Source organism: Lactobacillus gasseri ATCC 33323 = JCM 1131 (genome assembly GCF_000014425.1).
Lineage (GTDB): Bacteria > Bacillota > Bacilli > Lactobacillales > Lactobacillaceae > Lactobacillus > Lactobacillus gasseri.
In genome coordinates, this window is record NC_008530.1 from 1,550,038 (window position 1) to 1,607,708 (window position 57,671).

The 57,671-nt window shown below is 39.1% G+C and carries 32 protein-coding genes, 44 tRNA genes, 9 rRNA genes and 2 pseudogenes (2 of these 87 only partly in view); 10 read left to right on the plus strand and 77 right to left on the minus strand.

What is annotated here, in order from left to right; all coding sequences use genetic code 11:
- Positions 1 to 454, minus strand: partial view of a carboxymuconolactone decarboxylase family protein gene (locus LGAS_RS07665; protein WP_031266075.1) — the 5' portion only. The gene continues 230 nt to the left of window position 1, outside the view; the window shows 454 of its 684 coding nt (coding positions 1-454); it begins with the start codon at positions 452 to 454; its stop codon lies beyond the left edge, outside the window.
- Positions 455 to 769: 315 nt separating this feature from the next.
- Between LGAS_RS07665 and LGAS_RS07670 the strand changes: the two genes are divergently transcribed.
- Complete coding sequence (locus LGAS_RS07670; RefSeq protein WP_003651033.1) at positions 770 to 1,195, plus strand: hypothetical protein; 426 nt, start codon at positions 770 to 772, stop codon at positions 1,193 to 1,195.
- Between the two features lie 123 nt (positions 1,196 to 1,318).
- On the opposite strand, the gene adhE is transcribed toward LGAS_RS07670, so the two are convergent.
- A complete protein-coding gene (adhE, locus tag LGAS_RS07675) occupies positions 1,319 to 3,928 on the minus strand; it encodes a bifunctional acetaldehyde-CoA/alcohol dehydrogenase (RefSeq protein WP_003646814.1) in 2,610 nt (869 codons plus the stop codon).
- A 305-nt stretch (positions 3,929 to 4,233) separates the two neighbouring features.
- On the opposite strand from adhE, the gene LGAS_RS07680 reads away from it, so the two are divergent.
- Positions 4,234 to 5,607, plus strand: coding sequence for an amino acid permease (locus LGAS_RS07680; RefSeq protein ID WP_003657440.1), 1,374 nt, complete (start codon positions 4,234 to 4,236; stop codon positions 5,605 to 5,607).
- Between the two features lie 121 nt (positions 5,608 to 5,728).
- On the opposite strand, the gene LGAS_RS07685 is transcribed toward LGAS_RS07680, so the two are convergent.
- The 38 genes from LGAS_RS07685 to LGAS_RS07870 all read right to left on the minus strand — a co-directional run bounded on the left by LGAS_RS07685 (position 5,729) and on the right by LGAS_RS07870 (position 24,325).
- Positions 5,729 to 5,801: transfer RNA gene (locus tag LGAS_RS07685), tRNA-Asn, on the minus strand.
- Positions 5,802 to 5,814: 13 nt separating this feature from the next.
- Positions 5,815 to 5,931 (minus strand): 5S ribosomal RNA (gene rrf / locus LGAS_RS07690).
- Positions 5,932 to 5,991: 60 nt separating this feature from the next.
- Positions 5,992 to 8,897: ribosomal RNA gene (locus LGAS_RS07695) — 23S ribosomal RNA — on the minus strand.
- 220 nt (positions 8,898 to 9,117) lie between these two features.
- Positions 9,118 to 10,690: ribosomal RNA gene (locus LGAS_RS07700) — 16S ribosomal RNA — on the minus strand.
- Between the two features lie 399 nt (positions 10,691 to 11,089).
- Positions 11,090 to 11,179: transfer RNA gene (locus LGAS_RS07705), tRNA-Ser, on the minus strand.
- A gap of 2 nt (positions 11,180 to 11,181) precedes the next feature.
- Positions 11,182 to 11,255: transfer RNA gene (locus LGAS_RS07710), tRNA-Ile, on the minus strand.
- A gap of 12 nt (positions 11,256 to 11,267) precedes the next feature.
- A tRNA-Gly gene (locus LGAS_RS07715) sits at positions 11,268 to 11,338 on the minus strand.
- 17 nt (positions 11,339 to 11,355) lie between these two features.
- Positions 11,356 to 11,428: transfer RNA gene (locus LGAS_RS07720), tRNA-Phe, on the minus strand.
- Positions 11,429 to 11,432: 4 nt separating this feature from the next.
- Positions 11,433 to 11,505: transfer RNA gene (locus LGAS_RS07725), tRNA-Asp, on the minus strand.
- Positions 11,506 to 11,508: 3 nt separating this feature from the next.
- Positions 11,509 to 11,582: transfer RNA gene (locus LGAS_RS07730), tRNA-Met, on the minus strand.
- A 31-nt stretch (positions 11,583 to 11,613) separates the two neighbouring features.
- Positions 11,614 to 11,687, minus strand: a tRNA-Ile gene (locus tag LGAS_RS07735).
- Positions 11,688 to 11,700: 13 nt separating this feature from the next.
- A tRNA-Met gene (locus LGAS_RS07740) sits at positions 11,701 to 11,774 on the minus strand.
- A gap of 28 nt (positions 11,775 to 11,802) precedes the next feature.
- Positions 11,803 to 11,876 (minus strand) — tRNA-Pro (locus LGAS_RS07745).
- Positions 11,877 to 11,881: 5 nt separating this feature from the next.
- Positions 11,882 to 11,955, minus strand: a tRNA-Arg gene (locus tag LGAS_RS07750).
- 9 nt (positions 11,956 to 11,964) lie between these two features.
- A tRNA-Leu gene (locus LGAS_RS07755) sits at positions 11,965 to 12,050 on the minus strand.
- Positions 12,051 to 12,062: 12 nt separating this feature from the next.
- A tRNA-Gly gene (locus LGAS_RS07760) sits at positions 12,063 to 12,134 on the minus strand.
- Positions 12,135 to 12,153: 19 nt separating this feature from the next.
- Positions 12,154 to 12,226 (minus strand) — tRNA-Thr (locus LGAS_RS07765).
- A 1-nt stretch (position 12,227) separates the two neighbouring features.
- Positions 12,228 to 12,312 (minus strand) — tRNA-Leu (locus tag LGAS_RS07770).
- A 19-nt stretch (positions 12,313 to 12,331) separates the two neighbouring features.
- A tRNA-Lys gene (locus LGAS_RS07775) sits at positions 12,332 to 12,404 on the minus strand.
- A 2-nt stretch (positions 12,405 to 12,406) separates the two neighbouring features.
- A tRNA-Val gene (locus LGAS_RS07780) sits at positions 12,407 to 12,479 on the minus strand.
- 5 nt (positions 12,480 to 12,484) lie between these two features.
- Positions 12,485 to 12,601 (minus strand): 5S ribosomal RNA (gene rrf, locus LGAS_RS07785).
- A gap of 60 nt (positions 12,602 to 12,661) precedes the next feature.
- Positions 12,662 to 15,567, minus strand: a 23S ribosomal RNA gene (locus LGAS_RS07790).
- A gap of 220 nt (positions 15,568 to 15,787) precedes the next feature.
- Positions 15,788 to 17,360: ribosomal RNA gene (locus LGAS_RS07795) — 16S ribosomal RNA — on the minus strand.
- The 16S, 23S and 5S rRNA genes sit together here with 17 tRNA genes alongside, the layout of an rRNA operon.
- Before the next feature lie 520 nt (positions 17,361 to 17,880).
- Positions 17,881 to 19,950: an LTA synthase family protein gene (locus LGAS_RS07800; RefSeq protein ID WP_003646812.1), complete on the minus strand. Its 2,070-nt coding sequence runs from the start codon at positions 19,948 to 19,950 to the stop codon at positions 17,881 to 17,883.
- Positions 19,951 to 20,034: 84 nt separating this feature from the next.
- Positions 20,035 to 21,051, minus strand: a complete 1,017-nt coding sequence (locus LGAS_RS07805; protein ID WP_003646811.1) for a lysylphosphatidylglycerol synthase transmembrane domain-containing protein — start codon at positions 21,049 to 21,051, stop codon at positions 20,035 to 20,037.
- Positions 21,051 to 22,094 carry a glycosyltransferase family 4 protein gene (locus LGAS_RS07810; protein ID WP_003646810.1) on the minus strand — a complete coding sequence of 348 codons (1,044 nt, stop codon included), beginning with the start codon at positions 22,092 to 22,094 and terminating at the stop codon, positions 21,051 to 21,053. The genes LGAS_RS07805 and LGAS_RS07810 overlap by 1 nt, the downstream gene beginning before the upstream one ends.
- Positions 22,087 to 23,253 (minus strand): glycosyltransferase family 4 protein, encoded by a 1,167-nt coding sequence (locus LGAS_RS07815; protein WP_003646809.1) that lies wholly within the window; start codon positions 23,251 to 23,253, stop codon positions 22,087 to 22,089. The genes LGAS_RS07810 and LGAS_RS07815 overlap by 8 nt, the downstream gene beginning before the upstream one ends.
- A 114-nt stretch (positions 23,254 to 23,367) precedes the next feature.
- Positions 23,368 to 23,451 (minus strand) — tRNA-Leu (locus LGAS_RS07820).
- A 31-nt stretch (positions 23,452 to 23,482) separates the two neighbouring features.
- Positions 23,483 to 23,553, minus strand: a tRNA-Cys gene (locus LGAS_RS07825).
- A gap of 20 nt (positions 23,554 to 23,573) precedes the next feature.
- Positions 23,574 to 23,645, minus strand: a tRNA-Gln gene (locus LGAS_RS07830).
- Positions 23,646 to 23,652: 7 nt separating this feature from the next.
- Positions 23,653 to 23,725, minus strand: a tRNA-His gene (locus tag LGAS_RS07835).
- Positions 23,726 to 23,739: 14 nt separating this feature from the next.
- Positions 23,740 to 23,810, minus strand: a tRNA-Trp gene (locus tag LGAS_RS07840).
- A 7-nt stretch (positions 23,811 to 23,817) separates the two neighbouring features.
- A tRNA-Tyr gene (locus tag LGAS_RS07845) sits at positions 23,818 to 23,899 on the minus strand.
- 4 nt (positions 23,900 to 23,903) lie between these two features.
- A tRNA-Phe gene (locus LGAS_RS07850) sits at positions 23,904 to 23,976 on the minus strand.
- A 4-nt stretch (positions 23,977 to 23,980) separates the two neighbouring features.
- Positions 23,981 to 24,053, minus strand: a tRNA-Asp gene (locus tag LGAS_RS07855).
- 3 nt (positions 24,054 to 24,056) lie between these two features.
- A tRNA-Met gene (locus LGAS_RS07860) sits at positions 24,057 to 24,130 on the minus strand.
- A gap of 7 nt (positions 24,131 to 24,137) precedes the next feature.
- Positions 24,138 to 24,228 (minus strand) — tRNA-Ser (locus LGAS_RS07865).
- Between the two features lie 25 nt (positions 24,229 to 24,253).
- Positions 24,254 to 24,325 (minus strand) — tRNA-Glu (locus tag LGAS_RS07870).
- A gap of 224 nt (positions 24,326 to 24,549) precedes the next feature.
- On the opposite strand from LGAS_RS07870, the gene LGAS_RS07875 reads away from it, so the two are divergent.
- Complete coding sequence (locus LGAS_RS07875) at positions 24,550 to 24,912, plus strand: hypothetical protein (protein WP_003646808.1); 363 nt, start codon at positions 24,550 to 24,552, stop codon at positions 24,910 to 24,912.
- A gap of 351 nt (positions 24,913 to 25,263) precedes the next feature.
- Here LGAS_RS07875 and LGAS_RS07880 read toward each other — a convergent pair.
- The 22 genes from LGAS_RS07880 to LGAS_RS07985 all read right to left on the minus strand — a co-directional run bounded on the left by LGAS_RS07880 (position 25,264) and on the right by LGAS_RS07985 (position 34,703).
- Positions 25,264 to 25,353, minus strand: a tRNA-Ser gene (locus tag LGAS_RS07880).
- Between the two features lie 2 nt (positions 25,354 to 25,355).
- A tRNA-Ile gene (locus LGAS_RS07885) sits at positions 25,356 to 25,429 on the minus strand.
- Between the two features lie 12 nt (positions 25,430 to 25,441).
- Positions 25,442 to 25,512, minus strand: a tRNA-Gly gene (locus LGAS_RS07890).
- 17 nt (positions 25,513 to 25,529) lie between these two features.
- Positions 25,530 to 25,602, minus strand: a tRNA-Phe gene (locus LGAS_RS07895).
- 4 nt (positions 25,603 to 25,606) lie between these two features.
- Positions 25,607 to 25,679 (minus strand) — tRNA-Asp (locus LGAS_RS07900).
- Positions 25,680 to 25,682: 3 nt separating this feature from the next.
- Positions 25,683 to 25,756, minus strand: a tRNA-Met gene (locus LGAS_RS07905).
- Between the two features lie 31 nt (positions 25,757 to 25,787).
- Positions 25,788 to 25,861 (minus strand) — tRNA-Ile (locus tag LGAS_RS07910).
- 13 nt (positions 25,862 to 25,874) lie between these two features.
- Positions 25,875 to 25,948 (minus strand) — tRNA-Met (locus LGAS_RS07915).
- A 28-nt stretch (positions 25,949 to 25,976) separates the two neighbouring features.
- A tRNA-Pro gene (locus LGAS_RS07920) sits at positions 25,977 to 26,050 on the minus strand.
- Positions 26,051 to 26,055: 5 nt separating this feature from the next.
- Positions 26,056 to 26,129 (minus strand) — tRNA-Arg (locus LGAS_RS07925).
- A gap of 9 nt (positions 26,130 to 26,138) precedes the next feature.
- Positions 26,139 to 26,224, minus strand: a tRNA-Leu gene (locus LGAS_RS07930).
- A gap of 12 nt (positions 26,225 to 26,236) precedes the next feature.
- Positions 26,237 to 26,308, minus strand: a tRNA-Gly gene (locus LGAS_RS07935).
- A gap of 19 nt (positions 26,309 to 26,327) precedes the next feature.
- Positions 26,328 to 26,400, minus strand: a tRNA-Thr gene (locus tag LGAS_RS07940).
- Between the two features lies 1 nt (position 26,401).
- Positions 26,402 to 26,486 (minus strand) — tRNA-Leu (locus LGAS_RS07945).
- A 19-nt stretch (positions 26,487 to 26,505) separates the two neighbouring features.
- A tRNA-Lys gene (locus LGAS_RS07950) sits at positions 26,506 to 26,578 on the minus strand.
- A 2-nt stretch (positions 26,579 to 26,580) separates the two neighbouring features.
- Positions 26,581 to 26,653: transfer RNA gene (locus tag LGAS_RS07955), tRNA-Val, on the minus strand.
- 5 nt (positions 26,654 to 26,658) lie between these two features.
- Positions 26,659 to 26,775: ribosomal RNA gene (gene rrf, locus LGAS_RS07960) — 5S ribosomal RNA — on the minus strand.
- Between the two features lie 60 nt (positions 26,776 to 26,835).
- Positions 26,836 to 29,741 (minus strand): 23S ribosomal RNA (locus LGAS_RS07965).
- Positions 29,742 to 29,961: 220 nt separating this feature from the next.
- A 16S ribosomal RNA gene (locus LGAS_RS07970) occupies positions 29,962 to 31,534 on the minus strand.
- Between the two features lie 492 nt (positions 31,535 to 32,026).
- Positions 32,027 to 33,337 (minus strand): serine--tRNA ligase, encoded by a 1,311-nt coding sequence (gene serS, locus LGAS_RS07975; protein WP_003646807.1) that lies wholly within the window; start codon positions 33,335 to 33,337, stop codon positions 32,027 to 32,029.
- Between the two features lie 212 nt (positions 33,338 to 33,549).
- The gene (locus LGAS_RS07980; protein ID WP_003656030.1) at positions 33,550 to 34,104 is read right to left on the minus strand and encodes a GNAT family N-acetyltransferase; all 555 of its coding nucleotides are present in this window, start codon (positions 34,102 to 34,104) and stop codon (positions 33,550 to 33,552) included.
- Positions 34,104 to 34,703 (minus strand): TVP38/TMEM64 family protein, encoded by a 600-nt coding sequence (locus LGAS_RS07985; RefSeq protein WP_003646806.1) that lies wholly within the window; start codon positions 34,701 to 34,703, stop codon positions 34,104 to 34,106. The genes LGAS_RS07980 and LGAS_RS07985 overlap by 1 nt, the downstream gene beginning before the upstream one ends.
- Positions 34,704 to 34,868: 165 nt before the next feature.
- Between LGAS_RS07985 and LGAS_RS07990 the strand changes: the two genes are divergently transcribed.
- From LGAS_RS07990 to LGAS_RS08000, 3 genes and pseudogenes are all read left to right on the plus strand, one after another.
- Complete coding sequence (locus LGAS_RS07990; protein WP_003646805.1) at positions 34,869 to 35,657, plus strand: alpha/beta hydrolase fold domain-containing protein; 789 nt, start codon at positions 34,869 to 34,871, stop codon at positions 35,655 to 35,657.
- A 4-nt stretch (positions 35,658 to 35,661) separates the two neighbouring features.
- A pseudogene (locus tag LGAS_RS07995) lies at positions 35,662 to 36,505 on the plus strand (helix-turn-helix domain-containing protein).
- Between the two features lie 101 nt (positions 36,506 to 36,606).
- Positions 36,607 to 37,980, plus strand: coding sequence for an NAD-dependent succinate-semialdehyde dehydrogenase (locus LGAS_RS08000; RefSeq protein WP_003650883.1), 1,374 nt, complete (start codon positions 36,607 to 36,609; stop codon positions 37,978 to 37,980).
- 51 nt (positions 37,981 to 38,031) lie between these two features.
- Here the strand turns inward: LGAS_RS08000 and LGAS_RS08005 are convergent, their stop codons facing one another.
- Entirely contained in the window at positions 38,032 to 39,042 is a 1,011-nt protein-coding gene (locus LGAS_RS08005; protein ID WP_003646802.1) for a zinc-ribbon domain-containing protein, read from the minus strand.
- A 72-nt stretch (positions 39,043 to 39,114) separates the two neighbouring features.
- Positions 39,115 to 39,798 (minus strand): TVP38/TMEM64 family protein, encoded by a 684-nt coding sequence (locus tag LGAS_RS08010; protein WP_003656034.1) that lies wholly within the window; start codon positions 39,796 to 39,798, stop codon positions 39,115 to 39,117.
- Positions 39,799 to 39,947: 149 nt separating this feature from the next.
- On the opposite strand from LGAS_RS08010, the gene LGAS_RS08015 reads away from it, so the two are divergent.
- Positions 39,948 to 40,691, plus strand: coding sequence for a Cof-type HAD-IIB family hydrolase (locus LGAS_RS08015; protein ID WP_003646800.1), 744 nt, complete (start codon positions 39,948 to 39,950; stop codon positions 40,689 to 40,691).
- An 83-nt stretch (positions 40,692 to 40,774) separates the two neighbouring features.
- Here the strand turns inward: LGAS_RS08015 and LGAS_RS08020 are convergent, their stop codons facing one another.
- The 3 genes from LGAS_RS08020 to LGAS_RS08030 all read right to left on the minus strand — a co-directional run bounded on the left by LGAS_RS08020 (position 40,775) and on the right by LGAS_RS08030 (position 46,172).
- Positions 40,775 to 44,515, minus strand: coding sequence for an MMPL family transporter (locus tag LGAS_RS08020; RefSeq protein WP_003656035.1), 3,741 nt, complete (start codon positions 44,513 to 44,515; stop codon positions 40,775 to 40,777).
- A gap of 17 nt (positions 44,516 to 44,532) precedes the next feature.
- Entirely contained in the window at positions 44,533 to 45,096 is a 564-nt protein-coding gene (locus tag LGAS_RS08025; RefSeq protein ID WP_003651915.1) for a TetR/AcrR family transcriptional regulator, read from the minus strand.
- A 131-nt stretch (positions 45,097 to 45,227) separates the two neighbouring features.
- Positions 45,228 to 46,172: a serine hydrolase gene (locus LGAS_RS08030; protein WP_003646796.1), complete on the minus strand. Its 945-nt coding sequence runs from the start codon at positions 46,170 to 46,172 to the stop codon at positions 45,228 to 45,230.
- A gap of 188 nt (positions 46,173 to 46,360) precedes the next feature.
- On the opposite strand from LGAS_RS08030, the gene LGAS_RS08035 reads away from it, so the two are divergent.
- The gene (locus LGAS_RS08035) at positions 46,361 to 47,284 is read left to right on the plus strand and encodes a BadF/BadG/BcrA/BcrD ATPase family protein (protein WP_003646795.1); all 924 of its coding nucleotides are present in this window, start codon (positions 46,361 to 46,363) and stop codon (positions 47,282 to 47,284) included.
- A gap of 50 nt (positions 47,285 to 47,334) precedes the next feature.
- Here the strand turns inward: LGAS_RS08035 and LGAS_RS08040 are convergent, their stop codons facing one another.
- The 3 genes from LGAS_RS08040 to LGAS_RS08050 are packed head-to-tail and all read right to left on the minus strand — an operon-like array spanning position 47,335 to position 48,759.
- A complete protein-coding gene (locus tag LGAS_RS08040) occupies positions 47,335 to 47,775 on the minus strand; it encodes a GNAT family N-acetyltransferase (protein ID WP_003646794.1) in 441 nt (146 codons plus the stop codon).
- Complete coding sequence (locus LGAS_RS08045) at positions 47,772 to 48,323, minus strand: GNAT family N-acetyltransferase (RefSeq protein WP_003651913.1); 552 nt, start codon at positions 48,321 to 48,323, stop codon at positions 47,772 to 47,774. Before LGAS_RS08045 ends, LGAS_RS08040 begins: the two co-directional genes overlap by 4 nt.
- The gene (locus LGAS_RS08050) at positions 48,301 to 48,759 is read right to left on the minus strand and encodes a MarR family winged helix-turn-helix transcriptional regulator (protein WP_003646793.1); all 459 of its coding nucleotides are present in this window, start codon (positions 48,757 to 48,759) and stop codon (positions 48,301 to 48,303) included. The genes LGAS_RS08045 and LGAS_RS08050 overlap by 23 nt, the downstream gene beginning before the upstream one ends.
- A 136-nt stretch (positions 48,760 to 48,895) precedes the next feature.
- On the opposite strand from LGAS_RS08050, the gene LGAS_RS08055 reads away from it, so the two are divergent.
- Positions 48,896 to 49,264, plus strand: a complete 369-nt coding sequence (locus tag LGAS_RS08055; RefSeq protein ID WP_003646792.1) for a DUF1304 domain-containing protein — start codon at positions 48,896 to 48,898, stop codon at positions 49,262 to 49,264.
- 68 nt (positions 49,265 to 49,332) lie between these two features.
- Here the strand turns inward: LGAS_RS08055 and LGAS_RS08060 are convergent, their stop codons facing one another.
- The 7 genes from LGAS_RS08060 to LGAS_RS08090 all read right to left on the minus strand — a co-directional run bounded on the left by LGAS_RS08060 (position 49,333) and on the right by LGAS_RS08090 (position 57,358).
- Entirely contained in the window at positions 49,333 to 50,637 is a 1,305-nt protein-coding gene (locus LGAS_RS08060) for an extracellular solute-binding protein (RefSeq protein WP_003646791.1), read from the minus strand.
- 43 nt (positions 50,638 to 50,680) lie between these two features.
- A complete protein-coding gene (locus LGAS_RS08065; protein ID WP_011678967.1) occupies positions 50,681 to 51,982 on the minus strand; it encodes an MBL fold metallo-hydrolase in 1,302 nt (433 codons plus the stop codon).
- Entirely contained in the window at positions 51,966 to 52,796 is an 831-nt protein-coding gene (locus LGAS_RS08070; protein WP_003651909.1) for a carbohydrate ABC transporter permease, read from the minus strand. The genes LGAS_RS08065 and LGAS_RS08070 overlap by 17 nt, the downstream gene beginning before the upstream one ends.
- Before the next feature lies 1 nt (position 52,797).
- Positions 52,798 to 53,661, minus strand: a complete 864-nt coding sequence (locus tag LGAS_RS08075) for a carbohydrate ABC transporter permease (RefSeq protein ID WP_003646789.1) — start codon at positions 53,659 to 53,661, stop codon at positions 52,798 to 52,800.
- A complete protein-coding gene (locus LGAS_RS08080) occupies positions 53,661 to 54,746 on the minus strand; it encodes an ABC transporter ATP-binding protein (protein WP_003646788.1) in 1,086 nt (361 codons plus the stop codon). The genes LGAS_RS08075 and LGAS_RS08080 overlap by 1 nt, the downstream gene beginning before the upstream one ends.
- A 308-nt stretch (positions 54,747 to 55,054) precedes the next feature.
- On the minus strand, positions 55,055 to 56,488 hold the full coding sequence (locus LGAS_RS08085) for a C69 family dipeptidase (RefSeq protein ID WP_003646787.1): 1,434 nt from the start codon (positions 56,486 to 56,488) through the stop codon (positions 55,055 to 55,057).
- A gap of 21 nt (positions 56,489 to 56,509) precedes the next feature.
- Positions 56,510 to 57,358 (minus strand): DNA/RNA non-specific endonuclease, encoded by an 849-nt coding sequence (locus LGAS_RS08090; RefSeq protein WP_003646786.1) that lies wholly within the window; start codon positions 57,356 to 57,358, stop codon positions 56,510 to 56,512.
- Between the two features lie 142 nt (positions 57,359 to 57,500).
- On the opposite strand from LGAS_RS08090, the pseudogene LGAS_RS08095 reads away from it, so the two are divergent.
- A pseudogene (locus LGAS_RS08095) lies at positions 57,501 to 57,671 on the plus strand (aldo/keto reductase) (it continues 653 nt past the right edge of the window).

The window sequence follows — 57,671 nt, forward strand, 5'->3', positions numbered from 1 at the left end:
CGAAACAATTATCCACTAACCACTTATTAATAGTCCCCTTTTTAGCAAAGTCTTTCATTTGAGGACCAAACAATCTCATCTGAGTTTCCTCGCCTTTTTCAAGCCTATCCTCCATCATTGTTGTAGCTTGTTTTGGCAAAGGTAACTTTTCTCCGCGAGCAAGCAAAATAGTATTAGTTACTTTAAAAAATGGCATTACACGCCCTAAGCCTAAATAATCAACTGCTTGATAAACAACCTCTTTTACTTCAACTGGACTTACACCATTATCTAAAGCTACAGGTAACATCAAACGATATTCTTCTAAGCCCTGCATCCCTAATAAATAAGCTAAATTAGAAATTAATTTTGTTTTATTTGATAAATCTACATCATCTTGAACTTCTTCGAAAGTAAAATGACTAATTCGCTCCCATGCTTCTGGATCATTTTCTTTTAAAACTTTTTCATGAATATTTTTTTATCTTCTCTAAACATTAACTCACGCCTCTTTCTTATGTTTTCTATTATAAAGAGAGCCAGATAGATTGAAAATTACTTTCTTTCTATGTAGAAATATGCTATCAAAGTATAGAATAAAAAATAACAAATATAGTAACGTTCAAAATAATATACTAAACTAATTGCTATTAATTTTATGTTGATATTAGGTATTTCAAACATATACGCTTATTCAATAAAATAACATCTTATTCTTGAAGTCACAGTAGTTAGCTTTTATATTAAAGATGATTAAGTTAATAGATTTGATTTTATGAGGTACACTGCTATGACAGATTATGCAAAAAGAGAACTTAAAGCATTAGATAGAATTGCTAAAAAGATTTCAGATGCAGAAAGTCACTTAACAAAGATTGAAGATAGTATTGATGATAAAAAACATCGCACCGCTCAACACGAAACAATTAAGGATATTAAATCAATTCTTAGGCACGCAAGAAAAGTCGATAAAGATGAAGATAAGATGGAACAATTCAAAGGTGAAGGTCCTAAAGATTCAACCAAAAATCACTACGTCTACGAACAAGAAGAAGAACCTGTTATCAACGACTTAAAGAAAGATTTCAATGAATTAGATGATAAGCTTGCTAAGTTAAACGACTTTAATGGCGGAGATATTGATGCCTTTAGAACTGAACACCACTATCTTGAAAAGGCTCAAGACATCTTAAAAAAGGCTGGTAAATTAAACTAATTAAGTTCTAAACGGTAATCTATTAATTTACATACACATCAAAAAAGGAGAGGCAAAATTGCTTCTCCTTTTTATATGCGAATTCATATTGACATTTAAATGAGATATTGGAATAGAGATAAACTAGGCTTCAATACCCTTTCCCTTATAAGTTTCTTTCATTAAGTCTTTAATTTCACTAATCAACAAAGCGGAAGGATTAGTTACGACATTTTGATCTCCATAAGCCTCAACAGCCATAGCGTCAACTTTATTATTGAAATCAGCTTCGCTAACTCCATTAGCTTTAAGACTAAGGTTCAGTCCTACACCGTGACCTAATTCGACAATTTTCTTAATTAAGGAATCCACTAACTCTTGATCAGTGTTACCCTTTAAGCCTAAGCTACGAGCAATTGCAGCATAATCCTTATCAGCTCTAAAAGTTGAATAGTGTGGACGCATAGCAAGTTTTCTTGGTTTCTTAGAATTAAATCTAATTACGTATGGCATAGCGATTGCATCACTCAAGCCACTTGGAATACCAAATTCAGATGATTCAGTATGAGCAATTGCATGTCCTACTCCTAAGAAGGCATTAGCATATGCCATTCCAGCTAAAGTAGCTGCATTATGCATTCTACTTCTTGCACTTTGATCACCATTATATGATTTTTCCAAGTTTTCAAAAATCAACTTAATAGCTTCCATTGACCAGCCACGAGTAAAGTCAGTAGCCATTGTAGAAACATAACTTTCTACTGCGTGAGCCAATGCTTCAAAACCAGAACGTGCAATCAATTCTTTAGGCATTGTTTCTACGAATTGATCGTCAACAATTGCAACATCAGGATTTAAAGAATAGTCACAAAGAGTATGTTTAATGCCAGTTACAGTATCTTTAATAATAGAAAATGGTGACACTTCTGAGCCAGTGCCTGAAGTAGTTGGAATACATACTAATTGGATGGCATTATATTTTGGAAACCTTACTGTTCTTTTTCTAATGTCCAAAAATTTTGAATAAGCATCAGCAAAACTCATATCTGGATTTTCATAGAATAAGCGCATTGCTTTAGCAGCATCCATTACCGAACCACCACCAACAGCAATAACTACATCTGGTTTAAAGATATTCATTCTGTGAACACCATCAGCAATTATAGTAGTATCTGGATCTTTAGTTACTGCTTGAAAGACTTCATAGCTCTTCTTTCCACGACGTTGACTAATGATATCGGTAATTTCATTAATGTACTTACTTGCTACGCCTTCATCAGTCACAATGAAAAATCTTTCAACATCTGGCATATGCTTTAAGTAATTTGCAGCATTATGTTCAAAATACGTCTTCTTTGGTACTTTAATCCACTGCATATTATCGCGACGCTTTGCAACGGTCTTAATATTAAGCAAGTCTCTAGCACCAATATTATGTGAGAAAGTATTTGCTCCGTATGAACCAGTTCCCAAAGTAAGAGAAGGAAGCATATTATTGTATAAATCACCGACCCCACCAACTGAAGCAGGAGAGTTTACTAAGATACGACATGCATCCATTTTCATTGAAAAGTCATCAATAACTTTTTCATCTTGTGAGTGAACTCCAGCAGTATGTCCACGACCACCATAGTTTAGAAGATCAGTACAAATCTTATAAGCATCTTCATGATCCTTAGCCTTGTACATAGTAAATACTGGTGAAAGTTTTTCAGCTGATAAAGGATACTTTTTACCTACCCCCTTATATTCAGCAATGATTACTTTGGTATCTTCTGGAACATCTACGCCACATAACTTAGCAATTTGATAAGCTGAACGTCCTGCAACTGGACCAGCAACTGTTCCTCTTCTAGGATCGATAAACTTTTCTTCAAATTTTTTGATTTCATCTGGTTTCAAGAAGTAGCAGTTCCAAGACTTAAATTCATCTTTTACCTTGTTGTAAATTTCTTCATCAACTACTACAGAATTTTCAGATGAACAAATCATTCCATTATCAAAGGTTTTAGACAAAACAATGTCATAAACAGACTCTGGAATATTAGCAGTCTTTTCAATATAGGATGGACCATTACCAGGACCAACACCAATAGCAGGCTTACCAGATGAATAAGCTGCTTTAACCATTCCGGGACCACCAGTAGCTAAAATAGTTTGAACATTTGGATGATTCATTAAAGCACTAGTTGCTTCAAGACTTGGATATTCAATCCATTGAATGGCATCTTTAGGTGCACCTGCCTTAACTGCAGCCTCACGAATAATTTCACCAGTTTTTACACAGCTCTTCTGTGCTTGTGGGTGGAAGCCAAAAATAATAGCATTTCTAGTCTTCAAAGCAAGCATTGCCTTAAAAATTACAGTTGAAGTTGGGTTAGTAACTGGAGTTACTCCAGCAATTACACCCTTAGGTTCAGCAATTTTGACTAATTGCTTTTCCTTATCTTCTTCAATAACACCTACAGTTTTCTCGTGGCGAAGACTGTTCCAAATATTTTCACTAGCGAACATGTTCTTGATCGTTTTGTCTTCTACTACACCACGACCAGTTTCCTCAACTGCCATTTTTGCAAGAAGGTAACTATTTTGCTCTCCAGCACTTGCAATAGCCTCACATATTTTGTCAACTTGTTCTTGATCGAAATCGGCCATCTCATCTAAAGCAACGTGAGCTTTTTCAACATAACCATCAATCATTTTATTTACATCAATTGTTTTTTCTTCTTTTGTAGCCTTTTTATCTTGCACCATCTAAATTGGGCCTCCTACTCGGAAATCTAGGCATATTTTTATGAACAATGACAGTATAGCGCCTATCTTAGACATTTGTAAATGACTTTGTGCACTCTTTTACAAATTCACAATATGATAAAAAGTAAGAAATAGCTGTTTTAAGTAATGATATCGTTTACATTTTTGATAATATTGAAAAATATTTCACAATATAACTTTGATTTACAATCTTATAAAAAATATTAAAACCTATACGTTTTAACTATTGTCATAGATTTTTATGTTAAAATTTTAATAAACTATGAAAGGAGTTTTACATCTTAATGTCAAAAAACAACTCAGAAACATCTGAGATTAAAACTATGAAGCGTAGTTTAACAAATACCCATATCCAACTAATTGCATTAGGGGGAACAATTGGAACTGGGCTTTTTCTAGGAGTCGGAAACAGTATTGAACTAGCAGGGCCAGCAGTAATTTTTATTTATTGCCTAGTTGGTTTCTTCCTTTTTCTTTTAATGAGAGCACTAGGAGAATTGATACTTTCTGATATTAAGAAAAATACCTATATCGATTTTATTACAGAATACCTAGGAAAAAGTATTGGTACAACAACTGGATATTTATATTGGTTTAGTTGGCTGACGTTAGCTATGGCAGAAATTACCGCTTTAGGTATTTACTTTCAATATTGGTGGCCAAATTTGCAAAGCTGGATTCCAGGATTGATTACTTTATTGGTTTTACTATCTATTAACCTAATTTCAGCTCGAGTATTCGGTAACTTAGAATTTAGCTTTGCAATTATTAAAATCGTAACAATTATTGCGTTTGTTATTCTAGTTTTTTATTTATTAATCACAAACTCTGCAACAAAATACGGACACGTAAGCTGGCAGAATATGGTTATTGATGGCGGAATTTTCGCTAAAGGTCCCAAAGGTTTTTTACTAGGTTTCCAAATGGTTATCTTCAGTTTTATCGGAGTTGAGTTAATTGGATTAACAGCTGCAGAAGCCAAAGAGCCTAAAAAAACAATTACTCGAGCAATTGATCAATTACCAATTAGAATCATTTTATTCTACGTCTTAGCAATTTTAAGTATCTTATTAGCTATCCCTTGGGATAAGGTGTCCACGTCTAGTTCACCTTTTGTTCAAGCATTAGGTGCTACTGGTATCAAAAATGCTGGCTCAATAATTAACTTTGTTGTAATAAGTGCAGCTATTTCATCAACCAATAGTTTTATCTATAGTGCAGGGCGGTTATTATTTTCAATAAATTACAAGGGTAAAACTAAATTAAGTAAGCATTTAGGAAAACTAGATCGGCGACAATTACCTAAAAATGCATTAATATTTTCAACAATTTTAATCGCTTTAGCACCACTTTTGAATTTCTTTTTAAAAGATACCTTTACTTTCATTTCTGCTACAGCGACCAGCATGTTTTTAGTAATTTGGTCAATCATGATCATTACCCATATGACTTATCGAAAGAAGACACCAGAAAATGAATTACCAACATTCAAAATGCCCTTATATCCTTTATCTGATGTGGCAGTATTAACTTTCTTTCTTGCTATGATTATCATTCTTTTAATTTTTCCAAATTATCGTATTCCAATGATTAGTGCAGGCATAATTTTTGTAGTACTCGTATGTATAACTCACTTTATACAGAAAAAAATGAATTAATTCTTTACAGTCTCTAGCTAACTCTAGAGACTTTTTTATATACTAATTAAACCTAACCAACAAAAAAGGAGAATGAAGTTATTTCTCCATTCTCCCTCTTTTATTTCTTCGCTTTACCTTACTCCGGCTGTCAGACTCGAACTGACGACAACCTGATTAACAGTCAGGTGCTCTACCAACTGAGCTAAGCCGGAATATTAAAAAAGAGCACGGCGACTGCCTACCCTCGCAGGCAGTTTCCCACCAACTACTCTCGGCGTTAAGAAGCTTAACTTCTGTGTTCGGCATGGGAACAGGTGTATCCTTCTTGCCATCGCCACCGTACTCTTTCTGAGCTTTTACACTCAAAACTGAATATAATCTTCCGCTCTAAACCTTTGAGCTTTGGTCAAGTGCTCGACTGATTAGTACTAGTCCGCTCCACATATCGCTATGCTTCCACTCCTAGCCTATCTACCTCATCGTCTTTAAGGTGTCTTACTGCTTACGCATCGGAAATCTCATCTTGAGGGGGGCTTCGCACTTAGATGCTTTCAGCGCTTATCCCTTCCATACATAGCTACCCAGCGATGCCTTTGGCAAGACAACTGGTACACCAGCGGTATGTCCATCCCGGTCCTCTCGTACTAAGGACAGCTCCTCTCAAATTTCCTACGCCCACGACGGATAGGGACCGAACTGTCTCACGACGTTCTGAACCCAGCTCGCGTGCCGCTTTAATGGGCGAACAGCCCAACCCTTGGGACCGACTTCAGCCCCAGGATGCGACGAGCCGACATCGAGGTGCCAAACCTCCCCGTCGATGTGAACTCTTGGGGGAGATAAGCCTGTTATCCCCAGGGTAGCTTTTATCCGTTGAGTGATGGCCTTTCCATGCAGTACCACCAGATCACTAAGCCCGACTTTCGTCCCTGCTCGAGGTGTACCTCTCGCAGTCAAGCTCCCTTATACCTTTACACTCTGCGAATGATTTCCAACCATTCTGAGGGAACCTTTGGGCGCCTCCGTTACATTTTAGGAGGCGACCGCCCCAGTCAAACTGCCCACCTGACACTGTCCTCCAGAACGCTCAGCTCTGCGAGTTAGAGGATCCATCAAACAAGGGTAGTATCCCAACATTGCCTCCAGTAAGACTAGCGTCCTACTTTCTCTGGCTCCTACCTATCCTGTACATGTTTAACAAATACTCAATATCAAGCTACAGTAAAGCTCCATGGGGTCTTTCCGTCCTGTCGCGGGTAACCCGCATCTTCACGGGTATTATAATTTCACCGAGTCTCTCGTTGAGACAGTGCCCAAATCATTACACCTTTCGTGCAGGTCGGAACTTACCCGACAAGGAATTTCGCTACCTTAGGACCGTTATAGTTACGGCCGCCGTTTACTGGGGCTTCAATTCAAACCTTCGCTTGCGCTAAGCTCTCCTCTTAACCTTCCAGCACCGGGCAGGTGTCAGCACCTATACGTCATCTTACGATTTTGCAGATACCTGTGTTTTTGATAAACAGTTGTTTGGGCCTATTCACTGCGGCTGATCTTTTACCATCAGCACCCCTTCTCCCGAAGTTACGGGGTCATTTTGCCGAGTTCCTTAACGAGAGTTCTCTCGCTCACCTGAGTGTTCTCCACTCGACTACCTGTGTCGGTTTGCGGTACGGGTAAAATTGCTCTGGCTAGAAGCTTTTCTTGGCAGTGTGACATCATGACCTTCGCTACTTTAATTTCGCTCCGCATCACAGCTTGATTTCTTTAGACAAGCATTTGACTCATCTTTCTTCTTACTGCTTGCACATGTATTTCCAGCAACATGCGTCATTAGCCTCCTGCGTCCCTCCTTTGCTCATATCGAACAATTTCAGTACAGGAATCTCTACCTGTTGTCCATCGGCTACGCCTCTCGGCCTTACCTTAGGTCCCGACTTACCCTGGGCGGACGAGCCTGCCCCAGGAAACCTTAGTCTTTCGGCGGATAGGATTCTCACCTATCTTTCGCTACTCATACCGGCATTCTCACTTCTAAGCGCTCCATTAGTCCTCTCGATCTAACTTCTCCGCACTTAGAACGCTCTCCTACCACGCATATCCTTTGATATGCATCCACAGTTTCGGTACTATGCTTAGCCCCGGTACATTTTCGGCGCAGCGTCACTCGACTAGTGAGCTATTACGCACTCTTTAAATGGTGGCTGCTTCTAAGCCAACATCCTAGTTGTCTACGCAACTCCACATCCTTTTCCACTTAGCATAGATTTGGGGACCTTAACTGGTGATCTGGGCTGTTTCCCTTTCGACTACGGATCTTATCACTCGCAGTCTGACTCCCGTGCATTGATATCTGGCATTCGGAGTTTATCTGGATTCAGTAACCCCTGACGGGCCCCTAGTCCAAACAGCGCTCTACCTCCATTATCATTCACACGAGGCTAGCCCTAAAGCTATTTCGGAGAGAACCAGCTATCTCCAAGTTCGTTTGGAATTTCACCGCTACCCACAACTCATCCCCGCGATTTTTAACTCACGTGGGTTCGGTCCTCCAGCGTGTTTTACCACGCCTTCAACCTGGTCATGGGTAGGTCACTTGGTTTCGGGTCTACGTCATGATACTCTCTCGCCCTCTTCAGACTCGCTTTCGCTCCGGCTCCGTCTTTTCTGACTTAACCTTGCACCATAACGTAACTCGCCGGTTCATTCTACAAAAGGCACGCCATTACACTTTAATGTGCTTTGACTACTTGTAGGCACACGGTTTCAGGTTCTCTTTCACTCCCCTTCCGGGGTTCTTTTCACCTTTCCCTCACGGTACTGGTTCACTATCGGTCACTAGTTAGTATTTAGCCTTGCGAGATGGTCCTCGCGGTTTCAATCGGGATTCCTCGTGTCCCGACCTACTCAGGATCCTGCTAAGTCTCTCTGCAATTTCGCTTACGGGGCTCTCACCCTCTCTGGCTTATCTTTCCAGATAATTCTGCTATCGCTTCAAGTGCTTTCCTGCAGTCCTACTACCCCAACTGGCAAGCCAGCTGGTTTGGGCTCTTTCCTGTTCGCTCGCCGCTACTTGGGAAATCGATTTTTCTTTCTCTTCCTGCAGCTACTTAGATGTTTCAGTTCACTGCGTCTTCCTTCAACAGCCTTAACAGCTCTTGATAATACCTCCCGGTATTGGGTTCCCCCATTCGGATATCTCCGGATCATTGCTTACTTACTGCTCCCCGAAGCCTTTCGTGGTTCGTCACGTCCTTCATCGGCTTCTAGTGCCTAGGCATTCACCATGCGCCCTTTTCTACTTGACCTATTTCAAGTTGAGTTTCTCTCTCTTCTCGGTCGCTCTTCAATCTGTTTTTTCGATTGTCTCGGTTTTTTGCTTTAGATTATATTCAGTTTTCAATGTACTAGCTCTCTGAGGTATTACCCTCAAAACTAAACAAAGTTTCTCAGTGTGCTTCCGCTTGGCTTTCTCGATGACTTCTCTTTAGTGCTCTCGCACTCTCCATCATCTTTCGCCTTCCTTAGAAAGGAGGTGATCCAGCCGCAGGTTCTCCTACGGCTACCTTGTTACGACTTCACCCTAATCATCTGTCCTACCTTAGACGGCTGACTCCTATAAAGGTTATCCCACCGGCTTTGGGTGTTACAGACTCTCATGGTGTGACGGGCGGTGTGTACAAGGCCCGGGAACGTATTCACCGCGGCGTGCTGATCCGCGATTACTAGCGATTCCAGCTTCGTGTAGGCGAGTTGCAGCCTACAGTCCGAACTGAGAACGGCTTTCAGAGATCCGCTTGCCTTCGCAGGTTCGCTTCTCGTTGTACCGTCCATTGTAGCACGTGTGTAGCCCAGGTCATAAGGGGCATGATGACTTGACGTCATCCCCACCTTCCTCCGGTTTGTCACCGGCAGTCTCATTAGAGTGCCCAACTTAATGATGGCAACTAATGACAAGGGTTGCGCTCGTTGCGGGACTTAACCCAACATCTCACGACACGAGCTGACGACAGCCATGCACCACCTGTCTCAGCGTCCCCGAAGGGAACACCTAATCTCTTAGGTTTGCACTGGATGTCAAGACCTGGTAAGGTTCTTCGCGTTGCTTCGAATTAAACCACATGCTCCACCGCTTGTGCGGGCCCCCGTCAATTCCTTTGAGTTTCAACCTTGCGGTCGTACTCCCCAGGCGGAGTGCTTAATGCGTTAGCTGCAGCACTGAGAGGCGGAAACCTCCCAACACTTAGCACTCATCGTTTACGGCATGGACTACCAGGGTATCTAATCCTGTTCGCTACCCATGCTTTCGAGCCTCAGCGTCAGTTGCAGACCAGAGAGCCGCCTTCGCCACTGGTGTTCTTCCATATATCTACGCATTCCACCGCTACACATGGAGTTCCACTCTCCTCTTCTGCACTCAAGTTCAACAGTTTCTGATGCAATTCTCCGGTTGAGCCGAAGGCTTTCACATCAGACTTATTGAACCGCCTGCACTCGCTTTACGCCCAATAAATCCGGACAACGCTTGCCACCTACGTATTACCGCGGCTGCTGGCACGTAGTTAGCCGTGACTTTCTAAGTAATTACCGTCAAATAAAGGCCAGTTACTACCTCTATCTTTCTTCACTACCAACAGAGCTTTACGAGCCGAAACCCTTCTTCACTCACGCGGCGTTGCTCCATCAGACTTGCGTCCATTGTGGAAGATTCCCTACTGCTGCCTCCCGTAGGAGTTTGGGCCGTGTCTCAGTCCCAATGTGGCCGATCAGTCTCTCAACTCGGCTATGCATCATTGCCTTGGTAAGCCGTTACCTTACCAACTAGCTAATGCACCGCAGGTCCATCCAAGAGTGATAGCAGAACCATCTTTTAAACTCTAGACATGCGTCTAGTGTTGTTATCCGGTATTAGCATCTGTTTCCAGGTGTTATCCCAGTCTCTTGGGCAGGTTACCCACGTGTTACTCACCCGTCCGCCGCTCGCTTGTATCTAGTTTCATCTGGTGCAAGCACCAAATTCATCTAGGCAAGCTCGCTCGACTTGCATGTATTAGGCACGCCGCCAGCGTTCGTCCTGAGCCAGGATCAAACTCTCATTTTCCTTCTTGAAAATGAGCTTTTTATCGTTTAGCTCTAAAACTTTCTTTGAGTTATCTCAAATTTATTGCTTGTGAATTGACTTCGCTTTTGTTTGGGATTTTTTATATCCCGCACACTTTCAGCGAAACTTTGTTCAGTTTTCAAGGTACTACCGTTGCCGTGTGACAACTTTTATATTATATCATGTCTCTTGAGCTTTGACAAGTTATTTTTCTTGCCCCTCATCTTTCTCAAATGACAGCTTTATAATATTATCATCTTTCTGCTCCCTTGACAAGCTCTTTGCTTGGCTTCCTGCCTCTGCTTCGCGCTTGCCTCAAACAGCATGTATTACTTTACAGACTTTAAATCAAAGGAAAATAAAATGCTCCATTAAAAAAAATGAAGCACATCTGCAAAGCGGAGATTGAGAGATTCGAACCCTCGCGCCGGTATAAACCGACCTACACCCTTAGCAGGGGCGCCTCTTCAGCCACTTGAGTAAATCTCCAATGGGCCTAAATGGACTTGAACCATCGACCTCACGCTTATCAGGCGTGCGCTCTAACCAGCTGAGCTATAGGCCCCTTTCCCTTTGAAGCGGGTAACGAGAATCGGACTCGCGACTAAAGCTTGGAAGGCTTTCGTTTTACCACTAAACTATACCCGCAACTTCTTGCTTCCTAATGGCGCGAGACGGAATCGAACCGCCGACACAAGGAGCTTCAATCCTTTGCTCTACCAACTGAGCTATCGAGCCATTACGGTCCCTACCGGATTCGGACCGGTGATCTCCTCCGTGACAGGGAGGCGTGATAACCCCTACACCAAGGGACCATATTGCGGGAACAGGATTTGAACCTATGACCTTCGGGTTATGAGCCCGACGAGCTACCAGACTGCTCCATCCCGCGATTTTTTTATATAAAAAAAGCCAAGATCCTATGGACCTTGTAGGACTCGAACCTACGACCCGACGGTTATGAGCCGTCTGCTCTAACCAACTGAGCTAAAGGTCCAAGCTTACCTCTATAGCGGCGGGGGGGATCGAACCCTCGACCTCCCGGGTATGAACCGGACGCTCTAGCCAGCTGAGCTACACCGCCATCCTGTAACTTCCTTTTTAAGCTACAATCGGGAAGACAGGATTCGAACCTGCGACCCCCTGGTCCCAAACCAGGTGCTCTACCAAACTGAGCCACTTCCCGAAGTGTGCACCCTGAAGGATTTGAACCTTCAACCTTCTGATTCGTAGTCAGACACTCTATCCAGTTGCGCTAAGGGTGCATCATTATATGCCGAGGACCGGAATCGAACCGGTACGGTTGTCACCAACCGCGGGATTTTAAGTCCCGTGCGTCTGCCAGTTCCGCCACCCCGGCATGATAATGATAAGCGGAAGACGGGATTCGAACCCGCGACCCCCACCATGGCAAGGTGATGTTCTACCACTGAACTACTTCCGCATTTTTTATTCAATTTTTATGCCGATTAAAGGACTCGAACCTTCGACCCCCTGTTTACAAGACAGATGCTCTACCAACTGAGCTAAATCGGCATGGTACGGGTGGTGGGACTTGAACCCACACGTCCGAAAACACTAGAACCTAAATCTAGCGCGTCTGCCAATTCCGCCACACCCGCTTGAGTTTTTCTGGGCCAATGAGTCGTGGCAGGCTCGAACTGCCGACCCTCTGATTAAAAGTCAGATGCTCTACCAACTGAGCTAACGACTCAATGGAGGATACAGGGCTCGAACCTGTGACCTCCTGCTTGTAAGGCAGATGCTCTCCCAGCTGAGCTAATCCTCCATTTAGCACGGCGACTGCCTACCCTCGCAGGCAGTTTCCCACCAACTACTCTCGGCGTTAAGAAGCTTAACTTCTGTGTTCGGCATGGGAACAGGTGTATCCTTCTTGCCATCGCCACCGTACTCTTTCTGAGCTTTTACACTCAAAACTGAATATAATCTTCCGCTCTAAACCTTTGAGCTTTGGTCAAGTGCTCGACTGATTAGTACTAGTCCGCTCCACATATCGCTATGCTTCCACTCCTAGCCTATCTACCTCATCGTCTTTAAGGTGTCTTACTGCTTACGCATCGGAAATCTCATCTTGAGGGGGGCTTCGCACTTAGATGCTTTCAGCGCTTATCCCTTCCATACATAGCTACCCAGCGATGCCTTTGGCAAGACAACTGGTACACCAGCGGTATGTCCATCCCGGTCCTCTCGTACTAAGGACAGCTCCTCTCAAATTTCCTACGCCCACGACGGATAGGGACCGAACTGTCTCACGACGTTCTGAACCCAGCTCGCGTGCCGCTTTAATGGGCGAACAGCCCAACCCTTGGGACCGACTTCAGCCCCAGGATGCGACGAGCCGACATCGAGGTGCCAAACCTCCCCGTCGATGTGAACTCTTGGGGGAGATAAGCCTGTTATCCCCAGGGTAGCTTTTATCCGTTGAGTGATGGCCTTTCCATGCAGTACCACCAGATCACTAAGCCCGACTTTCGTCCCTGCTCGAGGTGTACCTCTCGCAGTCAAGCTCCCTTATACCTTTACACTCTGCGAATGATTTCCAACCATTCTGAGGGAACCTTTGGGCGCCTCCGTTACATTTTAGGAGGCGACCGCCCCAGTCAAACTGCCCACCTGACACTGTCCTCCAGAACGCTCAGCTCTGCGAGTTAGAGGATCCATCAAACAAGGGTAGTATCCCAACATTGCCTCCAGTAAGACTAGCGTCCTACTTTCTCTGGCTCCTACCTATCCTGTACATGTTTAACAAATACTCAATATCAAGCTACAGTAAAGCTCCATGGGGTCTTTCCGTCCTGTCGCGGGTAACCCGCATCTTCACGGGTATTATAATTTCACCGAGTCTCTCGTTGAGACAGTGCCCAAATCATTACACCTTTCGTGCAGGTCGGAACTTACCCGACAAGGAATTTCGCTACCTTAGGACCGTTATAGTTACGGCCGCCGTTTACTGGGGCTTCAATTCAAACCTTCGCTTGCGCTAAGCTCTCCTCTTAACCTTCCAGCACCGGGCAGGTGTCAGCACCTATACGTCATCTTACGATTTTGCAGATACCTGTGTTTTTGATAAACAGTTGTTTGGGCCTATTCACTGCGGCTGATCTTTTACCATCAGCACCCCTTCTCCCGAAGTTACGGGGTCATTTTGCCGAGTTCCTTAACGAGAGTTCTCTCGCTCACCTGAGTGTTCTCCACTCGACTACCTGTGTCGGTTTGCGGTACGGGTAAAATTGCTCTGGCTAGAAGCTTTTCTTGGCAGTGTGACATCATGACCTTCGCTACTTTAATTTCGCTCCGCATCACAGCTTGATTTCTTTAGACAAGCATTTGACTCATCTTTCTTCTTACTGCTTGCACATGTATTTCCAGCAACATGCGTCATTAGCCTCCTGCGTCCCTCCTTTGCTCATATCGAACAATTTCAGTACAGGAATCTCTACCTGTTGTCCATCGGCTACGCCTCTCGGCCTTACCTTAGGTCCCGACTTACCCTGGGCGGACGAGCCTGCCCCAGGAAACCTTAGTCTTTCGGCGGATAGGATTCTCACCTATCTTTCGCTACTCATACCGGCATTCTCACTTCTAAGCGCTCCATTAGTCCTCTCGATCTAACTTCTCCGCACTTAGAACGCTCTCCTACCACGCATATCCTTTGATATGCATCCACAGTTTCGGTACTATGCTTAGCCCCGGTACATTTTCGGCGCAGCGTCACTCGACTAGTGAGCTATTACGCACTCTTTAAATGGTGGCTGCTTCTAAGCCAACATCCTAGTTGTCTACGCAACTCCACATCCTTTTCCACTTAGCATAGATTTGGGGACCTTAACTGGTGATCTGGGCTGTTTCCCTTTCGACTACGGATCTTATCACTCGCAGTCTGACTCCCGTGCATTGATATCTGGCATTCGGAGTTTATCTGGATTCAGTAACCCCTGACGGGCCCCTAGTCCAAACAGCGCTCTACCTCCATTATCATTCACACGAGGCTAGCCCTAAAGCTATTTCGGAGAGAACCAGCTATCTCCAAGTTCGTTTGGAATTTCACCGCTACCCACAACTCATCCCCGCGATTTTTAACTCACGTGGGTTCGGTCCTCCAGCGTGTTTTACCACGCCTTCAACCTGGTCATGGGTAGGTCACTTGGTTTCGGGTCTACGTCATGATACTCTCTCGCCCTCTTCAGACTCGCTTTCGCTCCGGCTCCGTCTTTTCTGACTTAACCTTGCACCATAACGTAACTCGCCGGTTCATTCTACAAAAGGCACGCCATTACACTTTAATGTGCTTTGACTACTTGTAGGCACACGGTTTCAGGTTCTCTTTCACTCCCCTTCCGGGGTTCTTTTCACCTTTCCCTCACGGTACTGGTTCACTATCGGTCACTAGTTAGTATTTAGCCTTGCGAGATGGTCCTCGCGGTTTCAATCGGGATTCCTCGTGTCCCGACCTACTCAGGATCCTGCTAAGTCTCTCTGCAATTTCGCTTACGGGGCTCTCACCCTCTCTGGCTTATCTTTCCAGATAATTCTGCTATCGCTTCAAGTGCTTTCCTGCAGTCCTACTACCCCAACTGGCAAGCCAGCTGGTTTGGGCTCTTTCCTGTTCGCTCGCCGCTACTTGGGAAATCGATTTTTCTTTCTCTTCCTGCAGCTACTTAGATGTTTCAGTTCACTGCGTCTTCCTTCAACAGCCTTAACAGCTCTTGATAATACCTCCCGGTATTGGGTTCCCCCATTCGGATATCTCCGGATCATTGCTTACTTACTGCTCCCCGAAGCCTTTCGTGGTTCGTCACGTCCTTCATCGGCTTCTAGTGCCTAGGCATTCACCATGCGCCCTTTTCTACTTGACCTATTTCAAGTTGAGTTTCTCTCTCTTCTCGGTCGCTCTTCAATCTGTTTTTTCGATTGTCTCGGTTTTTTGCTTTAGATTATATTCAGTTTTCAATGTACTAGCTCTCTGAGGTATTACCCTCAAAACTAAACAAAGTTTCTCAGTGTGCTTCCGCTTGGCTTTCTCGATGACTTCTCTTTAGTGCTCTCGCACTCTCCATCATCTTTCGCCTTCCTTAGAAAGGAGGTGATCCAGCCGCAGGTTCTCCTACGGCTACCTTGTTACGACTTCACCCTAATCATCTGTCCTACCTTAGACGGCTGACTCCTATAAAGGTTATCCCACCGGCTTTGGGTGTTACAGACTCTCATGGTGTGACGGGCGGTGTGTACAAGGCCCGGGAACGTATTCACCGCGGCGTGCTGATCCGCGATTACTAGCGATTCCAGCTTCGTGTAGGCGAGTTGCAGCCTACAGTCCGAACTGAGAACGGCTTTCAGAGATCCGCTTGCCTTCGCAGGTTCGCTTCTCGTTGTACCGTCCATTGTAGCACGTGTGTAGCCCAGGTCATAAGGGGCATGATGACTTGACGTCATCCCCACCTTCCTCCGGTTTGTCACCGGCAGTCTCATTAGAGTGCCCAACTTAATGATGGCAACTAATGACAAGGGTTGCGCTCGTTGCGGGACTTAACCCAACATCTCACGACACGAGCTGACGACAGCCATGCACCACCTGTCTCAGCGTCCCCGAAGGGAACACCTAATCTCTTAGGTTTGCACTGGATGTCAAGACCTGGTAAGGTTCTTCGCGTTGCTTCGAATTAAACCACATGCTCCACCGCTTGTGCGGGCCCCCGTCAATTCCTTTGAGTTTCAACCTTGCGGTCGTACTCCCCAGGCGGAGTGCTTAATGCGTTAGCTGCAGCACTGAGAGGCGGAAACCTCCCAACACTTAGCACTCATCGTTTACGGCATGGACTACCAGGGTATCTAATCCTGTTCGCTACCCATGCTTTCGAGCCTCAGCGTCAGTTGCAGACCAGAGAGCCGCCTTCGCCACTGGTGTTCTTCCATATATCTACGCATTCCACCGCTACACATGGAGTTCCACTCTCCTCTTCTGCACTCAAGTTCAACAGTTTCTGATGCAATTCTCCGGTTGAGCCGAAGGCTTTCACATCAGACTTATTGAACCGCCTGCACTCGCTTTACGCCCAATAAATCCGGACAACGCTTGCCACCTACGTATTACCGCGGCTGCTGGCACGTAGTTAGCCGTGACTTTCTAAGTAATTACCGTCAAATAAAGGCCAGTTACTACCTCTATCTTTCTTCACTACCAACAGAGCTTTACGAGCCGAAACCCTTCTTCACTCACGCGGCGTTGCTCCATCAGACTTGCGTCCATTGTGGAAGATTCCCTACTGCTGCCTCCCGTAGGAGTTTGGGCCGTGTCTCAGTCCCAATGTGGCCGATCAGTCTCTCAACTCGGCTATGCATCATTGCCTTGGTAAGCCGTTACCTTACCAACTAGCTAATGCACCGCAGGTCCATCCAAGAGTGATAGCAGAACCATCTTTTAAACTCTAGACATGCGTCTAGTGTTGTTATCCGGTATTAGCATCTGTTTCCAGGTGTTATCCCAGTCTCTTGGGCAGGTTACCCACGTGTTACTCACCCGTCCGCCGCTCGCTTGTATCTAGTTTCATCTGGTGCAAGCACCAAATTCATCTAGGCAAGCTCGCTCGACTTGCATGTATTAGGCACGCCGCCAGCGTTCGTCCTGAGCCAGGATCAAACTCTCATTTTCCTTCTTGAAAATGAGCTTTTTATCGTTTAGCTCTAAAACTTTCTTTGAGTTATCTCAAATTTATTGCTTGCGAATTGACTTCGCTTTTGTTTGGGATTTTTTATATCCCGCACACTTTCAGCGAAACTTTGTTCAGTTTTCAAGGTACTACCGTTGCCGTGTGACAGCTTTTATATTATATCATGTCTTTTAAGCTTTGACAAGTTATTTTTCTTGCCCCTCATCTCTCTCAAATGACAGCTTTATAGTATTATCATCTTTCTGCTCCCTTGACAAGCTCTTTGCTTGGCTTCCTGCCTCTGCTTGGCGCTTGCCTCAAACAGCATGTATTACTTTACAGACTTTTCTCCTTTTCGTCAATATAGTTTTTAATAAAAAAATATATTCCGAATATTAATTATTAATAGATTTTGATTGTCTGATTTTTGCCTTTTGTTTTTCCAATTTAAACGAACTATTCATTTTGAAAATTCGGATATAAAAAAACTGTGTTAAGCAGTAATACTTAACACAGTTTTATTTATTTTTTCAATTCTGGAGCATCCGTTTTAAAATCACTTTGTGTGGATTTTTTACCATTTTTATACCATACGCTGTTTTTGCTCTTCTTTTCTGCCTTTTTCAATCTCTTCAAAGAATCGGCCTTTTTATAAGTATAATTCTTTCTTTTTACATATTTAAAACCATTCGGCTTATAGAAACGAAGTAAATTACCAGTAATTACTCGATCAGATAATGATAACTCTGTTGTTACTGTATTAGAAATTGAGGCCAATTGTGCCTTTACCTTCTTACTTGGATGAGTTACACGTTTACCCGATTTAGTATAATAATAACTTCCCTCTACTTTGCTGTATTTTGGTGTAATAAAGTCACCATTTCTTTGAGCAACAATTTGTGGAGCATTCTTTGCTAAAAGACTATGTCCAAATTGGATCATATTCTGATCATTGATACCCAACAAGTTAAATAAAGTTGGTCTAACATCAATCTCTCCACCATATGTATGATTAATACCGCCTTTAAGTCCTGGCATATGGAACATTAAAGGCACACGCTGAAATTGTAAATTATCAAAATTATTAAAGCTATCTTTATTCAGCAATTGTGCCGAAGCCTTATGGTGATTCCCTGAAATTCCATAATGATCACCATAAAGCATGATTAGAGTATTTTTCTCCAATCCTGACTTTTTAAGATAACTCATAAGTTCTCCAATAGCTTCATCAAGATAATGGGCTGTTTGTACATATCCATCTACCGTCTTATCACCAGTATCTGTTTTATCAATTGACTGATTTTTCTTGTCTAAATCATAAGGATAGTGATTTGTTACAGTAATCATCTTCAAATAAAAAGGTTGCGGTAAATGTTCCATGTATTTAATGGACTGATCAAAAAAGAGCTTATCTTTAATTCCATATCCTAAATAATACCCTTTCTTATTTTGATAATAAGATAAAGGCATAAAGTAATCATACCCAAAGGATTTATAAGCATTATCACGATTCCAGAATGATCCTGCACCACCATGCATAACTGCACTTGTATAGCCAGCTTGTTGTCCTAAGATAGCTGGAGCACTTTCAAAAGTATTAGACGTTCCATAGCTTGACATTGCTGAGCCTGATTGTAAACCGAAAATAGAATTTTCTAACATCATTTCAGCATCTGATGTCTTTCCTTGGCCTACTTGATTAAAGAAATTATCGAAGCTGATTGTATCATTTGCATGATAGAGCTTATTCAAGTTGGGAGTAACTTCTTTTCCATGCCACTTATAATCAATTAAAAATTGTTGGAAACTTTCTAAGTGAATAACCAATACATTTTTATTTTTAGCTACACCATAATATTCAGGGTTCGGAGCAATATAGTTCTTTTTAATATAGGATTGAACAGTTTTTAAATCACTATGATTTGCTTTTGCCATAATCGCATTACTTTGAGCTGTTTTTACACCATCATAAACAGCAAAAGAATTTAATCCTAAATATTTGACAATATAATTATTATCAAAAGTTCTTGTGAGCAAACCAGGTCTGTCTTTTTGCGCCATAGTTAGATTTGTACCAATCAATACTACAGCTAATCCTTCAATTAAAAGAGAAATCTTTAGCTTTAAGCGGCGAACATCAATCTTAAAAACTTTAAAAGCTATTAATAAAACAATAATAACTACATCCAAAAATACTAAAAAATCAGTACCTTTAGTAATTCCAGCAATACTCTTTCCCAAATTATCTGAAGTAGATCCAGAAGTTTTAATAATGGATGTAGATAAGAAATCGGAAAATTCTCGATAATACAAAATATTCGAAAATAACCACAAAGATAATAGAAAATCAATTATGACCATAATCCAATATGACTTTCTACCCTTAAAAAATAATCCGATTCCAATTAATAGCATGGCTGTTGGTAGTGGATTAATCAATAGCAAAAACTTCTGCATTGGTCCCACTACTCCCAAATTAAACTTAGTTATATAAGTTAAGTATGTCTTAACCCAGAAAAATACTACAACTACGGTAAAAAAGCCTAATTTGGTTTTAGTTAACCAATTATATGATGCTTTTAGGCGTCCCATTTAAGTCCTCCTCAACTTTGTTCTTTCATGATATTACTACTAAAAAATGGTTTTGATAAATTAAAATAGTAAATTTAAGGAATTTTAATGACTTTTTACTTTTTTCGGCTTAAATAGCCACCCAAATATTCCTAGAATCATTCCAAAAAAGTAAGTGGTAAAGCGCCACAAAAACATCCCTAAGGTTAATAATATATTTGAATGAATAAAGGTAGAAAATAAAGTCTGAAAACTAAATTCAGCTCCACCTGATGCACCTGGAATTGGAACAATCGCCATAAACATAATAATCATAATATTCATCTGTGTTACTTCTAACCAAGAAGGAGTTAAATTTAAAGCCAGTAAAATTAAATATGGAATCGAATAAAAGCATAGCAATTGCCCAATAGTCAAAATACTTGCACCAAGTAATTTTTTCTTTTCACGTTTTAAATTTTGACCTTCTGCGTAAAAAGTTTCAATTTTCTCCATAGTATTTTTACGCCACTTTTCAACAGTATTCTTATTCATGAATCTTTCTAATAAATTCATCAGCCAATTAGTTGCATTTTTTGTCCATCGATAGGCAAACATAATAGCTAATAAAAATATTATTGAACTAACATGAAGAATAAAACCAATTAAGATAAACAAAGCTAACCCAGAAAATTTGGTTATTACCATATGAAAACCAAAAATAATTGTTGAAACATAGGCAAACAAAACGCAAATCTGATAAATAATAAACTTCATCAGTAAAATTGAAGTAGCACGTCCGCCTTCTATTCCCATTTGAATCATTGCTACTAATTGTGAAGGCTGGCCCCCAGTAGATAAAGGCGTTATGGCATTAAAAAGTGCTTGAATAATTGGAATTCTAAAAAAAGACCATGCAGAGCGATGAGGCTCCCCTTTTTTATGCTCTAAAATCCAAATAATTGCGGCTTCACAGGCATAAGATAGAACCATTACCAAAAGAACTAGTAATAAAAAGCTTATATTTAATTTCTTGCTAGCTCCCCATAATGCTTTAATTGGCGTTTTTCTTAATTCTTGCCAAATAACAAAACCACTAATCAGAAGAACAATTAGCATTCCAATAAAATGTTTTTTGTTCATTACTTAATTTGCCCTAACTTTCTACCAATTTCATATTGCTCCATATAAAAGTCGTACCAGATTTTAGCGAGATGGTCTTCTGAATACTCTTGACTTGCCTCAGCAGACAATTTTTGATATTTTTTCATTTTTTCTGGATTTGATACTACAGATTTAATTTGAGCATTTAACTCCTCAAAGTTTCTGCCCTTCATATAATATCCATCAATAATAGCTTGATATAAGTCCAAATCACGCAATAATACAGGAGTATTACATGAAAAAGCTTCTAAAACAGACATTGGAAAAAGTTCATCGAAAGATGGCAGTAAGAACAGATCAGCAATATTTAAATAACTGACTAATTCTTCTCGTGGCACAATCCCTGTGAATTTTAAATTCTTAGGTGGATTATCAATTATTTTTTTAAAGTGTGCATATCCATCCGTCATTTTTCCAAATGAAAAGCCACCAGCCCAAATAAATTGAATATTTGGATTTGCTTCGGCTAATTTAACGAAATCATCTACGCCCTTTCTTTCTTGAACTTGTCCATCTCCGACAATTACAAATTTATCTAAAGGGATATTCAATTTATTTCTAAATGCATTTTTTTGAACTTGACTCTGCTCATAAAATTCACTTTTAGCTACAAAATTGGGTATGTATTTTACCTTTTTTTCATTAATACCGTATTTTACTAGTTTATCAATAAAGATCGGGTTGACTACTACTATTTGATCCATTCTTTTATAAAAATCAATTACATATTTATAAAAAATATTTTTTGCTGGCCCAGGTAGTTTAACAGAACCCTCTAAGGTTTCCGGTAAAAAATGTACATATCCAATTTTCCTACCTCTACTAGGTAAAAAGCTGTTAGCAAAATATGTAGGATTAATTGTATGATAATGTGTTAAATCACTTCTTCCATATTTATTGATAGTTACATAAAATTCATCTACTAATCTTGTTCTAAGTAAACGAATTAGCTCTTTATACGCTGATCCCACGCCTTGACCTTGAACAGAGTCAGCTTGAGAAAACATATTAATTCTAATCATAATTTACCTCAGTCTTTTGTTTATTTTGAATTGCTTCTTGATAAAAAGCTTCTATTTTACGTGCAAACGTAGCTGCTGACACGTCTATTAACTTTTTCTCTTTTAAATCTTTAGGAATAATGAATTGATTTGCTTTTAGATAATCAATAATTTCATTCGTCATTTCACTTTTTGTTGTAAATGTACTCCCAAGCTCTCTATTATCAAAAACATGCTCAGTATAATCAGTACTATAAACAACACATTTAGTACCAGCAGCTAGAGCCTCAATATATGTCAAGCCCTGCGTTTCAGTATCACTAGCTGATACAAATAAATCTGCCATTCGATAATAATTCCCTACGTCACTGTGCTCAACACTACCAGCAAAAATGACATAATCTTCTAATGAAAGTCTTGCAACTTGATCTTTTAAAGGTTGCACATCTGGACCATCTCCAGCAATTACAAATTTTACATTTGGTTCATTTTCTAAAACTGTCGGTAATACATCCAGAATTTGATCTATTTTCTTTTCTGCAGCTACACGACTCAGAGTAAGGATAACTTTCTGATTCGAATCTATTCCTAGTTCTTTTCTTACATTTCGTCGTGGATTTTCATTAATAGCAGTCAAATCTACTCCGGTCGGAATTACCCGCATAGGAATAGTAACCCCATATCGTGTTAATGTTTCTTTAACGCGTTCACTAGGTGCAACCACTCCATCCATATTATGCAAATAAGCTTTGGTGAATTGCTTTACATGATATGGTTTCAGTAAATGTCCATTTAAAACATAGTGCAAATAATCTTCGTACATAGTGTGGTACGTATGAATAGCGGGAATACCTAAAGAATGTGCAACATATTTTCCAATCATACCCATTGAAAATTCTGTTTGTGTATGAACAATATCAAGCTTTACTTCTTTGGCAATTTTAGTAGCCTGAAAAAGTCCTCGAAATGCTATCCTTCTATCCGTAAAAGAAACAAAAGGAACGCTGCTAACTCTAAAAACATTAGGTTCAATAGTTCCTTTTCCCAAATGAGGGTCTGTTGTAGTAAAAATAAAAACAGAGTGTCCATTTTTTTCAAGAGCATTTTTTAATGTTTGGATTGAAGTTGCTACCCCAGAAAGCTGAGGAAAATAAGTATCGGTAAATAGCCCAATATTCATGTAAAATACCTCCATTAAAGACCATTATAAAGTTAGTAGAAAGGAGTTGCAATTTTGGATAAAAAAAAGACGTGAGAATCAACTCACGTCTTTTTGCCAGAATGTCTGAATAAATAGCGGTGATCGGGGTCGAACCGATACGTCCCAGGGGACACCAGATTTTGAGTCTGACGCGTCTGCCAATTCCGCCACACCGCCATAAATGAAATTAATCAGGAAATTCAGGCGAAGGCGGTGATCGGATTTGAACCGATGATTAGGGTTTTGCAGACCCGTGCCTTACCACTTGGCTACACCGCCAACCTCTGATCATTAACAAATTGGGATAGTTGGATTCGAACCAACGCATGATGAAGTCAAAGTCCATTGCCTTACCACTTGGCTATATCCCAATGTTAGGGCGGAATGTGGGGATCGAACCCACGCATGCCGGATCCACAAACCGGTGTGTTAACCACTTCACCAATTCCGCCATAATATTAAAAACAGGGATAGTAGGAATTGAACCCACACTAGCGGTTTTGGAGACCGATGTACTACCTTTATACGATATCCCTATTTAAATGGAGGCCAGTGGATTCGAACCACCGAACTCAGAGAGAGCGGTTTTACAGACCGCCGCGTTTAGCCACTTCGCTAGGCCTCCAGAATGGCGCGAGACGGAATCGAACCGCCGACACAAGGAGCTTCAATCCTTTGCTCTACCAACTGAGCTATCGAGCCATTACGGTCCCTACCGGATTCGGACCGGTGATCTCCTCCGTGACAGGGAGGCGTGATAACCACTACACTAAGGGACCATATTGCGGGAATAGGATTTGAACCTATGACCTTCGGGTTATGAGCCCGACGAGCTACCAGACTGCTCCATCCCGCGATGATTAAGGAGGATGTGGGATTCGGACCCACGCGCGGGCAGAACCCGCCTGACGGTTTTCAAGACCGTTCCCTTCAGCCGGACTTGGGTAATCCTCCATTTATACCATCTTTAATATGGTAATGACCCGTACGAGATTTGAACTCATGTTACCGCCGTGAAAGGGCGGTGTCTTAACCACTTGACCAACGGGTCGTTTTTTAACGTACTTATTAATCATACTCTATTTATAAAGTGATGTCAACAAGTTTTTATTTTTTTGATGCGTTGTTTTGTGTTACTCTCCGCATCAGCAATAACTATATTACTAAAAACACTCAGTTGATGCAACCCCTAATTTGAACTTTTTTTCTTTTATTGCATTTTTACTCTCTGTTATTTAACAAAGGTGCTACACTGAGCATATATGGAGGTATGTTATGTCTAGTAAAAGATGTATTATTGACAATAAAAGCAGCAAAAAACTATTAAAGTTAGCTGATGGAAACTTAATTTGCGAAGATCATGCGAAATTAACACCTTGGCAAAAAGAAGAATTAATTGAAAAAGATGCTAATCAAGTTAATGAGTATATAGATAATCTGACCAATAAATATTTGACCGAACATGGAGTTAAAAATACTGAATCATCCTATAAGTCTCTTCTTCACAAAACTGCTGAAAGTGATTTACTAGAAGGAGTTTCGCCAGAAGAGACTTTAAAACTACAAAACTGGATCTTAATTAAGCAAAACAATGAAATTATTCGTTTACTTAAAGATTTAAAAACTAAAAATAAATAAATTATTTTTATATTGAGATTATCCTACTAAATCTTCAGATTGATGAAATCCTTGATTTAGCGGGATTTTTATTTTTAGCAAAAATCTAAATCTAAAGTCAACTAAAAATGATCTTTTTCTCAAGATGCTTTTATTAAGCTCTAAATATACTGACTAACATACTTTTAAAAAGACATATATAACTAATTTAGGGTTTTGCTTTAGTTTTTAAGGTAAATATACTCAAAATATGCAAAATTTTTCTAATAATTAAATTTATCCTTATACAAAAATCGATACTATCACATGCATAATCTCTTTTTCTTGAAATAAAAAAAGTACATTGGAAACTCCAATGTACTTAATGCAAAGCGGAGATTGAGAGATTCGAACCCTCGCGCCGGTATAAACCGACCTACACCCTTAGCAGGGGCGCCTCTTCAGCCACTTGAGTAAATCTCCAATGGGCCTAAATGGACTTGAACCATCGACCTCACGCTTATCAGGCGTGCGCTCTAACCAGCTGAGCTATAGGCCCCTTTCCCTTTGAAGCGGGTAACGAGAATCGGACTCGCGACTAAAGCTTGGAAGGCTTTCGTTTTACCACTAAACTATACCCGCAACTTCTTGCTTCCTAATGGCGCGAGACGGAATCGAACCGCCGACACAAGGAGCTTCAATCCTTTGCTCTACCAACTGAGCTATCGAGCCATTACGGTCCCTACCGGATTCGGACCGGTGATCTCCTCCGTGACAGGGAGGCGTGATAACCCCTACACCAAGGGACCATATTGCGGGAACAGGATTTGAACCTATGACCTTCGGGTTATGAGCCCGACGAGCTACCAGACTGCTCCATCCCGCGATTTTTTTATATAAAAAAAGCCAAGATCCTATGGACCTTGTAGGACTCGAACCTACGACCCGACGGTTATGAGCCGTCTGCTCTAACCAACTGAGCTAAAGGTCCAAGCTTACCTCTATAGCGGCGGGGGGGATCGAACCCTCGACCTCCCGGGTATGAACCGGACGCTCTAGCCAGCTGAGCTACACCGCCATCCTGTAACTTCCTTTTTAAGCTACAATCGGGAAGACAGGATTCGAACCTGCGACCCCCTGGTCCCAAACCAGGTGCTCTACCAAACTGAGCCACTTCCCGAAGTGTGCACCCTGAAGGATTTGAACCTTCAACCTTCTGATTCGTAGTCAGACACTCTATCCAGTTGCGCTAAGGGTGCATCATTATATGCCGAGGACCGGAATCGAACCGGTACGGTTGTCACCAACCGCGGGATTTTAAGTCCCGTGCGTCTGCCAGTTCCGCCACCCCGGCATGATAATGATAAGCGGAAGACGGGATTCGAACCCGCGACCCCCACCATGGCAAGGTGATGTTCTACCACTGAACTACTTCCGCATTTTTTATTCAATTTTTATGCCGATTAAAGGACTCGAACCTTCGACCCCCTGTTTACAAGACAGATGCTCTACCAACTGAGCTAAATCGGCATGGTACGGGTGGTGGGACTTGAACCCACACGTCCGAAAACACTAGAACCTAAATCTAGCGCGTCTGCCAATTCCGCCACACCCGCTTGAGTTTTTCTGGGCCAATGAGTCGTGGCAGGCTCGAACTGCCGACCCTCTGATTAAAAGTCAGATGCTCTACCAACTGAGCTAACGACTCAATGGAGGATACAGGGCTCGAACCTGTGACCTCCTGCTTGTAAGGCAGATGCTCTCCCAGCTGAGCTAATCCTCCATTTAGCACGGCGACTGCCTACCCTCGCAGGCAGTTTCCCACCAACTACTCTCGGCGTTAAGAAGCTTAACTTCTGTGTTCGGCATGGGAACAGGTGTATCCTTCTTGCCATCGCCACCGTACTCTTTCTGAGCTTTTACACTCAAAACTGAATATAATCTTCCGCTCTAAACCTTTGAGCTTTGGTCAAGTGCTCGACTGATTAGTACTAGTCCGCTCCACATATCGCTATGCTTCCACTCCTAGCCTATCTACCTCATCGTCTTTAAGGTGTCTTACTGCTTACGCATCGGAAATCTCATCTTGAGGGGGGCTTCGCACTTAGATGCTTTCAGCGCTTATCCCTTCCATACATAGCTACCCAGCGATGCCTTTGGCAAGACAACTGGTACACCAGCGGTATGTCCATCCCGGTCCTCTCGTACTAAGGACAGCTCCTCTCAAATTTCCTACGCCCACGACGGATAGGGACCGAACTGTCTCACGACGTTCTGAACCCAGCTCGCGTGCCGCTTTAATGGGCGAACAGCCCAACCCTTGGGACCGACTTCAGCCCCAGGATGCGACGAGCCGACATCGAGGTGCCAAACCTCCCCGTCGATGTGAACTCTTGGGGGAGATAAGCCTGTTATCCCCAGGGTAGCTTTTATCCGTTGAGTGATGGCCTTTCCATGCAGTACCACCAGATCACTAAGCCCGACTTTCGTCCCTGCTCGAGGTGTACCTCTCGCAGTCAAGCTCCCTTATACCTTTACACTCTGCGAATGATTTCCAACCATTCTGAGGGAACCTTTGGGCGCCTCCGTTACATTTTAGGAGGCGACCGCCCCAGTCAAACTGCCCACCTGACACTGTCCTCCAGAACGCTCAGCTCTGCGAGTTAGAGGATCCATCAAACAAGGGTAGTATCCCAACATTGCCTCCAGTAAGACTAGCGTCCTACTTTCTCTGGCTCCTACCTATCCTGTACATGTTTAACAAATACTCAATATCAAGCTACAGTAAAGCTCCATGGGGTCTTTCCGTCCTGTCGCGGGTAACCCGCATCTTCACGGGTATTATAATTTCACCGAGTCTCTCGTTGAGACAGTGCCCAAATCATTACACCTTTCGTGCAGGTCGGAACTTACCCGACAAGGAATTTCGCTACCTTAGGACCGTTATAGTTACGGCCGCCGTTTACTGGGGCTTCAATTCAAACCTTCGCTTGCGCTAAGCTCTCCTCTTAACCTTCCAGCACCGGGCAGGTGTCAGCACCTATACGTCATCTTACGATTTTGCAGATACCTGTGTTTTTGATAAACAGTTGTTTGGGCCTATTCACTGCGGCTGATCTTTTACCATCAGCACCCCTTCTCCCGAAGTTACGGGGTCATTTTGCCGAGTTCCTTAACGAGAGTTCTCTCGCTCACCTGAGTGTTCTCCACTCGACTACCTGTGTCGGTTTGCGGTACGGGTAAAATTGCTCTGGCTAGAAGCTTTTCTTGGCAGTGTGACATCATGACCTTCGCTACTTTAATTTTGCTCCGCATCACAGCTTGATTTCTTTAGACAAGCATTTGACTCATCTTTCTTCTTACTGCTTGCACATGTATTTCCAGCAACATGCGTCATTAGCCTCCTGCGTCCCTCCTTTGCTCATATCGAACAATTTCAGTACAGGAATCTCTACCTGTTGTCCATCGGCTACGCCTCTCGGCCTTACCTTAGGTCCCGACTTACCCTGGGCGGACGAGCCTGCCCCAGGAAACCTTAGTCTTTCGGCGGATAGGATTCTCACCTATCTTTCGCTACTCATACCGGCATTCTCACTTCTAAGCGCTCCATTAGTCCTCTCGATCTAACTTCTCCGCACTTAGAACGCTCTCCTACCACGCATATCCTTTGATATGCATCCACAGTTTCGGTACTATGCTTAGCCCCGGTACATTTTCGGCGCAGCGTCACTCGACTAGTGAGCTATTACGCACTCTTTAAATGGTGGCTGCTTCTAAGCCAACATCCTAGTTGTCTACGCAACTCCACATCCTTTTCCACTTAGCATAGATTTGGGGACCTTAACTGGTGATCTGGGCTGTTTCCCTTTCGACTACGGATCTTATCACTCGCAGTCTGACTCCCGTGCATTGATATCTGGCATTCGGAGTTTATCTGGATTCAGTAACCCCTGACGGGCCCCTAGTCCAAACAGCGCTCTACCTCCATTATCATTCACACGAGGCTAGCCCTAAAGCTATTTCGGAGAGAACCAGCTATCTCCAAGTTCGTTTGGAATTTCACCGCTACCCACAACTCATCCCCGCGATTTTTAACTCACGTGGGTTCGGTCCTCCAGCGTGTTTTACCACGCCTTCAACCTGGTCATGGGTAGGTCACTTGGTTTCGGGTCTACGTCATGATACTCTCTCGCCCTCTTCAGACTCGCTTTCGCTCCGGCTCCGTCTTTTCTGACTTAACCTTGCACCATAACGTAACTCGCCGGTTCATTCTACAAAAGGCACGCCATTACACTTTAATGTGCTTTGACTACTTGTAGGCACACGGTTTCAGGTTCTCTTTCACTCCCCTTCCGGGGTTCTTTTCACCTTTCCCTCACGGTACTGGTTCACTATCGGTCACTAGTTAGTATTTAGCCTTGCGAGATGGTCCTCGCGGTTTCAATCGGGATTCCTCGTGTCCCGACCTACTCAGGATCCTGCTAAGTCTCTCTGCAATTTCGCTTACGGGGCTCTCACCCTCTCTGGCTTATCTTTCCAGATAATTCTGCTATCGCTTCAAGTGCTTTCCTGCAGTCCTACTACCCCAACTGGCAAGCCAGCTGGTTTGGGCTCTTTCCTGTTCGCTCGCCGCTACTTGGGAAATCGATTTTTCTTTCTCTTCCTGCAGCTACTTAGATGTTTCAGTTCACTGCGTCTTCCTTCAACAGCCTTAACAGCTCTTGATAATACCTCCCGGTATTGGGTTCCCCCATTCGGATATCTCCGGATCATTGCTTACTTACTGCTCCCCGAAGCCTTTCGTGGTTCGTCACGTCCTTCATCGGCTTCTAGTGCCTAGGCATTCACCATGCGCCCTTTTCTACTTGACCTATTTCAAGTTGAGTTTCTCTCTCTTCTCGGTCGCTCTTCAATCTGTTTTTTCGATTGTCTCGGTTTTTTGCTTTAGATTATATTCAGTTTTCAATGTACTAGCTCTCTGAGGTATTACCCTCAAAACTAAACAAAGTTTCTCAGTGTGCTTCCGCTTGGCTTTCTCGATGACTTCTCTTTAGTGCTCTCGCACTCTCCATCATCTTTCGCCTTCCTTAGAAAGGAGGTGATCCAGCCGCAGGTTCTCCTACGGCTACCTTGTTACGACTTCACCCTAATCATCTGTCCTACCTTAGACGGCTGACTCCTATAAAGGTTATCCCACCGGCTTTGGGTGTTACAGACTCTCATGGTGTGACGGGCGGTGTGTACAAGGCCCGGGAACGTATTCACCGCGGCGTGCTGATCCGCGATTACTAGCGATTCCAGCTTCGTGTAGGCGAGTTGCAGCCTACAGTCCGAACTGAGAACGGCTTTCAGAGATCCGCTTGCCTTCGCAGGTTCGCTTCTCGTTGTACCGTCCATTGTAGCACGTGTGTAGCCCAGGTCATAAGGGGCATGATGACTTGACGTCATCCCCACCTTCCTCCGGTTTGTCACCGGCAGTCTCATTAGAGTGCCCAACTTAATGATGGCAACTAATGACAAGGGTTGCGCTCGTTGCGGGACTTAACCCAACATCTCACGACACGAGCTGACGACAGCCATGCACCACCTGTCTCAGCGTCCCCGAAGGGAACACCTAATCTCTTAGGTTTGCACTGGATGTCAAGACCTGGTAAGGTTCTTCGCGTTGCTTCGAATTAAACCACATGCTCCACCGCTTGTGCGGGCCCCCGTCAATTCCTTTGAGTTTCAACCTTGCGGTCGTACTCCCCAGGCGGAGTGCTTAATGCGTTAGCTGCAGCACTGAGAGGCGGAAACCTCCCAACACTTAGCACTCATCGTTTACGGCATGGACTACCAGGGTATCTAATCCTGTTCGCTACCCATGCTTTCGAGCCTCAGCGTCAGTTGCAGACCAGAGAGCCGCCTTCGCCACTGGTGTTCTTCCATATATCTACGCATTCCACCGCTACACATGGAGTTCCACTCTCCTCTTCTGCACTCAAGTTCAACAGTTTCTGATGCAATTCTCCGGTTGAGCCGAAGGCTTTCACATCAGACTTATTGAACCGCCTGCACTCGCTTTACGCCCAATAAATCCGGACAACGCTTGCCACCTACGTATTACCGCGGCTGCTGGCACGTAGTTAGCCGTGACTTTCTAAGTAATTACCGTCAAATAAAGGCCAGTTACTACCTCTATCTTTCTTCACTACCAACAGAGCTTTACGAGCCGAAACCCTTCTTCACTCACGCGGCGTTGCTCCATCAGACTTGCGTCCATTGTGGAAGATTCCCTACTGCTGCCTCCCGTAGGAGTTTGGGCCGTGTCTCAGTCCCAATGTGGCCGATCAGTCTCTCAACTCGGCTATGCATCATTGCCTTGGTAAGCCGTTACCTTACCAACTAGCTAATGCACCGCAGGTCCATCCAAGAGTGATAGCAGAACCATCTTTTAAACTCTAGACATGCGTCTAGTGTTGTTATCCGGTATTAGCATCTGTTTCCAGGTGTTATCCCAGTCTCTTGGGCAGGTTACCCACGTGTTACTCACCCGTCCGCCGCTCGCTTGTATCTAGTTTCATCTGGTGCAAGCACCAAATTCATCTAGGCAAGCTCGCTCGACTTGCATGTATTAGGCACGCCGCCAGCGTTCGTCCTGAGCCAGGATCAAACTCTCATTTTCCTTCTTGAAAATGAGCTTTTTATCGTTTAGCTCTAAAACTTTCTTTGAGTTATCTCAAATTTATTGCTTGTGAATTGACTTCGCTTTTGTTTGGGATTTTTTATATCCCGCACACTTTCAGCGAAACTTTGTTCAGTTTTCAAGGTACTACCGTTGCCGTGTGACAACTTTTATATTATATCATGTCTCTTGAGCTTTGACAAGTTATTTTTCTTGCCCCTCATCTTTCTCAAATGACAGCTTTATAATATTATCATCTTTCTGCTCCCTTGACAAGCTCTTTGCTTGGCTTCCTGCCTCTGCTTCGCGCTTGCCTCAAACAGCATGTATTACTTTACAGACTTTTCTCCTTTTCGTCAACCCTTTTTTCTAAAAATTAGCAATATTTTTTTGGAGTGCTAATCTAGTGCTATCTTATCCTATGTCAAATAAAAAAAATGGTATTCCCACATCTTTTGATGTTTGAATACCATTTCCTTTTATATTTAAATTTTATTCACCAAATTTTGGTTCTTTAGTAATTACTTTCATACCATGCATGTATGGTTGTAATGCTTCGGGTACGTTTACAGTTCCATCTTCATTTTGGTAATTTTCTAAAATAGCTGCTACAGTTCTACCTACAGCTAGACCTGATCCATTCAAAGTATGAGCTAAATGAAGCTTACCATTTTCATCACGATAACGAATTAAGCTACGACGAGCTTGGAAATCTGTACAGTTTGAACAGCTTGAAATTTCACGATATTTATCTTGAGCTGGCATCCATACTTCAAGGTCATAAGTTTTAGCACTAGTAAAACTTGCATCCCCAGTTGAAAGGGCAACAACATGATATGGTAAGCCGAGCTTTTGAAGTAAATGTTCAGCATTATGCGTTAATTTTTCCAATTCATCCCATGAACTGTCTTCATCAACAATTTTTACCATTTCAACTTTTCTAAATTCGTGCATTCTAATCAATCCACGAGTGTCACGTCCTGCAGATCCCGCTTCACTTCTAAACGCTGGAGAGAATGCAGTAACATTAATTGGTAATTGCTTTGCATCTAAAATCTTGCCACGGAAGTAGTTAACTAATGGAACTTCTGCAGTTGGAATTAAAGTTAAATCACGTGGCTTATCAGGATCATCATTATCAACAATTGTATAAACATCTTCAGTGAATTTAGGGAATTGACCAGTTCCTTGCATAGAAGCATCATTTACCAAGTATGGTGGGATCACTTCAGTATAACCATCTTTAGTATTTTCATCTAAGAAGAAATTTGAAACTGCACGCTCAAGTAAGGCACCAGCACCTTTATAGTAAACAAAACGGGCGCCTGAAACCTTAGCAGCAGTATCCCAGTCTAAAATATTTAATTCAGTACCAATTTCCCAGTGAGGCTTTGGTTCAAAATCAAACTTAGTTGGTTCATTCCATTTACGAACCTCTTCGTTATAGCTTTCATCTGGTCCAATAGGATCTGAATCTGCTGGGAAGTTAGGTAAACGAAGTAAAATATACTTTTGTTTTTGAGTAAGGTCTTCTACTTCTTTATCTAAATCCTTAATTTCTTTTCCGACTTCACGCATTGTCTTAATAGCATCGCTGGCGTCTTCTTTATTACGCTTAGCTTGTGCAATTTGATCGGATACTTCATTACGCTTTTGCTTTAATTGCTCGCTCTTAGTTAAAGCCTCACGTCTTTCTTTATCAATAGCCACTAATTTGTCTAATTCTTCTGGCTTTATTCCACGTGTAGCTAATTTCTTCTTTGACCAGTCTAAATTCTCTCGAATTACCTTTATGTCTAACATATTTCCTCCTTAAAATAAAAAAAGCCAATTCATCCCTCTTACTGGGACGAATCGACTTACACGGTTCGCGGTACCACCCAAATTTGGTTAAAAATACCACACTCAAAAAAGCGATAACGGTGCTAACCGTGTAGAATTACCTACCCAATACTCGAAATCTGGAAACGACTTTTTACTCATTCACACCAGCCATGAGCTCTCTGAAATTAGTCTTAGGATTTCATGTTTATCTGCATTATATCATGCCAATCCTGTGGTGTTAACAAATAATATTTTTCTTGATAATTAAAAAGCGAAGAAATCATTGAATAATCAGTTGTATAAACATATCTAAAACCTAGTTTTTTTAGCAATCTTTGTGAGTTTTCATTAGAAACAAAGGTTCCGGCCCAAATTTGATTTTGGTGTAATTTTTCAAAAGCAAAATTGATTATCAGCTTCAAAGCCTCTGTCATTAATCCTTGATGCCAATAATTTTTATCTAATAAAAAGCCTAAATCTTTTGTCATCAATAAACCGTTATATTCATCTAATCCACGTTCATATAACTCAACTAATCCTATTAAGCGACTATTTTCTTTCAATACTATTCCATAACTATATGGCCTTTCCCTATATTGACAAATGCTTTTTTGAGCAGCAGTTAAATCTTCTAGATATTGATAACCAGCACTTTTATGATAAACACTATCTTGACCCCACTTGAGTAATGTGGGCGCATCCCTTGTCTCAATTTTTCTTAAAATAATTCGTTTACTTTCAAGCATTACTTGCCTACTAACTTTACTAACCATTTAGCGCCATAAACTAATCCCAAGCTATAAGCTGCAATTGTCCAAGGTTTTCCTAATAAAATTATCCATAAATATGTCGAAAATTTCATTTCAGTTAAACCAGCTATCATACAAAGAATATCGTCTGGCGCCATTGGCGCAATAATACACAAAGCAAAGAACCAATTAAATTTTTTCTGATTTGCTGTCCACTTCATGTATTTTTCATATGTTTTTTCAGAAACCAAATGCAAAATAAACGGACGACCATAATGTCTAGCTAAAAAGAATAAAATGATCGAGCCCAGACAAATTCCTACATAGTTATAAATAAATCCCCAGATTGGTCCAAAGAAGATAACTCCACCCAGCAATGAAACTCCACCCGGAATAATAGGAATCACAACTTGAATTATTTGAATTAAAGTAAAAATCAAGGGGCCAATGATCTGTTTATTTGCCAAATAAGCCTTCATTTTTTCCTGGCTTGTGAAAATTCCTAACCTATACCAATAAATACTTAGTAAAACTAGGATAATTGTAGTAACAATCGTCAAAATATTGATTAATTTACGACTCGTTTTAGTAGACATTTTTCTGCCCTCCTTGGTATGTTAAATTAATGATAACAAAAACAAGACAAAATAGGCGATTTAACCGATGAAATAAACTTAAATATAGGATGAATAAGATATGACTTATCGTTGACATTTATTCTATAATATTAGTGTGCTATAAAATAACTAAGAGGCTTAATTATGGTTGTTATAAAAAAAGACATAATTTACGACGAAACTAACAATTTGAAGACAGACATTTATTTTCCTAACAATACTAATTCACAAACCAAAATTCTAATCTTCTGGCATGGTGGGGGCTGGTTTGCTGGCTCAAAAAATGATGTTAAGGATCTTGGAATAAAATTAGCAAATGCAGGCTTTATGACTCTCATCCCTGACTATCGCTTGGCTCCAGACTTTACTTTTCCGGCTGCTCATCAAGACAGCAAAAAATTTGTGAAATGGTTACTAGAGTCAAATTATACCGATGAAGACGATCAACAAAATATCGTACAAATTGGTGCTAGTGTTGGTGGTACTTTAGCTATCTATGTTGCTGGACTATACGGTTTTCCTACTGTAACTTGGTCAGCATCTGTAGACTTTTCTAATTGGATGAAAAATCACCCTAACGTTATTCCTTCAAGATATGGAGCTAACGAATTAAAGCTTACTAATTTACATGATATTTTTGAATCATTTTATAAGTTCTTTGTATTGACGTACGCAGGTAAAGATAATCAAACTATTTACAAACAAATGGATGCAGAAAATTATGATCTTAGCAATTTAGGACGCTTAAAAATGATCAATTCTGCCCACGAACTTGTTCCATTAAACGGAATTTTAAAATTTGTCGACTTTTTGGCTAATCATGATCATGAAATTGAATTATTGATTATCAAAGGTAAGCGCCATGCAATGGACTATGCCAAGGACTACTTGGATGAATCTTTAGATTTTCTTTTTCAGACAATCAAGGAGTAAAAGAATGATTAATATTAACAAATTTATTTCCATTCGCAAAAAATTAGGTTTATCGCAGACTGAATTATGCAATGGCATTTGTACCCAATCTACATTAAGTAAATTTGAAAATAATGGTCGTATTCCGTCTTTAAAGATTTTAAATAGTCTCTGCGACCGTTTGAATATTAACGTAGCAGATATTATGGATGCAGATTCTAATAAAAAAAACATCTCATAAACTATTTGAAGCCGATTTTGCTGTCATTCAGCTTGATTTTCCAAAAGTAGCTCAAATTTTAGCTAGCATTAATAAAGATGAGTTAACACGTCAAGAAGACGTCCTTCATTATTTCTATCTACGTGGTCTTCTTGCCTTAAATCTTGATCATGCTGAGACTGATGCTCTGTATTACTTCAATTCAATTCTTGATGCAAACCTGTCAAAACAGAATAAGATCTATCATCTTCTTGCACTTAAAGGTTGTAGTCAAGTCTATGATTTACAAAATGATGTTGACAAAGCTCGCCATTACTATGACATCATCCTCTCCTCAATATCCAATGTTCAGCTCGATGATGAAGACTCACTACTACAATTTCTTTCTATTTTATGTAATGGCGGCGAATTTTATGGCCGAAACCAAGATTATGAACAGTCAAACAAACTATTAGAGATGGGATATGATTTATGCAAAAAACGTCATGTAATTTATTTTACCGCTCGCATCCTTTTTCAATTAGCTCAAAATAATATTGCAGAAAATGGCTCACAAGAACGGACTACTCAATATTTAAACGATTCAGCCGCTTTTGCTCGTTTAAACAATAATCATGTATTATTAGAAAAAATTAGTAAACTTGCGTAAATTAAATCACTTCTTTTATGTCTTACTAAAAAGAAGTGATTTTTATATACATCTAAGAGAAAGCGCTTTATAATAAAAATATATTGAAAAGAGGAAATTTTATGTCTAAATATGAATCTATTAATCCATATACTAATCAGCTGATTAAGAGTTACCCAGATGCTACTCAAGAAGAGATTGAGCAAGCACTTGATGCTGGAGAAAAATTATACTTAACTTGGCGTAATCAGCTTCCTGCTACTAGAAGTCAATTACTTCACCAAATAGCCAATAATTTCAAAAAGCATCGTGAAGAAATAGCTAAAACTATGACTTTAGAAATGGGAAAGCTATATCACGAATCACTTGAAGAAGTAGACTTATGTATCAATATTTGTAATTACTATGCTGAAAAAGCTCCTAAAATGCTAGAGCCTACTCCGCTAGAAACAAGTTTAGGGACTGCGTACTACTTAAAGCAATCAACAGGTATTATCATGGCTTGCGAGCCTTGGAATTTTCCACTTTATCAAGTAATTAGAGTATTTGCCCCTAACTTCATGGTCGGAAATCCCATCATCTTAAAACATGCACATAACGTTCCAGCTTCAGCTCAATTAACAGAAAAGATCATTCAAGAAGCTGGTGCTCCAAAAGCAAGTTTGCAAAACTTATTTTTATCTTATGCCCAAATTGGTGACGTAATTGCTGACAAACGTATTCAAGGAGTTGCTGTTACAGGTTCAGAACGTGGCGGAAGTAGCGTTGCTGAAGCAGCCGGCAAAAATATTAAAAAATCGACAATGGAATTAGGTGGAAATGACCCATTTATTGTTTTAGCTGATGCTGATTCTACGGTATTAAAAAATGTACTAAGTGAGGCTAGAACTTATAATTGTGGTCAAGTCTGCACTTCTTCTAAACGAATTATTGTTGTTGAATCACGCTACGACGAAGTAATGGATATTTTGCATCATACTTTTGCTAGTCTTAAACCAGGTAATCCATTAGATGAGAATACAAGTCTTGCACCAATGAATTCTCAAAAAGCAGCTGATAAATTAGCTGCACAAGTCAAAAAAGGAATTGAACATGGAGCAGAAGTTGTCTATCAATATCCAGAAATTAAAAGTACCGGTGCATTCTTCCGTCCAATGATTTTAACCAATATTGATCAAAACAATCCATTATTTGACGAAGAACTATTTGGGCCAGTGGCTGAAGTATTTAAGGTTAAAGATGAAGAAACAGCAATTGCACTAGCCAATAATTCAAGCTTTGGCTTAGGTTCAAGCGTTATTTCTGAAAATAAAGCTCATGCTCAAGAAGTAGCTAGTGAAATTGAAACTGGGATGACAGTAATCAACGGACGCTGGATTACAGCCCCAGAATTACCATTTGGCGGAGTTAAAAAATCTGGTTATGGTCGTGAATTGAGCGAACTAGGTTTAATGTCATTTGTAAATGAGCACTTAGTGATTGATGTTTCAAAATAATTTTCTAAACATATAAAAAAAGAATTGGATCAGATGATGACCCAATTCTTTTTAATTTTGTCTCATACTGCGAAATGCAACAACTGTTAAAAGAATACTTGATACAAATAATAAGTATGTAGAAACACCAAATGAGATTGCATTCGCTACAATCCTCTGAATTTCAACACTATTTGCTGCTGCATTATTAGTAATTCCTAAGGATGAACCAGCATTCATAAAGATTAATTCAATAGCACAAATTACTAAGACGATTGATTCGATTAAAGAAAGGAAGAAAACGATTCTCTTATTATTTTTACCATTCCTAATTGTCAAAATAATAATTGCAATTGGTACTCCAACTAAAAGAAGCCACATTCCATAACCAATCAAAAGATACTTACCATTAAATCTACCAATTGAAAGTAAGGCTTTTGAAATAGATAGAGTTTGATATCCTTGCATCATTCCTGAAGAGAATGGACCACTAAATACAAGTAGCAAATTTAAAACTGCAATTAAGACTACTCCCAATTGAGTTGCCGTTCTCTTTTGTTTAACAACCTTTTTTATTGCTTCTGGATCACGCCCCAATTTATTGTCAATCTTCTGTCGGTGAGCTTTTACACGATTCTCCCCTTCTTCAAAAGAATTAACCACATCAGAACCAACCTTATTAACATGCTCAGTTAATCGCTGATCAACAGTGTACTGTTCTGTTACTTTGCCTTTATTTTTATCACAAACTATAAACAACCAGATTAACAGTGCAAAGAAACAAGACCACCCTAATGATGGTGAAAAACTAGTCAAAATCAACAAAATAATTCCAACAACAAAGACAATCATTGAATTTACTTGAATCCAATTAATCATGCTAGCAATTGTAGAATTTTGCTTTTTTGGCTCAATCTTTTTAACAGAACGTGTTTCTTGCTTTTGACGATTATCAGAGCCTTCATTACGAGTTGGATTCTGCCCAGTAAAAAACTCATTTCTAAATTTTTCTAAATCAAAATGACAGTTAGGACACTGCTTATCAGTCGGCTTTACATCTTCACCACAATTTGGACATTTCATTTTTTATTCCCTCATAAACTTTTTTAGCTTATTATAGCATTTCAAGCAATTAAACTAAAAAGCAGAGACTGCTTACGCTGTTCTCTGCTTTTTTCTAGATGCCATTCTTACTAATAGCCAAGCAATAATAAATAGAATTGCAATACCAATTAAGGACCCAATTAGTTTTTTAGCATCCCCATTAAAGATTGCATCTCCGCCAAAAGCATATATAAAAGATGTAGGAAACATCCCCACAATTACTATTAACAAAAACTTATTTGCTGGCACATTTAATCTAGCTGCAGTGTAGTCAACTAACACACTCGGTATTACTGGCACCATGAAGCCTAGTGTCATTCCCAAGCTTGGATGTTTTTGTGCCATTAGCCAATTTAAAAACTTGTTTTTCTTAAATCGATGGGAAAAATCAACTCTTTTAATTAAACTCTCTACAATACAATTTCCTAAAATATTGCCAGCCCAGTTAATTGCTAATCCAATCCAAGGTCCGTAGCAAAGACCCGCTAAAATACAAAAAACTGAATTTGACATACCAGGAATAGCATTCAGAACTGTTATTAGTCCTAATAAAAATAGGCTATCACGTACTTCATGCTGGCGAATTAAGTAGAGTAATTTTGTTTTAGTATGACTATCAGGATGCATTAAAACATCAATTTCAGGACGATAGTCTCGGTAAAGTAAATAGAGTAAAATGATTGCGGATAAGATTCCGCAGGCGATAAATATTACTTTTCTCAATTTTTTTGTCATAATTTCACTCATCTATTTCAATTATACATAGTTATTAACTATATTTTTTCATTATTTAATATAATAAGCAAAAGCGATCCGTGCTCATTGGTTCTTATCTTTATCGTATTATAATAAGATAGATAAAGCCATTAAAGGAGAAAATTTTTATGACAGCAAAACTCATTTTTAGTGATATTGACGGCACGCTGATCACATCGGATGGTAATGTCTCGTCTAACACTATCGACGCCATCCGTAAACAAATTATCGCTGGTAACTTATTCATTCCCGTCTCTGCTCGCATGCCCAAAGGAATTATGAATGTCGTAGATAAAATCACCAACTTCTGTCCTATTATTGCCTATAACGGTGCGCTAGTGTTAGATGAAACGGGAAGACCTCTTAATTCTCAATTTTTTGATGCTGCAGAAGCAGTCCAATTAATTACTAAATTAGATGCTCTTAAAACAGAAGATCTTGCTTGGAATGTTTACAGCGGCTACAACTGGTTTTCTTCACTTAATAAGAATCCATTAGTTAAAAAAGAAGAAAAAATAGTTGGAGTTAAATCACTTCCGGTTTCTCTAGACCGAATAAAAGAATTAAAAGGCGTTCACAAGATGCTAATCATTGGAAAACCCGACACAATTGATAAAATCATCCCTACACTCCAATCTAATTTTCCTAAACTTGCTTTTGTTAAATCTGCACCCCATCTTTTAGAAATTATGCTTGCGAGTGCTTGGGCTTTTGGTGATAATTATAACGATGAGCCAATGCTTGAAGCTGTTGGGCATCCAATTTTAATGGGTAATGCACCAGAAGAGCTAAAGAAGAAATTAAATATTCCTGTAACTTTAGACAATAATCATGACGGTATTGCAGCTGTCTTAAATAAAATATCTAATTAATTTATATAAAGAAAAAAGATTGAAGTTTTATCCTAATCAAAAATAGGATAAACTTCAATCTTTTATTTTTAGAATATTAAATACTAGTCAGTATCTTTTTTATTCTTTTTTCTGCCTAATCCTTCATATGTAATCTTCATTGCAGCGGACATATTAATTGGAAGTAAGAATACCAAGAGTAATAATCCAATATCCACACATAATGCAACTTCGATTAAAGTTGGAACACCTGATGGAATTAAGGCTGCGAAAGTACCTCCAAGGATAATAGCAGCTGAAATTACTACAGTTCCGATTATGTCACAAGCTTGAAGCATCTTCTCGCTTGTAGTCCAGCCTGGGTTTACTTCTCCTAATTCACGATAACGCATCATCAAGAAGATTGAGTAGTCAACACCTAAGGCAACGATCATGATAAAGCTAAAGAATGGAGTGTTCCAAGCTAATAATGATCTGCCTAATAAGGCATGGACTAACCATTGGTTGATAGATAGAGAAGTTAAGTAAGCAATTACTAAAGTACCTAAGATAAATAATGGTTGCAAGACTGATCTAGTAACAAAGATCAAAGCAATTCCGATACCTACCAACATAATAATTGCAGTTCTTAAGAAGTCGCTGCTTGCAGTTTCTTGAGTATCGTAAATCTTTTCGGATTGTCCACCCATAGCAATAGTTGAGCTTTGAAGGCTGGTACCCTTCACTGACTTCTTAACCATGTTGCTGAGTTCATGAGCTTTCTTTGCCCCTTCAGTTGAAGCTGGGTCTAATTTCAAGATAATGATAATCTTAGTAGACTTCAAATCAGAACTCATGTAGTTATCAAGAGCTGGTTTAAAGGTTGATGAATGAATCATCTTAGCTGGGATGTAGAAAGTCTTACCTGCAGCTGAATCTGCTAAACCAGTCAAGTATTCTTGACCTTCACCTAAACCGCTATTTACTTTATCAATTCCAGCAGTAATCTTTGGATTATTTGATGCAATTTGACCGGCACCATTTGCTAATTGACTTGCACCGCCATTAAGTTGACCAATACCGTTTGCTAATTGACCAGATCCACCGTTAAGTTGACCAGCACCACTTGCTAATTGGCCGGCACCACCGTTTAGTTGATCGATACCATTAGCTAATTGGTTAGTTCCGCTTAGGCCAGCTTGTAAGCCAGTATTCAATTGACCAGCACCGTTTGCTAATTGGCCTGCACCGTTTGCAAGTTGACTAGAACCAGATACACCAGCTTGTAAACCTGTTGCAAGTTGGCCGGCACCGTTGTTTAAGCGAGCTGCGCCGTCGTTTAAGCGACTCGCTCCTGCTGCACCTTGAGCAACAGCACTTTGAACTTGAGTTAATCCTGAACTTAATTGATTCAAAGCAGTCGTAGCACCTGGTAAAGCTTTATTTGATGCATTTGCTAAAGTATTTACTTCTTGTTTTAATGTTGCTACTTGGCTCATCATACCTTGTAGGTTTTGCAAAGTAGCCCCAACACTACTTGCTGATTGACCAAGTTTCTTATCTGCTTCACCAGCTGCTTGAATATTACCAGCTACACTCTTCAAGCTTGAAGTAAGAGCTTGAGATTTTTGACTAGAAGCAGATTCGACTTTACCTAAAATCTGATTAAGAGCTACACTCATTGCTTGCTTTTGTTGGTCATTCAACTTAGCACTATCCATAGCCTGAGCATAAGCTTGAGTTAATTCAGCCTTTTCACTATCACTAAGACCAGTGGCGCCAGAGCTTTGTAATCCCTTTAAAGTATTACCAGCCTGAGTCAAATTATCTCCAATAGTTTTTGCTTGTGTACCAACATCGGTTAAGCTAGCTCGTAAACTTGCTGTATCAACTGAATTTGACTTACCTAAAGCCTGATTTAGTTTTTGAATACCACTATTAATCTTAGGTAGTCCTTGTTGCAATGCTAATAATTGAGCTTTATTAGCATTACTCATTTGACCAGATAATTGAGCACTCATAGTATTCAAGCCGTCTACTAACGCTTGAGTACCGTCTTGTAAACTAGCAGTACCACTTTGTAAGCTTACAGCACCATTCACTAACTTAATCGTACCGTTCTCAAGTTGCACCGCACCTTGTTGTAAGTTCAAAGTACCACTCTCTAAACGACCAGCGCCAGTTGCTAACTGCATAGTTCCAGCTCTAAGTGCATTAGCTCCAGTTTGCAAACGATTAGTTCCACTTGCTAATTGATTTGCACCAGTTTGTAAACGTCCAGCACCAGCTTGCAACTGATTTGCACCACTTTGAAGACGGCCAGTACCATTAGAAAGTTGATTTGCACCATTCTGTAATTGAACAGCACCATTAGTGATTTGCTTGCTACCGTTACTTAAAGTGCCCAAACCATTTCTAGCTGTATTAACACCTGAATTAACAGTTCCTAACTGATTATCAACGTAAAGACGTTTAATAGACTTACCATTTGGTTCAGTTACTGATGAAGCAAATTTTACATCTGGATCAGCTTGAATCTTCTTAACAAGCTGATCAATTTCTTTCAAGCTCTTTTCATTATCGAGCTTATGACCACTTTGAATATATAAGGTTGAGTATTCTGGCGTACCTTCAGAGAAGTGATCTTGTAATAATAGCAAACCAGCCTTTGAAGGAGTAGAGTCAGAAATTTCATCTGCATCGTTATAGTTCAAGTTATTTGAATAGAATAAGCAGAATGGTAAAACCACAACCGCCATCACAACTAAGTAAATAATTGGATGAGTTAAGCTTCCCTTAGAAAGAGCGTGCCATAATTTAGAATTACTTTCGCCTTCAAAATTCTTAACTGGCCAGAATAATTTCTTACCTAAAACAGCCATAAAGAATGGGTTTAAAGTCAAAAGTACAACTAATAAAACAGCAACACCAACAGCAACGCCAACAGCTGATTGGTAAATTGAGAATTTAGCTAGTCCTAAAGCACTAAATCCAATTAAAATTGAAGATCCAGAATAAAGAATGGTCTTACCAGCTTTACGCAAGGCATCATTTGTCGCATCGTGGTTCGACATCCCCTTACTCAAGTTCTCTTTAAACTTATCATACAGCAGGATATTGTAGTCGGTCCCAATACCAAATAGAACAATAACCATGAAGACTTGAGTAAAGTTTGAAAATGGAAAGTTAAACTTCTCTACTAAATTAGTAACAATTGAAAATGAAGTAATAAATGAAACTCCAACTGTCAATAATGAAATTATTGGTACAATTGGTGACTTAAATACAATTACTAAAACAATAAAAATAAAGAAGATAGTAATTAATTCAGTCTTTTTAATACCTTCCTGAACTGAAGCCGAGAAGTCATCTTCAAGAATTCTTACCCCAGTTACATACGTTCTAATTCCAGACGTTTTAACTGCTTTAGTTAAGGCCTTATTAACATTAGATACAGTTGAATGATCATTTGCAATATTCAATTGCACAATTTCAGTTGTTTTATCTTTTGAAATTAATTGTGCTTTTGCAGCGTAATTATCATTCGGGGTCATCATTGACTTAATACCCAGCTTTTTCTTATTATCTTTCAAAAAGCGAATGGTATTATCAATTTTCTCCTTATCACTTGAGGTTAATTTTCCATGTTTTTTGTTAAAAACAACCCCTACAACATAAGTATTATCTTGCCCGTGTCCCCACTTACTTTCGATGTTTGTCGCAATTGAGCTTTGAACATCTTCAGGCAGTGAAATTTCCGAATGCTGACGCGTTAAAGCATCTACATCTGGCAATGAAAAGATCGCAATCAGTAGAATTGCAATCCACGCTACCAAAGCACCAAGATGGTTTTTCAGTAATTTCATGTATACTTTCCTTTCCTCTATTTTGTACCTTCAACTTGAAGTTTTGGCGCTACAAGTCGCAAAAGCATCTCATGGTAATTATCATCAGCTTCTTTTTCTGTTTCATCGATCACATAACGATCTAAAAAAACATATCCCAAGACTGCTCCCAGCAAACTGTGCAGGGAAACGATATTCTTATTATCTACATCAAGTTTTTCTCCTAGTTCTACTATCTTCATAACTTCTTCGTGAATTTGTTCATTTTGAACATATTCATTTAATCCACAGTAAATTCCAGAAATTGCTTTATCATGTAGCAAAAAATCTCGTATCTCATCTGCAAATCTAAACAAAGCATCTAAGCCTGAATGACCTATTACCTTTTTCATTAAATACTGGCGCAAAACTTGTAGTCTGTTCACACAAACTAAAACTAATAGATCATTACGGTTAGCAACATAATGATATAAAGACTGAGATCTAATGCCTAATGCCTTTGCTAAGGCTGGCATTGTTAATTCACTTAGTCCCTTATCACTAATGATTGCTATTGCTTGATCAATTACTTTTGAGCGGTCTAAAGCTCTTTTTTTAGCCAAGATAATCACCTTCTTTTTGTGTACTCATATACTTTAACACGACAACCTGTAGAAAACAATCTACAACGTGTAGAAATTTATCTACTTTTTTAGCAAAAAGAAAAAGGAGCTATAAAACTCCTTCAACACAGTTATTTTTGTTTAATTATCCAATTATTAATCGCATCCCCAATTTTAGCTAAATCAGCATCTTCCTCGCTAACCATTGCCATTGCATATGTTTTGCCGTTTTCCTGAATTAAGGCTGCACCCTGTTTTTTATCAGCTATTTTATAAACAACACCATTAATATTTTTAGCTAATCCTTTCTCAGGAAAATTAGCTAATTGACCTAAAATTTGATTATCAATATCAGTGCCTAACACTTTTCCCTGATATAGTTTCTGCATAGTTGTAACTAAATCATTGCTACTTGTTTTCCCGGCAAAATCCTTACCAAAATTTTCTGTAATTTCAGTCTTGCTTGCGCCAAATGCTTTTGCAGTTTCATTTACTTTGTCTTTTCCAATTTTATTTAAGATGATATTAGCTGCATTATTATTCTGCTGCCGCATCATTAAATCTAGCAAGTAAGTATAAGAATAGGCCATATCAGCCTTCAATACTTTATCTCCACCGTTTAAATCACTTGATTTAACTTTATATGGATTAGCAGAATTTAAGCTTTTGTCTTGAACTGCCTTGTAATAAGCAAGTAAGACATATAATTTCAAGACGCTACCTGCATTTAAACTATCTTGACTAGTATTAGTTAAATCGGCAAAAACCTTAGTACTATTCAAGTCTTTTACGCTTATTTGATAATTTCCTTGAACGTTTGAACTTGCCTTAACAATAGCCTTAGCTAATTTTTTATTACTATTTTTTGAAATAGCAGCTTCGCCAATCTCGCTTTCTCCATTAGTTAAACGAGTCTGCTTACTGCCTTCTTTCATTTTACTTTTTTGAGCTACTTTCGCTGTCGAGTTTCCGTATATCTCCAAAGTTTGCGTCTTCATATGATTTATGCTTGTCATATAAAAAGCTAAAGCACAAAAGGATGACAAAATTGCTCCTAAAAAGATTTTATTTTCCATTAAAATTCTCCTTAATTACATATTTTTATTTTATCATGCTATTTAGTAAAAATGCTTCAAAGATAAGGATTAATATATTTCTTACCTATCTTTTTATTTAAGCAGGATCAGTTGAATGCGTTCACAAATTGATTTTTTTTTAGTACAATAATTCCAGTATTAATATTTACAGTGAGGGATAATTAATTATGTTGAAATATATGATTGGTATTGACGCAGGTGGTACGCACTCTACGGCAATCGCTTATGATGAAAATGGTAAAGAATTAGGTCGTGCAGAATCTGGCCCAGGTCAAATCAACAACGACTACGAACTTGGTATTAAAAATATCGCTCAAGCAGTTAATGAATTGCGTGATAAGATTGATGGCGATTGTATCAAAGTTTTAGCCGGAATCGCTGGTTTATCAGTTGTTGGTAATGCTCCTGAAGTTGCAGCAACCATTTCTTCAATGGTTGGTAATATTCCAACTCGTGCTATTACCGACTCACTTCTTGCTCTCTACAATGGTCTTGAAGGAGCAGATGGTGCTTTAGTTATTGCTGGTACTGGATCTGTTGTTAACGGTCGTCAAAATGGCTCTTTAATTGCCGTTGGTGGTTACGGTTCCTTACTTGGAGATGAAGGTAGTGGCTACGCTATTACCAAGGCTGCCCTTCAATCTGCTCTTCTTAGCTGGGACAAGCGCGAAAAGAATTCTTTAATTGACTTATTTGTAAAAGAATTTAATGTTGACAACATGGGGGAAGTTCCCGCTAAGTTTTACAGCTTGACTAGTCCAGAAGTTGCTTCAAAAGCTGTCAAAGTTGCTAAATTAGCAGATAGTGGTGACGAAGACGCTCGTAAGATTATTGCCGATCAAGCTCATCTTCTAGCACGCGACATTATTATGTGTTTAGACCGTTACGAAGATCCTAAACCAATGCGTATCGCTTTAACTGGTTCAGTTCTTTCAAATAATGCTATGATGCGTTCTTACATGGAAGCTGAAGTTAAAGAAAAATACCCAGATGCAGTATTTAGCGTTTCAAACGGTGAAAATGCACGTGGCGTAATTTTTGACAAGAGTAAAGACTACCGCTACTTCACTAACCATAACGATGATGAATAATTAAAAGTTAAAAAGACCTCGGAATTCTACTTTCCGAGGTCTTTTTCTGTCTATAAATCTTTGTACATTAAGACGTGGTCAATGCCAGCTTCATTAAATATACTTCCCTTCACTTGATAGCCAAGATAATCGTAAAATGGCTTAGCTGTCATCTGCGCATGACAATATAATCTATCAACTCCATTTTCTTTTAAATAATGATGAACTTCCTCAACCATCTTGCTTCCTAAATGCATTCCACGTGCATCTTTTGAAACTACTACGCGACCTAAATACCAAGCTCCGCTTTTTTCTTTAAAAATTCGGCAAGTAGCTAATGCATTATCTTTACTTTTATTCAAAGTAAAAACATGAACCGCATAAAAATCTTCATCATCTATTTCTGGCACTGTGATTTTTTGCTCACTAACAAAAACTTCATTCCTTAATCTTTCAACACAAAAAGCTTCTCGTCCCGTCATTTCGTTAATTGTCTTAAAAGAAAAAATCATTTCTTTAACCCCTTAACTAAAATAAAGTCTGTTTGAGGATCATCTCCAACTACAAATGTATGTTGACTAACTCTCTTAAAGCCATCTTTTTTATAAAAAGCCTGAGCTTGATAATTTTTCTCCCAAACACCAAGCCACATATTAGCCTTGTCTTTTTTCCTAGCCAGTTCTTCAGCTAGTTTTATTAAAACCAAGCCTAATCCCTGATGCTGAAAGCCTTGTTTCAAGTAAATTCTTTCTACTTCTAAAGCATTATCCGTCACCTGCTCTGTTTGTGCATCACCCTCATTTACTTTTAAATAGCCAGCTACTTGATTATTTACGATTAAAAAATAAAAGTTACTGTTTTGGTTTTCAATTTCAGCTTTCAATTTTTCTTCTGCATAAGCTTTATCTAAAAATTTTTCCATATTTTCAGAACTATTTTGCGAACCAAAAGTCTCTGAAAAAGTCTCGCGCGAAATCCGTTGTAAGTCTTTAATATCAGCTACTGTTACTTCTTTAATTTCATATGCTTGTGCCATCTTAGTATTCTCTTTTTCCACCATTTTTTACAAAGCTCCAATTCTCATTAGCATTTTTTTCAATAATCCTTAAATATTTTCGCAATTCAGTTTGTTCAGTGTTACTTAGTCCCTTTATCATTAGCTCATTTGAATAGATATTTTCTTTTTCTATCTCTTTTGCTAACTCTTCACCACTTTCCGTGACAAAAAGATGCTTAATTTTTTTATTAACCTCATCGTCTTTTTTTAAAACAAATCCTGCCTGTTCGAGTTTTCTAACTCCACGTGCAGTAGTGGTACGATCAACATTCAATAATGCAGCCAATCGATCAGAAATAATTCCAGGATGTTCAAAAATTCGAACTAAATATAAGTACTGTCCCCGATTTAACCTCAAATCCTTAAATTCAATATTCGCAATTGAATCTAATGCCCGTGAAATTGAACCGATTTGTCGTAGAATATCCTCTTTTTCCATGTTTACTCCTTTTATTTTTATCTAGTATATTTTATTATTGTTGTAAATGCAACAATACAATTGATTTAATCAGTTGCTTTACCTACTACTAATAAGTAAAATTTATCTGAATAGAATTAGTAAGGGAGAGTACAAAATGATTTTAAGAAATATTGGAGTTATTCTGACGATCCTTGTCGGAATAGAGCATATAGGAATTATGTGGTTAGAAATATTCGGAAAGCCAGAATTACAAGCTAAGTCATTTGACATGGATATAAATTTTGTTAAACAGTCTGCTGCCAAAACCGCTTTAGCTAATCAAGGTATCTACAATGGAATGTTAGGTTTATTAATTCTAATCGTATTTTTCTTCTTTAGACTGCCTACTTTAGTCACGGTCTGGCAATTATTACTAGCATTTGTCGTAGTCGTTGCTATTTTTGGCGGCTTTACAGCAAGTAAAAAGATTTTTGTTGTTCAAATGTTACCAGCATTAATTGCTTTTATTCTACTTTCCTTTTAAAAGAATCCATAAAAAAATGAGGATTGTTGTCGTGACAGTCCTCATTTTTTTAATTTAATATTCTGTTTTTATTGATTCCAAGCACTTTGGAACTTAGTCTTACCAGCATCAATCTGTGAATTCCAGCTTTGACCCTTCTTTGCTTGTGCAAAGATGTTTTGCATAATTGAATTCAATTGAGTGTATGCGGCATTACTGTTCTTAACTACAGGAACACTGTATAAGTGCTTCATTGCTTTATCTAATTGAGCAGGAACTTTAGTCTTAGTTGAGTTCTTATAAGCACTAGAATTAATTACTTTATTAGTTACAGGAATGTATCCAGTCTTATCAGCCCAAGTCAATTGTTGGTCTTTACCTAACAAGTACTTAACGTACATGAAGGCAGCTGCCTTTTGTTGAGCAGTACCCTTGTTAAACATGTAAATATCAGTACCCTGTTGCATGTTGTACTTAGAAGGACGAGGAGCAACACCATATTGGAACTTGTTACCAACACCCATCTTAACGAATCCTTCACCAGCACTAGTACCTACAAACATAGCAATCTTTTGGTTAGAAAAGTCGCCTGAAAGATATCCAGCTGAACCAGCAGTCTTAAAGTAACCATCCTTAATACCATCAGCATAGTAATTAATTACTTTCTTAGACTTAGATCCAGTAAAGTTAATATCCTTAGAGAAGTTTACGCCTTCATCTTTCATACCTAAAACATAGTAGTTTGAAAGTGAGTCAAATCCAGCACCAACAACTTTGTGGTTACTCTTTTCGTAGATCTTCTTAGAAGCTGCTTTTAATTCAGACATAGTCTTTGGTACTTTAACACCGTATTTGTCTAACAAATCCTTGTTGTAAGTTAACATTTCGACAGATTTATTAAATGGAATACCGTATTGAGTCCCCTTAATTTGAGCACCCTTTAATAATTCTTCACGAATATCACTCTTTTTAGCTGAACCCCAACCAATCTTACTATTATTAATGTAAGGGGTCATATCAACTAAACGTTTGCTGTTAGCGGCATTTAATAGCCAGCCAGGATAAGCTTGAGTAATTGTAGGTAAGTTATTTGGTGATTGCAAAGTTGAGTTAATCTTTGCTTGTAAATCGTTGTACTTGCCTTGGTTTTCAAGCTTAACAGTAATGTTAGGATTTTTCTTTTCAAAATCCTTAGTCAAGCTTTGTAAAGTCTTTTCTTGAGTACCAGTCATACCATGCCAGAAAACAACAGTAGTCTTCTTGGTAATCTTAGTTGGAATATCAGCAGACTTACTACTTGAGCTATCATTACTTTTAGAATTTGAGCAAGCAGTAGTGCCAACAAGGGCTAAAGCAGCAACTGCAACTGCTGCAAATTTTTTAGTGAACTTCATATGTTCCTCCCAATAAAAACAACAACAAAATAAAATTTTAATTTTAGCTAAGCGTAACTACCTCTCCGCGCTTAGGTAAAATCCGTTCTCCAAATGGGTTTTCTTCTAATTCAGGATGCAATGTGTGCACTGGAGCCAAAATTTTTGGCTCAAAACCCGCAATAATTTCTTTTAATTCAGCTACATCCGCATGTCCTGAGCAACGTAACGTTATTAATTCAATTCCGCGCTTTTTAATATTTTCAATAAACGGAGCATAGGCTGGATCAAAATCCCCCAAAGGCTCTGCATTACTGTGAATGTACAAGCCACCTTTTTGTAACTGATCATAATGACCAACTACTTGCCAGAAATATTGATGATCATCCTTTAAAAGATCTTGATAGCTAATTTCAAGGTCAGGATCGAGCGCATCAATTTTTTCATCTTCTGGCAAGTAATAATAAGGAACATCTTGCTTTAATGCTAACTTTAAGAGTTCAGCACGTTTAGCATGAAGGACTACTTTTCGAGGTGAATCTGAAATAATTCTCAAAATTCGCTCTACATTTGTAGGATAAGTATTAAAAGTTAATTGGCGCTTCGGATTATCTTTTTGATATTGAACTATTCTTTGCGTCAATTCAATTTCATTCTTAACGCCTTTAAATTCTTCACTATCGTCTTCACTGCGCTCTGGCCATGAAACACCAGTACCTTCAATAATTAGCATATCACATCCTTTACCGGCTGCCATAAACTTACGCACCCAATCAGGATGATAGCCATGTAAACGAATATCACCAGTGTGAACAATTGTCTTATCTGGCGTCTTCACAATTAAACCTGTTGCCCCATAAGCATCGTGGTCACTTGGTACAACTGTTAAAGTTATGTCACCAACATGAATTGGCTCATTTAACTTAGCTGCAATTATTGGGCGAGTATAATTTTTAGGCTTATCAGCCGCTGGCAATAAAAATTCGCCATCACGATTTAGCACTGGCAACAAGGCTGCTGTTAATGGACCTGCATATAAAGGAATTTCTGGCGCTAACAAGTTCATTGCCTTACTGTGATCTAAGTGAAGATGAGAAATATATGCTGCACTGTGTTCCCACCGTTCATGATCAATTTCTTTTCCTGTAACTTTAGGATCATAGAAATCTGGCACATCACCAATTAGTTGATACTTGAGCAGAGTAGCAAAATCTTCATCTTCCATCTTTAACCCTAATTCTGGACGATATACTTCTCCTAAATCAAACAATACATGCGACTTATCATAGGCCACTTCAATCATTGGGCCACCGATGGTAGTTAATCCATTATAAAAAGTAACTTTGGTTTTAGGCTTTGAGGTCATTACGTACTACTCCTCGAATAATTTGCTTTCTAAAAATGAAGTAAACAATTAAAACAGGAACAACTGTTAAAGTTGCTGCTGCTAATTGTAATTGCGTTTGAGCTCCTGCATCTGACGCAAATGCAGCTAACCCATTGTTTAATAAACGCATTTTATCTTCATTTGTAACCAGTAATGGCCATAAGAATGAATTCCAGCCAGAAATAAAACTAAGTAAAGCTACAGTAATTAAACCACCTTTAGACATTGGAACTAAAATTCTCCAAATATATTCCCAATCAGAAGCACCATCGATCATAGCTGCTTTATAAATTGTCGGTGAAATTGCTGTGAAGTAGCTTTGTAAATAGTACATATAGAAGATTGAAGTTAAAAATGGCAAAACTAATCCTAAATACGTATTCAATAAGCCTAAGTGAGCAATTGTATTATAGTTAGTAAAAATTATTGCCTCTCCAGGTACCATTAACAATGAAAGAAAGATCAATTGGATTAATCCTTTTCCCTTAAACTTTAAATTAGTCATTGCAAAGGCACCAAGGATTGAAGTAAATAGAGTAACAATTGTGGTTGTTGCTGCTGTGATAAAGGTATTCAAAAAGTATCTTGCAAATGGTGCTTGTTCGAATACTTTTTGATAGTTACTCCACCTAAAAACCTTAGGAATCAAAGTTGGCGGAATAGTCGTGGTTTCTTGATATGACATCAAGCCACCTAAAATCATATAAATAAATGGGAAAACAGTTATAATGCCAAAAATTCCAATGAATAAATAGACAAAAATCATTCCCCAACGTAATTTCTTCTGCTTCATTTTAACTGTTCACCTTTTTCATCAATTTTCTTTGTAAGAAAGTTACGAACAATATAAATAGGAACAAGACCACAGTAGCAGCCATAGCTACACCCGGAGTTCCAACAATTTGGAATTTGTTATAAATGTAGTAAACTGCCGTCATTGCTGAATTACCTACTCCAGCTTGTCCATTAAATAATGCATAAACCTGAGTATAGATCTTAAATGCTCCAATTAAGTTTACTGTTAAAAGAAAAGCTAAGGTTGGTACTAGTTGAGGAACAGTAATTCGCCAAAATTTTTCTTTACTTGTTGCACCATACATATCAGCCAAAACATAGTAATTCGGTTCAATATTTCTTAACGCACCCATTAAGATAACGATATTAAAAGCTAAGGATGACCAGACACCAAAAATAATTAGTGAAATAAGACTTAAGCTAGGATTATCTAACCAATCTGGTTGCGGTAAATGAACAAGTTTTAATAAGAAATTCAATAAACCATATTCACCATTGAAGATATAACGAAAAACAATTCCGATTGCAATTGTACTAGTAACGTATGGCATAAAGAACATTGTTTCAAAGAAAGCCGTATGCTTAATTTTTGAAAAAATAAACCAAGCAAGGGCAACAGAAATTACTAAAGCAATTGGAACAGCTAAAAATGAATAGATAGCTGTATTCATAATTGCACGCCAAAATTCTGGATCACTAAAAATATATTGATAGTTAGAGAAGCCATTAAAATGTAGATCAATTAATGGACCACCCTGAAAACTCATCGTAAAGGCACGCAAAATCGGCCAGATGCTAAATACAGTAACGCAAACAATTGCCGGTGCTAAGAATAACCAAGCTTTTTTCTGATTATCTTTCATTAATAGATTCGCTCCCCATCTGGCTTAAATAAGTAAATACGATCTAAATTCATCTTAAATTTAACTTTATCTCCGCGTTTTACTTCTTGCTCTAAATCAATTAATGCACGTTGACTAATTCCAGCATGATTAAACTTCAATACACGCTCGCGTCCAATTAACTCTATATCATCAATTACTTCAGAAAGTTCGCCTTCATCAGCTAGCTTCAAGTTTTCTGGACGAATACTTAATGTATAATCACCATCTGCTAATTCACTTCTAAATTTTGAACTATTTAATTTTGCAACTGGAATTTCAAAATCTGAACCAACAATCTGATCATTTGCTACTTTAACATCAAAATTATCAATAACTGGATTACCAATAAAGTTAGCTACAAATTGATTATTTGGTTCTAAATAAAGATCTTGTCCCTTATCATCTTGTTGAATTACACCGTTATGGAAAAGAATAATCTTATCTCCAATTGATAAAGCTTCTTCTTGATCGTGCGTAACAAATAAAGTGGTAATGCCCACTTCTTTAACCAAATTACGAATCTCTTCACGAATCTTTAAACGCAGACGTGCATCTAAGTTACTTAGTGGTTCATCCATTAACAAAATTTGTGGCTCTTGCACTAAAGCACGTGCAATTGAAACACGCTGCTGTTGACCACCAGAAAGGTTACCTGGTTTTTGATCAGCTAACTCTTCAATATGAGTTAACTTCATAAACTTTTTGGCAATTCTTTCTGCCTCGTCCTTAGGCTTCTTGTTCTTTCCAACTGTCATTGGAAACATTACATTTTGTAAGACTGTCATATGAGGGTACAAGGCATAGTTTTGGAAAACATATCCAATGTTACGATCTTTAGGCGCAACATTAAGAAGAGACTTACCATTTACAATGATGTCTCCTCCAGTTGGATTTAATAAGCCTGCGATCATATTTAAGGTAGTGGTTTTCCCACAACCACTAGGACCCAACAAACATACCAAGTCACCCTTCTTTACAGAAAAGCTAACAGATTTAATTGCTTGGTAACCATTCTCATAAGTTTTTTCTAGGTTATTTACCTGAATGAATTTATCTTCGTTCATATATCTCTCACTACTACATTTAGATTTAAATCATATTACATCACAAATTTTATGATAAAAGCGACAAAATCACAAATATTTTTTCAGTAAATAATTCGTACTTTGTGAATTTTTGCTGCTTTTTTGTGGATAAGATGTGGATAATAATATTATTTTAAGAACATTTTAGTAAAAAAAGTATAAATAAATCGTATCTTACCACTTGCATTTTTTAGTTTTATGTTTTGTATTGGCTTTCTCAATATACAAGATAGAGAAAGTCGAACAATAAAAAAACACTACATCTTGTGCAGTGTTTTCTCAAAAAATTATAAATTATCGCCGCGTTCAAATTGAAATTTAGATGTATTTAATGCTTGTCTAGTTAAATCACTAATCAGTTTCTTAGTTTCAGCAGTAATATGAGCAGCAGTTTCAGCATTAGCAGCCGTCAAATATTTAGTCTGCTCTTTGCCAGACATTTCTCTTGCCTTCTCATCAGTTGCTGAAACGCGACTTACAGCATAGCTTTGACATTCATCTCTAAAATTATCAACTTGGTAAATAAATTGATGATACCTTGGTTCTATTAATACTTGTAAACTCTTATATAGCCAGTAAGCACTTGATTCTGGTGTAACCATATGACTAGCTTTTTGATAGTTAAGTGGTGTGTCATCAATATTGGTATAAAAAGGTACATAAGGACTATAAGCATAAAAACCAAAGTTAACCCATTGAATAGCAGCCATTTCTTTAGGAACATCATTTCTAATTTGAAGAATACAACTAGATTGGTTTCTATCTAAAGCAATTGACCTAAACATCTTTTGTTCCTTATCATCCCCAGAAGCAAAAGATCCCATTGGATCATATTCAGTCCCGTTATAGTGACTTGATAAGAAATACTCTACATCTTCAACGCCGATTTTCTTTTCAGGCTTTCTGATAAATGGCATTTCTTGACTTAGAGGATCCTGTTCAACACTAGGGTTAAACAATTTTTGACCATACCAAGTTCTTGGAGTGTTGTAATAACTATCAGCTTCAGCTTTAGTACCAAAAATATCTCTAAAGCTCCACTTACCATCAGTGCTTGGATTTAAATGGTTCTTTTCTACAAAATCACGAATTGTAGAAGCATACATAAAATTCTCATGGTCATCAAAGTCAATATCTTGAATAACCATAATATTTGGACAAATTGCATAAGAATCTTCTGGAATTCTTTGGGCAACCCATTGATGGCCAGCGCCAGTTTCGAAATACCAAACTTCATCATGATCAGAAAAAGCGATACCGTTACTTTCACCAGTACCATATTTTTCAATTAATTTGCCTAAACGTGCCACACCCTCACGAGCACTTTTAACAAATGGTAAAACAAGATACACCATGGAATCTTCATCCACACCATTTTCAACTAAAGGATCATGTCCTAAGCAGCGAGCATTAGTTGCTTCAGTTTCAGTAGCTGACATTGCCACGTTATATTCGTTAATACCTTGCTCATCCCAGCGACCTTCTGAAGCATCTGCTGTTGGTGTAGCAGTCCACTTGCAGCCATGCCCCTTTAAGTGAAGCTTCAAACCATTGTACTTTGATACATAGTCTTCATCATAATCCTTAGCTTCATGAACGACAAAAAGCTTTTCATTAATACCACCATAACCGTCTTCATCACGTGCAATGATAGTTGAACCATCAATTGTAGCTTTTTTTCCGACAATCATTGCCGTACAGTTATCTTTACTTTTCTTCATTGTTTTCTCCTAAAAAATTATTTATTGATTAACTACCATATTACGATCTATTTTAGCCCTACCATTATTATAATCAAACACATAATCAGGCTGTACGTTAAAAAGATAAACATTAAAGTTCAAATTATTGTTCAAACTTATTGCCTGTAAATTAATACCACGCGCCATTAATTCATTTCCTCTAAAAATTGGCGTTGCCTGAAAAATAATTTTATTTCCTTGTTTTAAGGCATTTCGAACTTTTCCCTCAAAAATAGTCTGAATTTTTTGATTAGAAAATGCAGTTTGCGTAAATAAATTTTTGGGATTATTTTGATCACCTGACTGATTATTAGGGTTATAGTTGCCATCCTGATCAATTCCTGCCGAAACTGAATAAGCAATCAAATGACCACGATTGTAGATTTGCGTTCCATTTTCACGGTTAGAATGCCATGCCGTAGGATTAATAAACTGTCTTACTCTTAAAGAATCATTAGCCACATTTCTTGGTTCCAGAAAAGCAGTATTTGAATGAGAAGTACGGTTTAAATTATCTAAATTAGAATAGATTACCTTGTTAACTTTCCAAGCATTTTTAATTAATGTTGATTTATTATTATTTACATAGACATAAGCCTTGTCGCCACTTTTGAAATCTAAATTAGCTAATTTTTGATAGTCCTCATTAGATAGACCACCATAGTTAGTATTAGCCGTTGTAGCATTATTTACTACTTGCTGAGAACTACTTGGCTCTTGACTTTGATTTGAATTTTGATTTGTAGAATTAAGCTTAAACCAACCACCCCAAATAATAATTATGAGTGCAACAATCCAGCTTGCTACTGTATTTTTCTGCCTTTTTCGATATTTTCTTCTTTTTGCCATCTATATTTCCCCTACTCTTATTTCTTTCAGTATAGATATTTGAACGTATGTTTGCAATGTAATTAATAAGTTTTCATGTATTTAGACTGCTACAATAAACATGACAGATTTAGTAAGAAACAATCTAGAAAGAAGAAGAAAAATGGAATATTTTAACTTAAATGATGGTAATCGAATTCCTAAAATTGGTTTTGGAACATATAAGTTAAATGGCTCACGTGGCGTTTTTGCTATTCAAGCAGCCTTAAAAACGGCTATCGTTTATTAGATTCTGCTGTTAATTATGAAAATGAAGGTGCAGTTGGTCGAGCAA

Bases quoted from the DNA above. Each gene is read 5' to 3' on its own strand.
- LGAS_RS08000 (WP_003650883.1), top strand. From the start codon at position 36,607: ATGTCTAAATATGAATCTATTAATCCATATACTAATCAGCTGATTAAG.
- LGAS_RS08080 (WP_003646788.1), bottom strand. From the start codon at position 54,746: ATGAACGAAGATAAATTCATTCAGGTAAATAACCTAGAAAAAACTTAT.
- LGAS_RS08065 (WP_011678967.1), bottom strand. From the start codon at position 51,982: ATGACCTCAAAGCCTAAAACCAAAGTTACTTTTTATAATGGATTAACT.
- LGAS_RS08085 (WP_003646787.1), bottom strand. From the start codon at position 56,488: ATGAAGAAAAGTAAAGATAACTGTACGGCAATGATTGTCGGAAAAAAA.
- serS (WP_003646807.1), bottom strand. From the start codon at position 33,337: ATGTTAGACATAAAGGTAATTCGAGAGAATTTAGACTGGTCAAAGAAG.
- LGAS_RS08090 (WP_003646786.1), bottom strand. From the start codon at position 57,358: ATGGCAAAAAGAAGAAAATATCGAAAAAGGCAGAAAAATACAGTAGCA.
- LGAS_RS08005 (WP_003646802.1), bottom strand. From the start codon at position 39,042: ATGAAATGTCCAAATTGTGGTGAAGATGTAAAGCCGACTGATAAGCAG.
- LGAS_RS07875 (WP_003646808.1), top strand. From the start codon at position 24,550: ATGTCTAGTAAAAGATGTATTATTGACAATAAAAGCAGCAAAAAACTA.
- LGAS_RS08055 (WP_003646792.1), top strand. From the start codon at position 48,896: ATGATTTTAAGAAATATTGGAGTTATTCTGACGATCCTTGTCGGAATA.
- LGAS_RS08010 (WP_003656034.1), bottom strand. From the start codon at position 39,798: ATGACAAAAAAATTGAGAAAAGTAATATTTATCGCCTGCGGAATCTTA.
- LGAS_RS08040 (WP_003646794.1), bottom strand. From the start codon at position 47,775: ATGATTTTTTCTTTTAAGACAATTAACGAAATGACGGGACGAGAAGCT.
- LGAS_RS08015 (WP_003646800.1), top strand. From the start codon at position 39,948: ATGACAGCAAAACTCATTTTTAGTGATATTGACGGCACGCTGATCACA.
- LGAS_RS08030 (WP_003646796.1), bottom strand. From the start codon at position 46,172: ATGGAAAATAAAATCTTTTTAGGAGCAATTTTGTCATCCTTTTGTGCT.
- LGAS_RS08020 (WP_003656035.1), bottom strand. From the start codon at position 44,515: ATGAAATTACTGAAAAACCATCTTGGTGCTTTGGTAGCGTGGATTGCA.
- LGAS_RS08075 (WP_003646789.1), bottom strand. From the start codon at position 53,661: ATGAAAGATAATCAGAAAAAAGCTTGGTTATTCTTAGCACCGGCAATT.
- LGAS_RS08050 (WP_003646793.1), bottom strand. From the start codon at position 48,759: ATGGAAAAAGAGGATATTCTACGACAAATCGGTTCAATTTCACGGGCA.
- LGAS_RS07980 (WP_003656030.1), bottom strand. From the start codon at position 34,104: ATGCTTGAAAGTAAACGAATTATTTTAAGAAAAATTGAGACAAGGGAT.
- LGAS_RS07805 (WP_003646811.1), bottom strand. From the start codon at position 21,051: ATGAACAAAAAACATTTTATTGGAATGCTAATTGTTCTTCTGATTAGT.
- LGAS_RS08035 (WP_003646795.1), top strand. From the start codon at position 46,361: ATGTTGAAATATATGATTGGTATTGACGCAGGTGGTACGCACTCTACG.
- LGAS_RS07680 (WP_003657440.1), top strand. From the start codon at position 4,234: ATGTCAAAAAACAACTCAGAAACATCTGAGATTAAAACTATGAAGCGT.
- LGAS_RS08045 (WP_003651913.1), bottom strand. From the start codon at position 48,323: ATGGTGGAAAAAGAGAATACTAAGATGGCACAAGCATATGAAATTAAA.
- adhE (WP_003646814.1), bottom strand. From the start codon at position 3,928: ATGGTGCAAGATAAAAAGGCTACAAAAGAAGAAAAAACAATTGATGTA.
- LGAS_RS07990 (WP_003646805.1), top strand. From the start codon at position 34,869: ATGGTTGTTATAAAAAAAGACATAATTTACGACGAAACTAACAATTTG.
- LGAS_RS07815 (WP_003646809.1), bottom strand. From the start codon at position 23,253: ATGAATATTGGGCTATTTACCGATACTTATTTTCCTCAGCTTTCTGGG.
- LGAS_RS07670 (WP_003651033.1), top strand. From the start codon at position 770: ATGACAGATTATGCAAAAAGAGAACTTAAAGCATTAGATAGAATTGCT.
- LGAS_RS07810 (WP_003646810.1), bottom strand. From the start codon at position 22,094: ATGATTAGAATTAATATGTTTTCTCAAGCTGACTCTGTTCAAGGTCAA.
- LGAS_RS07800 (WP_003646812.1), bottom strand. From the start codon at position 19,950: ATGGGACGCCTAAAAGCATCATATAATTGGTTAACTAAAACCAAATTA.
- LGAS_RS08060 (WP_003646791.1), bottom strand. From the start codon at position 50,637: ATGAAGTTCACTAAAAAATTTGCAGCAGTTGCAGTTGCTGCTTTAGCC.
- LGAS_RS07985 (WP_003646806.1), bottom strand. From the start codon at position 34,703: ATGTCTACTAAAACGAGTCGTAAATTAATCAATATTTTGACGATTGTT.
- LGAS_RS08070 (WP_003651909.1), bottom strand. From the start codon at position 52,796: ATGAAGCAGAAGAAATTACGTTGGGGAATGATTTTTGTCTATTTATTC.